The sequence below is a fragment of the Alteromonas sp. BZK5 genome, assembly GCF_014349115.1.
GTDB classification, from domain to species: Bacteria; Pseudomonadota; Gammaproteobacteria; order Enterobacterales; family Alteromonadaceae; genus Alteromonas; species Alteromonas macleodii.
Genome location: NZ_JACSOE010000031.1, coordinates 1 through 46,127, shown reverse-complemented (window position 1 = coordinate 46,127; position 46,127 = coordinate 1). Strand labels below are relative to the sequence as shown.

37 protein-coding genes are annotated in these 46,127 nt (G+C 44.5%); 18 read left to right on the top strand and 19 right to left on the bottom strand.

Annotation, left to right across the window (positions count from 1 at the left end):
- The 3 genes from BIZ39_RS10975 to BIZ39_RS10965 form a co-directional block, all read left to right on the top strand.
- On the top strand, positions 1-609 hold a 609-nt coding region (locus tag BIZ39_RS10975; RefSeq protein ID WP_187446969.1), incomplete at its 5' end, for a HesA/MoeB/ThiF family protein.
- Positions 610-699: 90 nt separating this feature from the next.
- Complete coding sequence (locus tag BIZ39_RS10970) at positions 700-1,818, top strand: succinylglutamate desuccinylase/aspartoacylase family protein (RefSeq protein WP_014949777.1); 1,119 nt, start codon at positions 700-702, stop codon at positions 1,816-1,818.
- Between the two features lie 450 nt (positions 1,819-2,268).
- Positions 2,269-4,128: a DUF4209 domain-containing protein gene (locus BIZ39_RS10965; RefSeq protein ID WP_187446968.1), complete on the top strand. Its 1,860-nt coding sequence runs from the start codon at positions 2,269-2,271 to the stop codon at positions 4,126-4,128.
- Positions 4,129-4,267: 139 nt separating this feature from the next.
- Here the strand turns inward: BIZ39_RS10965 and BIZ39_RS10960 are convergent, their stop codons facing one another.
- From BIZ39_RS10960 to BIZ39_RS10945, 4 genes are all read right to left on the bottom strand, one after another.
- Entirely contained in the window at positions 4,268-4,564 is a 297-nt protein-coding gene (locus tag BIZ39_RS10960) for a type II toxin-antitoxin system RelE/ParE family toxin (protein ID WP_187446967.1), read from the bottom strand.
- Positions 4,552-4,809, bottom strand: a complete 258-nt coding sequence (locus BIZ39_RS10955; protein ID WP_187446966.1) for a type II toxin-antitoxin system Phd/YefM family antitoxin — start codon at positions 4,807-4,809, stop codon at positions 4,552-4,554. Before BIZ39_RS10955 ends, BIZ39_RS10960 begins: the two co-directional genes overlap by 13 nt.
- Before the next feature lie 93 nt (positions 4,810-4,902).
- Positions 4,903-5,559 (bottom strand): hypothetical protein, encoded by a 657-nt coding sequence (locus BIZ39_RS10950; protein ID WP_187446965.1) that lies wholly within the window; start codon positions 5,557-5,559, stop codon positions 4,903-4,905.
- A 15-nt stretch (positions 5,560-5,574) separates the two neighbouring features.
- Complete coding sequence (locus BIZ39_RS10945) at positions 5,575-8,022, bottom strand: zinc-dependent metalloprotease (protein ID WP_187446964.1); 2,448 nt, start codon at positions 8,020-8,022, stop codon at positions 5,575-5,577.
- 456 nt (positions 8,023-8,478) lie between these two features.
- Here BIZ39_RS10945 and yegQ point away from each other — a divergent pair, with 456 nt between their 5' ends.
- From yegQ to BIZ39_RS10925, 4 genes are all read left to right on the top strand, one after another.
- Complete coding sequence (gene yegQ / locus BIZ39_RS10940; protein WP_410369561.1) at positions 8,479-9,852, top strand: tRNA 5-hydroxyuridine modification protein YegQ; 1,374 nt, start codon at positions 8,479-8,481, stop codon at positions 9,850-9,852.
- A gap of 3 nt (positions 9,853-9,855) precedes the next feature.
- The gene (locus tag BIZ39_RS10935) at positions 9,856-10,101 is read left to right on the top strand and encodes a YfhL family 4Fe-4S dicluster ferredoxin (protein WP_069944478.1); all 246 of its coding nucleotides are present in this window, start codon (positions 9,856-9,858) and stop codon (positions 10,099-10,101) included.
- Between the two features lie 117 nt (positions 10,102-10,218).
- Complete coding sequence (locus BIZ39_RS10930) at positions 10,219-11,448, top strand: aminotransferase class I/II-fold pyridoxal phosphate-dependent enzyme (protein WP_187446962.1); 1,230 nt, start codon at positions 10,219-10,221, stop codon at positions 11,446-11,448.
- 138 nt (positions 11,449-11,586) lie between these two features.
- Positions 11,587-12,762, top strand: coding sequence for a saccharopine dehydrogenase family protein (locus BIZ39_RS10925; protein ID WP_187446961.1), 1,176 nt, complete (start codon positions 11,587-11,589; stop codon positions 12,760-12,762).
- A gap of 74 nt (positions 12,763-12,836) precedes the next feature.
- Here BIZ39_RS10925 and BIZ39_RS10920 read toward each other — a convergent pair whose 3' ends face one another.
- Entirely contained in the window at positions 12,837-14,018 is a 1,182-nt protein-coding gene (locus BIZ39_RS10920) for a pyridoxal phosphate-dependent aminotransferase (protein ID WP_187446960.1), read from the bottom strand.
- Positions 14,019-14,388: 370 nt separating this feature from the next.
- Between BIZ39_RS10920 and BIZ39_RS10915 the strand changes: the two genes are divergently transcribed.
- From BIZ39_RS10915 to BIZ39_RS10900, 4 genes are all read left to right on the top strand, one after another.
- Complete coding sequence (locus BIZ39_RS10915; protein ID WP_014976784.1) at positions 14,389-14,652, top strand: Rho termination factor N-terminal domain-containing protein; 264 nt, start codon at positions 14,389-14,391, stop codon at positions 14,650-14,652.
- 299 nt (positions 14,653-14,951) lie between these two features.
- On the top strand, positions 14,952-15,926 hold the full coding sequence (locus BIZ39_RS10910; protein ID WP_049587291.1) for a DUF1852 domain-containing protein: 975 nt from the start codon (positions 14,952-14,954) through the stop codon (positions 15,924-15,926).
- 125 nt (positions 15,927-16,051) lie between these two features.
- Positions 16,052-17,092, top strand: a complete 1,041-nt coding sequence (locus BIZ39_RS10905) for a methionine synthase (protein WP_049587218.1) — start codon at positions 16,052-16,054, stop codon at positions 17,090-17,092.
- Positions 17,093-17,819: 727 nt separating this feature from the next.
- Positions 17,820-20,660: a TonB-dependent receptor domain-containing protein gene (locus BIZ39_RS10900; RefSeq protein ID WP_014949791.1), complete on the top strand. Its 2,841-nt coding sequence runs from the start codon at positions 17,820-17,822 to the stop codon at positions 20,658-20,660.
- A 73-nt stretch (positions 20,661-20,733) separates the two neighbouring features.
- On the opposite strand, the gene BIZ39_RS10895 is transcribed toward BIZ39_RS10900, so the two are convergent.
- Positions 20,734-21,183, bottom strand: a complete 450-nt coding sequence (locus tag BIZ39_RS10895; RefSeq protein ID WP_049587216.1) for a GyrI-like domain-containing protein — start codon at positions 21,181-21,183, stop codon at positions 20,734-20,736.
- A gap of 247 nt (positions 21,184-21,430) precedes the next feature.
- Between BIZ39_RS10895 and BIZ39_RS10890 the strand changes: the two genes are divergently transcribed.
- The 4 genes from BIZ39_RS10890 to BIZ39_RS22255 all read left to right on the top strand — a co-directional run bounded on the left by BIZ39_RS10890 (position 21,431) and on the right by BIZ39_RS22255 (position 23,074).
- Positions 21,431-22,315 carry an EamA family transporter gene (locus tag BIZ39_RS10890; RefSeq protein WP_080986407.1) on the top strand — a complete coding sequence of 295 codons (885 nt, stop codon included), beginning with the start codon at positions 21,431-21,433 and terminating at the stop codon, positions 22,313-22,315.
- Positions 22,316-22,433: 118 nt separating this feature from the next.
- Entirely contained in the window at positions 22,434-22,652 is a 219-nt protein-coding gene (locus BIZ39_RS10885) for a DUF2945 domain-containing protein (RefSeq protein WP_014949794.1), read from the top strand.
- A 28-nt stretch (positions 22,653-22,680) separates the two neighbouring features.
- Positions 22,681-22,848: a DNA-3-methyladenine glycosylase gene (locus tag BIZ39_RS22260; RefSeq protein WP_262385750.1), complete on the top strand. Its 168-nt coding sequence runs from the start codon at positions 22,681-22,683 to the stop codon at positions 22,846-22,848.
- Positions 22,808-23,074: a DNA-3-methyladenine glycosylase gene (locus tag BIZ39_RS22255; RefSeq protein ID WP_231514295.1), complete on the top strand. Its 267-nt coding sequence runs from the start codon at positions 22,808-22,810 to the stop codon at positions 23,072-23,074. The genes BIZ39_RS22260 and BIZ39_RS22255 overlap by 41 nt, the downstream gene beginning before the upstream one ends.
- 16 nt (positions 23,075-23,090) lie before the next feature.
- On the opposite strand, the gene BIZ39_RS10875 is transcribed toward BIZ39_RS22255, so the two are convergent.
- From BIZ39_RS10875 to BIZ39_RS22250, 3 genes are all read right to left on the bottom strand, one after another.
- Positions 23,091-23,426 (bottom strand): hypothetical protein, encoded by a 336-nt coding sequence (locus BIZ39_RS10875; protein WP_049587648.1) that lies wholly within the window; start codon positions 23,424-23,426, stop codon positions 23,091-23,093.
- A gap of 37 nt (positions 23,427-23,463) precedes the next feature.
- Positions 23,464-23,844 carry a VOC family protein gene (locus tag BIZ39_RS10870; RefSeq protein ID WP_039234794.1) on the bottom strand — a complete coding sequence of 127 codons (381 nt, stop codon included), beginning with the start codon at positions 23,842-23,844 and terminating at the stop codon, positions 23,464-23,466.
- Positions 23,845-23,929: 85 nt separating this feature from the next.
- Entirely contained in the window at positions 23,930-24,154 is a 225-nt protein-coding gene (locus BIZ39_RS22250) for a hypothetical protein (protein ID WP_230962113.1), read from the bottom strand.
- A gap of 134 nt (positions 24,155-24,288) precedes the next feature.
- Between BIZ39_RS22250 and BIZ39_RS22245 the strand changes: the two genes are divergently transcribed.
- On the top strand, positions 24,289-24,411 hold the full coding sequence (locus tag BIZ39_RS22245; protein WP_257721542.1) for a hypothetical protein: 123 nt from the start codon (positions 24,289-24,291) through the stop codon (positions 24,409-24,411).
- Positions 24,412-24,518: 107 nt separating this feature from the next.
- Positions 24,519-24,926: a hypothetical protein gene (locus BIZ39_RS10860; protein WP_039216512.1), complete on the top strand. Its 408-nt coding sequence runs from the start codon at positions 24,519-24,521 to the stop codon at positions 24,924-24,926.
- Positions 24,927-24,979: 53 nt separating this feature from the next.
- On the opposite strand, the gene recD is transcribed toward BIZ39_RS10860, so the two are convergent.
- From recD to recC, 3 genes are read right to left on the bottom strand one after another with little or no spacing between them, the layout of a single operon-like run.
- The gene (gene recD / locus BIZ39_RS10855) at positions 24,980-27,181 is read right to left on the bottom strand and encodes an exodeoxyribonuclease V subunit alpha (protein WP_187446959.1); all 2,202 of its coding nucleotides are present in this window, start codon (positions 27,179-27,181) and stop codon (positions 24,980-24,982) included.
- 33 nt (positions 27,182-27,214) lie between these two features.
- Positions 27,215-31,150 (bottom strand): exodeoxyribonuclease V subunit beta, encoded by a 3,936-nt coding sequence (gene recB / locus BIZ39_RS10850; protein WP_187446958.1) that lies wholly within the window; start codon positions 31,148-31,150, stop codon positions 27,215-27,217.
- Positions 31,147-34,779, bottom strand: a complete 3,633-nt coding sequence (recC, locus tag BIZ39_RS10845; protein WP_187446957.1) for an exodeoxyribonuclease V subunit gamma — start codon at positions 34,777-34,779, stop codon at positions 31,147-31,149. The genes recB and recC overlap by 4 nt, the downstream gene beginning before the upstream one ends.
- 634 nt (positions 34,780-35,413) lie before the next feature.
- On the opposite strand from recC, the gene BIZ39_RS10840 reads away from it, so the two are divergent.
- Positions 35,414-36,067, top strand: a complete 654-nt coding sequence (locus BIZ39_RS10840; RefSeq protein ID WP_049587640.1) for a dUTP diphosphatase — start codon at positions 35,414-35,416, stop codon at positions 36,065-36,067.
- A gap of 158 nt (positions 36,068-36,225) precedes the next feature.
- Here BIZ39_RS10840 and BIZ39_RS10835 read toward each other — a convergent pair whose 3' ends face one another.
- The 7 genes from BIZ39_RS10835 to BIZ39_RS10805 form a co-directional block, all read right to left on the bottom strand.
- Complete coding sequence (locus BIZ39_RS10835) at positions 36,226-37,905, bottom strand: AMP-binding protein (RefSeq protein WP_049587639.1); 1,680 nt, start codon at positions 37,903-37,905, stop codon at positions 36,226-36,228.
- Between the two features lie 221 nt (positions 37,906-38,126).
- Complete coding sequence (locus tag BIZ39_RS10830) at positions 38,127-42,299, bottom strand: EAL domain-containing protein (RefSeq protein ID WP_187446970.1); 4,173 nt, start codon at positions 42,297-42,299, stop codon at positions 38,127-38,129.
- 216 nt (positions 42,300-42,515) lie between these two features.
- Complete coding sequence (locus BIZ39_RS10825) at positions 42,516-43,904, bottom strand: ribonuclease J (protein WP_049587636.1); 1,389 nt, start codon at positions 43,902-43,904, stop codon at positions 42,516-42,518.
- A 68-nt stretch (positions 43,905-43,972) separates the two neighbouring features.
- Positions 43,973-44,206, bottom strand: coding sequence for a DUF2789 domain-containing protein (locus tag BIZ39_RS10820; protein ID WP_014949810.1), 234 nt, complete (start codon positions 44,204-44,206; stop codon positions 43,973-43,975).
- A 123-nt stretch (positions 44,207-44,329) separates the two neighbouring features.
- Positions 44,330-44,680, bottom strand: coding sequence for a DUF2750 domain-containing protein (locus BIZ39_RS10815; protein ID WP_014949811.1), 351 nt, complete (start codon positions 44,678-44,680; stop codon positions 44,330-44,332).
- 72 nt (positions 44,681-44,752) lie between these two features.
- Entirely contained in the window at positions 44,753-45,583 is an 831-nt protein-coding gene (locus BIZ39_RS10810; protein ID WP_049587635.1) for a LysR family transcriptional regulator, read from the bottom strand.
- Positions 45,584-45,709: 126 nt separating this feature from the next.
- A complete protein-coding gene (locus tag BIZ39_RS10805; protein ID WP_168463489.1) occupies positions 45,710-45,877 on the bottom strand; it encodes a hypothetical protein in 168 nt (55 codons plus the stop codon).
- Positions 45,878-46,127 lie beyond the last annotated feature (250 nt).

Genomic DNA, 46,127 nt, shown 5'->3' with positions numbered 1-46,127 from the left:
GGCGTGGGCTCTCTTACACTTATCGACCACGACACTGTTGAGGCCACCAACCTGCCAAGGCAAACCTTGTTTAGCGAACAAGATGTAGGAATAAGTAAAGTAGAGGCGGCTAAAGCGCGGCTTACTGCAATAAACAGTGACTGCGACATTACCGTAATGGCAGAACCGTTTTCGGCGCCCAGCTCTACTCAGCTTTCACCAGCATTAAAACAAGCCATAGAGCGAGCTGACGTTGTGCTAGATTGCACCGACAATACAGACTCACGAGATTTAATAAACCTATTTTGTTTTAAACTAAATACTCCGCTAGTATCGGGCGCAGCCATTCGCTTTGAAGGCCAGCTTTTCGTTGCTATACCCGGTGAGAGCCGCTGCTATGCATGCTTACGAACGCTATTTGAATCATCCGATTTAAGCTGTGTTGAGGCAGGTATATTCTCGCCAGTAGTAAATATTGTTGGTACTTACCAAGCAATGCTAGCTATGCAAGTATTGATGGATTTCGATAATATTCCTAAAAACACGTTAATGACGTTTGATGCTCTGTCGCACGAGTGGCGAAACTGGAAGTTACCTAAAGGCGTAGATTGCGAGCTATGTGCTTGTTAAGTTTAGGTGCATTTGCGGCATGAATTCTAAAAACGTGGTTAAAAGCAACAGACTAAAACAAAGAACAAGACAGAAAATAGGTTGATTTAAATGACAACCCAAGTAGTGAAAAAACACATGGTAGTGGCGCAAAACGCGTCTGGACGTAACATGAACGTGCCAATTTATCGAATGAAGGGCGCGCGCCCTGGCCCCACCGTGTATATTCAAAGTTCTATTCACGGCGCTGAAGTGCAAGGCAACGTGGTTATTTACCATCTCATTCAGCGCTTAAAAGACATGGATATTTGCGGCGAAATTATCCTAGTGCCCAACTGTAACCCCATTGGTACTAACATTAAAGCCGGTGAGTACACATTAGGCCGGTTCGATCCTGTGAACGGTACAAACTGGAACCGCGGCTACTTCTTCGATAAAGATGCAGTTGAACATTTCGCCAAAACAGTCACCCGCGAAGAGTCAATTGAAGGCATAAAACAACGTTTTCGTGCTCACTTGTCTAACGCTATAGACAACAAATTGGCTGAACCATGGGGTTTAGGCTTGGCACAGCAGTTAAACCTAAAGCTACAGCAAATGGCGGTCAACGCCGATTTCGTGTTAGATCTCCACAACGGCCCGGTGTCTACCCGCCACGTTTATATTCCCGAATACGCCAAAGACAGCGCCAAGCTATTTAACATTCCTCACTGTATTTTTATTCCAAACGTATTTGCGGGGGCGTTGGACGAAGCGACGTTCTGCCCATGGTGGACACTGCAAGAAAGCATAAAAACTAATTTAGCGCGTGAGGTAAGCTTTAACGTTGAAGCGTTTACGCTTGAAATGGGTAGCCAAGAAGTTATCGACTTTAACGAAGGTAATATAGACGCCACCAGTATTCTTAGCTACTTAAACGCCAAAGGCGTATTGCACGAATGCGATATTAAACCGACAGAAATGAAGCGTTTAGGCGTGTATTTAAAAGACTATAAAACCCTGTTTACTAACTGGGGCGGCATGGTGGAGTACATGGCGAAACCAGGCCAAACGGTGAAGAAAGGCGAACCACTGGCGCAAATTTTAAATATTGACGACCTGGATACCGACAACGGCAGCAGGACCTTAGAAGCGCCTTGCGATTTGATCCCTATTCTACACTTCCCGTCGGCTTCGGTGTTAAGTGGTACGCAGTTGTATAAGGTGTTTACGAATTATAAGGAGTTGTAGATTTTTGTACGCAAGTTGATGGAGTAAAACTTTATTACAAAATGGTTGATTAGGGTACGTAGGAACGTCTCACGCAAGTCACTGGTTTATTCTTTGAATTACTTCCTGCCGTTTAATTATTTGGAATTAAACGGCATGAGGGCCCATCGCTCAAAGATAGTTCGATGGCTGCAATGAGCGTTTAGCGGACGTTGAATAAACTATTCTATTTCTCAATGGTTATTTTCCCCTTATTAATACTAACAGGCAATTTGCCTGTTTTCTGAAACAGATAAAATGTTAAATTTCAAATCACTATCTGACTAGTAGCAGCTAATTATCAGTGTTATAAATTGTTGCAAAATATAAACAGGCGATGTAGTGGCAGAAAAAGAGGCAACTTGCCAATTGATAAACTTTTATGCGCCAGAATGATTTGCCAATTTATGGATTAAAGATCAAGGAAGTTGAATGACTGATTTGTTAAATGATGCTCGACAACAATTCATCGCCTGCGAATGGCAGTATGACGTACAACCTGAAAATCATTATGGGTACTCTTCTGTCATGCAAAGCCTTCAGAAGCATGCAAAAGTGAAGGCTGAAGCTGGTTTAGAAGAACAAGCAAAAATTCTTGAATTACTTGGACGTGCCGCATCAATGATGCTCGCTCCTGGCAGCTTAAACGAGCCTTTTAATCCCTATTTTGCAGATTATCAGGCTGGAAGGCGTTCGGCTATTCCTGAAGATTTCACGGTAGATGACTTAGCTTTTTTCGAAGTAATACTGAATGACATAGTTGAGCCTTGGTTGAAGGCAAGGCTAGCGGATTTATTATGGCTGTGTAAAAAGCCAAGAAATCCGGAGCATGCGAAAGTCGCTATAGAGTCTTATATTGTGCACACCATCGATCCTGATACTTGGCATCGTGACATAAATGACTGTTGGGAACGTTCTGCAAGATTATGTATGCAAGTAAAGGACTTTGAGAAGCTAAATGATATCAAGAACCAACTATTTGGAGCATTTGGTATTGAGTATCCAAGTAATAAATTCATGGCTCTACGAATCGCGGGTTTACTGGACAAACTCAAAATAGATCATGAACTCAGAGAAAATATAGCACATGAATTAATGAGATATGGCACTGGCCTAAAGCGCGAAGGTGATTTCAATTCTGCGAGATCTTATTTGGAGTTGGCGGCAAAGAAATTCCAACAGTGTCGTGATGAGCAAGCCTGGCTGGAGTGTTTGGCTTCGATAGCTGATTGCTTCGAAAAAGAAGCTGATTCTCGATCTGGCGGCAGTAATATGGTCTCCAACTCCTTCTATGAAAATGCAATACAAGCATACCGTCGTATTCCAGTCAAAAATCGTGAGAATTACAACGTCAACAGCAAGATAGAAGTAATTCGTACAAAGATAACAGAATCAGGCAAGGCTTCATTAGATGAAATGGGGCTGGTGAAAACACCGGGAGTGGACATCTCCGATATGGTCGAATCATCAATAGCGCATGTCTCAGGAAAACACTCTATTGAAGAGGCATTAATGTATTTTACCGGACTTTATCCTGGCCCTGAATACCAAAGGCTAGCCGATAGTGCTAAAGAAAGTATGCAGCATAGCCTCCTAGGAAGTCTAATTGGCTCCAGTCACATGAGTGGCGATGGAAGAGTAATCGCAAAAACACCACCAATGAATCTAAATGCAGGTGAAGATGATCCGGCCAACCAAGCAGTTTTACATAGGCAGATTCAGCGGCAATTTTCTATCGAAACTCAGATTACTGTTGAGGGACAAATACTACCCGCTTTAAGACAATTGCTTATGGAGCATAGATTTACGAAAGAACTCATGGAGGCATTGTGTCATCATTCTCCTATTGTTCCGCAAAACCGGAAACACCTTCTAGGTTATGCGTTGTGGCTAGGTTTTGAACACGATTTCGGAAATGCAATTCACCTATTGTGTCCGCAACTCGAACATATCGTTCGTGTTCAATTAAAAGAAGTTGGTGCACATACTAGCAACATAGACCGAAAAGGTATTGAAAACGAAAATGGTTTGAGCACACTGATGGATTTGCCGGATGCAGTAAACATTTTTGGCCAAGATTTAGTTTTTGAAATTAAAAGTGTTTTCACTGATGCTTTGGCTTTCAACTTGCGAAATGAGGTCGCACATGGGCTTTTGGACGACAACTCATCATCATCAATCTCGGCCATATATGCATGGTGGATGATTCTTAGGTTAGTGGTTCGGTCCATGATGCTTGGAGGTCTTCGAAAACCTGAAGGGTCTCCTGAAGGTGGGCAGCCTAGCGAATAATCTGCATAACAAATCAAAGATCTCGGAGTCTGTAAACGACGCCAGTGTTTATGGCGGTACGAATGACAGCTTTTGGCACAAGCCGTAAGTAACGAATAAAACTGCTGTGTTCACCAAGTGTACTTAAAATGAATCAACGCTAATCTAATAAAAAGCGCCTAAGATCTTGTTCGTGCCGCATTACGTGCAAAATAAAGGCTTTGTTGTCCTCAAATTTATAAAAAATTCGACAGGGCTTTACATAAAGCTCGCTGTAATTGAGGGGTGGTAATTCGGGGACTGACTTTCCTGATTTAGGATATTCCTTAAGTATTTCTACTTTGGCGAAGACTTCTTTAACCAGTTTCTTTGCCGCAACTAAATTAGATACCGCTATGTATTCAGCAATCTTGTCCAAGTCATTTAGAGCAGGTTCTGTCCATACTATTTCAGCCATTTATCCATTTTCTCTTTGGCCTGCAAGTTAGTTAAAACGTCATCATTTCTTATTGCCTGCTCACCTTTTGCGATACCTTCCAGAATCGACATGCGCTTTTGCATCATCTCATAATCATCAACATCAACTAAGTAAGCCGATGGCTGACCACGCTCAGTAATCAAAACAGGCTCTTTTGAAGTGTGCAGGTCTTGCAGAATTTTTGTGGCTTGTCTCTTTAATGTAGTAACTAATTCTACTTTCACGATGCAGGTTCCAGCTTTCAAATGTATCACTATAGTATCACTTAACGATAACCACACAAGATTTCATTCACTCAGAGCAGAGTTACAAGGTACCTAACCACACCCTACTTCACCCAAACTAACGCGATATTTAAACCCACCACGCTGATTAAATACGTCAAAACCATTATCAGAAGCTTTAAGCTCTAGCTCCCATACCCAATTTGTTTTTTCAATAAATGTTAGTTCATAGCGGTCTAAAGGAAGTGGGCATTTTAAATAGAAATAATGGTAGGCCGTACCCATGGCACCTGGGTCTGCGGTAAACACGTAAATAGTGTTATTTCCTATTTCAAATTCTTTATGAAAGTAGTCTCGGTTGGATCCTAGTGTTGCATCAATCAGTACACCTAATAGACCTATCGCAATCTGAATGAAAGCCACTATTGCTAAAATACAGCTCAAAACAACAGATAACCATTTACTTTTAACAAGATATCTCAATCTACCGTGCTGCGTGAAAAGCAGGTACACACCTGCGCAAAGCGCTATAAGCTTAACTAAGGCTAACGCGTCGCCGACCTGTGACATAAACTTGGGGGAATGGTAGTTTAAGCCCCACAGCACACCACCATGCAGACTTTCCACTAATGGAACTAATATCAGAATTAGTACAGCGAGTAAGGATGTGACCAAGGCCGCAAAGGTTCTTTGCGGCACTTGCTTGTTACTCGGGCTATGATTTTGCTCTAATTGCGTTGTCCCTAACATTAATTATCAACTTCCTTAAATCGGCGAACCTGGCGGTAGCGGCTCTACTTCAAAGGTACTTGGCCATGCCTTACTAGCCCAATAAGTATCGAACTGTTCTTTCAGTATTTCATACTGATTGTCGTCTGCTTTGTCGTCTAACCATTCGCTAAATTCAAGAAGAGCAAGTTCGGCTTCCATTCTTACTTCAGGCGCCAACTTATCGTTAGTTACTGCTTTCATCACTGCATTTAACGCCACTAACTGTAAGCGTTTTGCTAATGGGCTTTGTGACTTATTTTTATACCAGTGAACGTTAAGTATTTGCTTCACCAGCATAGAAACGCCTACTTTTTTGCGTCTGTCATTACTACTTCTTGTTTGCCACTCTAAGCGGTTTAAGCGCTCTGGGTGCAATAGTAATTCAAACGCAAAGTTAGATGCTGAAGCAGCGGCAGAAACAGGGTCTAACATTAACCCCATTTTGCCCTTAAAGTGCTCGCGAGTAATATCGTCGCCATAGGCTGTAGGTGGAATAAGGGCGAGTACCGATTCAGGTATAGTCAGGTAATCAGCAGTAGTGGCAGTAATTAACTGTTGCATTGCGCGCTGCTGCACCGCAGGTGCTACAAACTGTTGGCCCTGTGCTTGGGTGTAGTCACCTTTGCGCTCGTATTCATACACTAAACCGCCGACTTGCTTTGCAACGGCTTCTAACTGATAACGGTGGAGTAAGTAAATAGGCACTAAAGCATTTTCAAGCGAGGATAAACTGCTATTTGGGCTTAGGGTGTCTAAACCTAAATTGGCTAACGCCAGTTCGCGTACTTGTGAAATTTCATCGAAAGCATCTAGCGGATTGCTACCGTTTTCCCACATATGGCCGTTTGCTGATGCATGACGACTGCTGCGCGTATCTGGGTCTGACTTAAAGCTCAAGCCTTCATTGCGGCCTTTTACGATAATCTTTGCCAAGGCTTCGGCTTCTTCTACATCGCTGGCAAAGTCTTGATAGCCATACGCTACGGCGTGAATATCCCATGCGCCTATGCCTTTGTCATACGCGCCTTCTAGGCTAATTTTGCCGTTTTTAATACTAATTTTGGGGTGAGGATAATCCATTACCGACGCACGGTTATTTTCACTTGCCGCAAAGTTGTGGGCTATACCCAATGTGTGCCCTACTTCGTGGGCTGAAAGCTGCCTAATGCGGTCTAAAGCCATTTCTTGCTGTGCAGTGGTGTCGGTGCTGCCGTCCTTAAAAGGACTGGTTAGGCCAAGGGCAATTAAATAATCTTGTCTTACACGCAATGAGCCGAGCGTAACGTGACCTTTGATAATTTCACCAGTGCGCGGGTCGACAACCGACGACCCATAAGACCAACCGCGCGTTGCGCGATGTACCCAGTTGATTACGTTATAGCGCACGTCCATTGGGTCGGCACCTTCGGGCAATACTTTCACCTGAAACGCATCTTTGTAGCCTGCGGCTTCATAGGCTTGATTCCACCAGCTCGCCCCTTCTTTAAGCGCGGTCATTACGGGTTCTGGAATACCAGGATCTAGGTAATACACAATAGGCTCTACTGCTTCGCTCATTGCAGCATGCGGGGTTTTCTTGTTTAAACGATGGCGGGTAATAAAACGCTGTTCAGTAGGCTCGCTGATAGGCGTTGAATAATCAAAGTAACTGAATTTCCAGTAGCCCGAGTACGGGTGGTACTCTCTGGGCGTGTAATTGTCGTCAGGCAGCGCCACAAACGAATGATGCAAGTGCACCGACAAGCTTTCTGGGTCGGGCGTAACTTGCTGCACGTATTCGCCTGGCTTCTTACCTGCAAAGGTGACTAAAGCCTCTAATTCAGTATTTTTTTCAAAGCCTTTGGTTTTAGGTAAATACACGCCGCTTCGCATGTTATCTACGCTAAAACTGCCTTGGTTAGTTCCCGCTAAGCGATTGCCAATGCCATGGATATCGCTTAATAATAACGGTGTGTAATCTATTAGACTGGCGCTGTCGTTTTTGGCTACCAGCGTAAAACCTGCGATAACCGAATCAGCAAAGGCTTCATCAATGCTCTGTTTCTCAGCGTCGCTGCCATGGGCTGCTCGGTATTTGGTGTTGTGCTGCTTTAATAAAACCTTGTTTCCAAATTTTTCAAAGCTTACTAAACGCGTATTGCCTAGCTGGCCGCGATCAAGGCCAATGTCGTTAGACCCTACGCCATAAGGCAAACTGCTTTGAAACAGATATTCGGCGTGGGCTGTTGGCACCGCCAAGTAAACTTTGTCGCTTTCATCGTCATAGTAAACAGGAATTAAACCATCTTTTTTGGTCATATCGCTGGTGAATTCACCAATGCTTGGCAGCGCAGCCAACGCGGAAGACGTAGACACGACAAATAATACCGTAATCGCAATGGCCGATTTACCCGATGCTTTTACTTGTCGCGCCGCTTTATGAAAAATGTTCAATTGTAGCATGCAGTTAGTCCTTATTATTGTGAATTTCTAGCCTACCCTATGTGGCGGGTTTTGCCCAAGGTTGTTCATCGTTTAATGCGCTCTTTTTGCTTGTTATTTAGCTGTGAACAGGCTTGGTTTTTCCTACCGAAGGTAATGCACTAAAAACGCAACTATATGGAAGAAAACAGCTGGCATTGACTCAGCTCAATTGCCGTTTAAACATTCAAAAACACAAGCGACAACAAATTATTTGATCTTGGTCAACACCAAGCTTTGTTTGAGTTGTAGAGGTATTTTACGGCTTATAAAATCCGCCGCCTTGTTTAAAGCGTCTAGTAGCGGTTTTTATCTATGACTTCAAAATTATCACCTAATCGCAGCTCTTCTAACCTACGTGAAGACTCAGTTTCAACATTGCCAAACCAAACGTTAATCGCGCCAGAGTTGCTTGCACCTGCGGGTAGCTTACGCAACATGCGCTACGCTTTCGCCTATGGCGCTGATGCTGTTTATGCTGGGCAGCCACGCTACTCGCTTCGCGTAAGAAACAACGAATTCAGCCTTGAAAACTTAGCGATAGGCATAGAAGAAGCACATGCTTTAGGTAAAAAGTTCTATGTAGTAAGCAACATTGCTCCGCACAACAGTAAGCTAGGTACCTACTTAAAAGATATTTCACCAGTAATTGCTATGAAGCCCGATGCGTTAATTATGTCGGACCCAGGGCTTATTATGATGGTGCGCGACGCCTTCCCTGAAATGCCTATTCACTTGAGTGTGCAGGCCAATGCGGTGAACTACGCCACGGTGAAGTTTTGGCAGAAACAAGGTATTGAGCGCGTTATTTTGTCTCGAGAGCTCTCTTTGGAAGAAATTGAAACTATTCGCGAACATGTTCCAGACATGGAGTTAGAAGTATTTGTGCATGGCGCGCTTTGTATGGCGTATTCAGGCCGCTGCTTATTGTCTGGATATATGAATAAACGCGATCCGAATCAGGGCACTTGTACCAATGCTTGTCGATGGTCTTACGATGTTAAGGCAGGCGAGGAAAACGAAACTGGCGACATCGTTCTAACCAGTGAGATTAATAAGGCAGTTACAGCACCTCAAGTGGTAATTCCTACCCTTGGTGAAGGCACGCCAAGCCCCAAAGTGTTTATGTTAGAAGAAAAGGAAAAGCCTGGAGAACTGATGCCAGCTTTTGAAGACGAACATGGCACCTATATTATGAATTCTAAAGATTTGCGTGCCGTGCAACATGTTGGCAGGTTAACCCAAATGGGCGTGCATAGTTTAAAAATAGAAGGCCGCACTAAATCACATTACTACTGTGCCCGAACCGCTCAAGTCTATAGAAAAGCAATTGACGACGCGGTAGCAGGAAAGCCTTTTGATAGTACATTAATGGGAAGCTTGGAAACTTTAGCTCATCGAGGTTATACCGAAGGTTTCTTGCGTCGCCATGCACACCACGCGTATCAGAACTATGAGTATGGCCACTCAGTCAGCGATAAACAGCAATTTGTTGGTGAAGTGATTGATCGTTGTGAAGAGTCTGGCTATGCAATTATAAATGTTAAAAACAAATTCTGTGTAGGTGACTCGCTCGAGTTGATGACGCCAAGCGGCAACATTACCTTTACTCTAAATGAGATGCTGGATAAGAGAAACCATTCTATTAAGGATGCTAAAGGTTCAGGACACCAAGTAAGAATACCAATTCCTAGCGATGTGTCTTTAAACTTTGCCCTACTGCTGCGAAATTTAGATGAAGGCGTTGATACCCGCAATCCGTTTCGAAAAGCGGCTAACGCAGTAACACCCGAAAACGTGAGCGAGGCATAATGCATGGCACTGCTTATTCTTAATAGCTGCATTAACTGCGACATGTGCGAACCTGAATGCCCTAATGCCGCTATAAGCATGGGCAGTAAAGTGTATGAAATAGACCCATTACGCTGTACAGAATGCGTGGGGCATTACGATGCGCCCACTTGCGTAGCGGTATGCCCAATAGATGTTGTTAAGCCTGACCCGCACAATAAAGAATCACTAGACGAGTTGGCCGAAAAGTTTGTTCGTTTAAATAGTTAGCTATGAAGTAAGTCAGCGAGTTAATTGTACTTCTCGAAGAATTCCCTTGAATCATAACCAAGAGTGATCCCTAATTGCGGTACAGTTTGAATTGGCACTACTAATAAGGGGTTTATTTTGAAGTTTGCCTCTCGCGCTACGGCGATTTCTCCGTTTCTTGCTATGGCCTATGGCGAAAAAGCCACGGCACTAGAACAGCAAGGTAAAGATGTTATAAGACTTAATTTAGGCGAGCCTGATTTCGGCGCACCCGCGGCAGTCCTCGCCGCAATGAAAGAAAGCTTAAATGCCCCAGTTTTTCCCTATACCTCGGCGCTGGGCATGCCTGAACTACGTGAAGCCATTGCACGCTTTTATGAAGTTAAACATAGCGTAGCGGTAAGCCCTTCTAGAGTGGTCGTGACCGCTGGGGCTTCTGGCGCTTTACTTTTGGCAAGTGCTGCCTTGGTTGAACCAGGCGACAACGTGATATTGGGCGACCCTTCTTACCCTTGTAACCGACGTTTTTTAAACGCATTTGGCGCAGAGGTAACGCTGGTACCAACACGCAGTGAGGATAACTTTCAGCTAACCGCAACAAGTGTTGCCGATAATTGGAAGCACAACACGAAAGGTGTACTTATTGCAACACCTGCCAATCCTACTGGTACGGTTATAGATGCAGAAGAGTTGACTAAAATTGGCGAGTACTGCAAATCCAAAGGTGGCTTTTTAATTGTTGACGAAATTTACTTGGATCTATCGCTTTCGGCTGATCTTGATGTACGCAATGATACATTCGCTTCCCAATCGACCTTAGGCACTGATACCAAACTTCAAACCGTACTTGCCAATGCACAGCTTGAAGAAACAGTGGTCGTAATAAACAGTTTTTCCAAATATTTTGGCATGACCGGCTGGCGTCTTGGCTGGTGTGTGGTACCTGAAGCAATGACGCCCATCGTTGAAAAACTCGCGCAGAATTTGTTTATTTGCCCCTCTACCCTATCGCAAAAAGCCGCTCTTGCGTGCTTTACACCAGAAGCATTGGCGCAATGCGAGCAAAACCGCCATACGCTGGAAAAGCGTGCTTCCCTTGTTTTTAGTGCACTTGAAAATATGGGGCTTGGTTTAGATGCAAAGCCTGACGGTGCGTTTTACGCCTACATCAATATTAAACATACGGGCTTAACTGCAATTGAATTTTGTGATGCCCTACTTTCACAACATCACGTAGCGCTTACGCCGGGTAATGATTTTGGTGAGCACAATGCCAACCATTACGTAAGACTGTCTTTCGCCACTAGCATTGAACGCTTGGAGGAAGGGCTTTCACGGCTTGCTGAGTTTGTAGAATCATTAAGCTAACGCTTTTTTATGCTCACCATTTAATTTCGTGAATAGACAAATATTACCGAAAAAAATGATAGATATGGGTGCTTGTGCGTATATTGAGTAACGCATATTGATGACACGTGTCGAAACGAGATAAAACAGGACAAAACAATGAGTAACGAACGGGAATTTGATGTAGTTATTTTCGGTGCTACAGGTTTTACGGGTAAGTTAGTAGCTGAATATTTTCAGGCTCAGTATGGCAGCGACAGCAGCGTTAAATGGGCAGTGGCAGGCCGCAACGAAACCAAGTTGAACGACGTAAAACAAGAGTTAGGGATTAGTGACAATGTTGTAAGCATTGTCGCCGACGGTGATGATGCCGATGCACTTGACGCTATGACAAAGCGCACGGCGGTAGTACTTACCACCGTAGGTCCATACCAAATTTACGGTGAAAAATTACTTTCTGCATGTGTCGATAACGGCACCGGCTATACAGATCTTTGCGGTGAGCCAGCCTGGATGCACCAAATGATCAACAAATACGAAGCGAAAGCTAAAGAAACCGGCGCAAACATTGTGTTCTCGTGCGGCTTTGACTCTGTGCCTTTTGACCTTGGTGTGCACTACCTTCAAGAACATGCCAAAAAGCAAACTGGCCATGTCATTGAATATGTAAAGGGTCGCGTTCGCAAAATGCAGGGCACTTTTTCTGGCGGAACCGCGGCCAGCTTGAAAGCAACTATGGCGGCAGCGCACAAAGATAAGTCTGTGATGGCGGCGCTTATTAACCCGCATTCGTTAACCGACGGCGCATCAAATCAGCCACAGCCCGACGGCAATAAACCTTACTTCGATGAGCAATTAGGCACATGGGTTGCACCATTTATTATGGCGGCTATTAATACGAAAAACGTTCATCGCACTAACTATCTGGGCGGATATAGCTACGGCAAAAACTTCCAATACGATGAAATGATGATGACCGGCCCAGGTGAGAAAGGTGAAGCCATGGCGAATCACGTTGCCAAAGATAAGTCGCTTGCTAGTGATGATGGCCCTAAACCAGGTGAAGGCCCGAGCAAAGAAGAGCGCGAAAATGGCTTTTACGATGTCATGTTTGTGGGTACCGCTACCAATGGTGATATGCTAGCCGTATCGGTAAAAGGCGACAAGGATCCAGGCTACGGCTCTACCAGTAAAATGATTTCAGAATCTGCCCTTTGCTTGTGCAAAGACGTTAGTTTATCTGGTGGTTTCTTCACACCTGCGGCAGCACTTGGTAACAAGCTTATCCGCCGTTTAGAAGAAAAAGCAGGCTTAACATTTGCTATCGAGAAATAGCGATTCAAAAAACGAAGGCTGAACACAAATTGCGTTCAGCCTTTTCTCTCTACGCTAGGTGTTATTGTTGTTTTTTAAGCGAGTACCGCTTTTAATGCTTTAACGCACGCGTCAGTTTCTTCAGGTGTCCCTACGCTAATACGTGACCATGAGTCGTACCCAGGCCACGTGCGCCCTACAACCTTTATACCTTGAGCTTTCATCTTTTCTGCAAATTTATCGTGCGGCATGCCCGTATCCATGTAAATAAAATTCCCTTGTGGATTTGGCGCAAACGGCTGCTTTAACTCTTTGGCTACTTTCACTAACTTTTCACGCTCAGTTTTAATGCGCGAACGCATCGTGTTTAAGTTTCCGTGGTCGTCCATACTCGCCATACCCGCTACTAATGCCAGGTAATTCACACCACCCATGCGCAGCATACCGCCCATTGTTTTAGCTTGCTCAGCAGGCATGATGGCGTAACCGAGACGCTGTCCCGCCATGGCGTGAATTTTAGAGAAGGTGCGGCAAATCACCACATTGTACCCTTCAGCTACTAGCTTCGATTGCACATTAGCTGGGTAAGCATCAGACATTTCAATGTAGGCTTCATCGATGAAAACCTGTGCTTTTTTCGATACGCGTTTTGCAAAAGCGGTAAGCTTCGCCGCATCTACCATGCTCCCTGTCGGATTATTTGGATTACATACGTACACAGCAGTCGTATCTTCGGTTACTGCTGCTTCAATTGCATCTAGATCAAAAGTCATATCATTGGCTAGCGGCACGTAGGTCACGTCTGCCCCCATAAACTCAGCGCCACGTGGTACGCCTTCGTAGGTTGCCATAGACGTTACCAGCTTATTGCCGTTTTTGGTGATCCAGTCCGCATAGCCAAAAAGAATAGGTGAAGAGCCATTCGTAATTACGATTTGCTCAGCAGATACGCCTTCTTGCTCAGCAATTTTTTGCGCTAACACTTCAACCGTAGCGTCGGTATAACGCGCTAGGTTTAAAAGCTCGCTTTGCATTGCCTTTGCGGCTTTTTTTGACGGCCCAAAGGCGTTTTCATTTGACGATAAGCGAATAAGACCATCGTTTACATTGGGGGTAGCAGACGGAAAGTGTTCAGTTTGCATCCCTGCGGCACGAAGGTCGCCCATAATACTGTCAACGCTGGTCGTTAGCGCTACCGCGCCTGCACCTAATCCCACTGACTTTAACCAATTACGGCGTGAAGAATTCACGGTGCTCTGTTGTTCATTTTTATTCATATTTCGCTCTGTCTTCCGTCTATATTCACTTTAGACTAAAGGCTTAATTTTGAACGCGCAATAGCATAAAAAACCTAAACCATTGACATAATTGCACTTTTTACGTGCATGTGGCGCACTAAAATTGACAACATAAGAAGTTTTAACGCGTTAAGTCGTTACATTACGGTGCAGCGTTATTTTGTCGTTTTTGGCGTTTGCGATGAATGACATTTTTTCTGATGTTAAAGGCGCAGCACTCTCTCGCTATTGGTTCTTCGCACTTGAAGCCTGCCTTTTAAACGACTGTGTAATCCATCTATATAAATACAGAGTAAGAATTACGACGAAACATTAATCGATTACTCAGTATGCAAAACAGGAGTTAAATATGGCTAAGGACCACGGCAACCAAATTAAAAACGACGACACTTACGAAGCCCTTCGCGACGAAGGCTATAGCAAAGAGAAGTCGGCGCGCATTGCCAATGCGCAAGCCAATAGCGAACAAACCCCTTCTAAAGATGGTGGAAAAGGCAAAAAGTACGAGGATCGCACTAAAGAGGAACTGTATCAAAAGGCCAAGGAAGTCGGCATTGAAGGTCGCTCTAACATGAGCAAAGACGAATTAATTGATGCGTTACGCAATCATTAGTGGCGGATAGACCGCCACATACAAAAACTGGTCACTGTGGCGGTGATGATTACGTTCTATCAGACACGCATCATTTGTGCATTTCGTGGCAAACCTCAACTTCAAGTAAAGATCTACCGCCTCAATAGTAGGCGACTAGCTCTTCGCCCGCCCAATACATGACAATATTTCATGATAAAATGAAAATAAGTCATTTTTATTCATAGTTAAATCAACGTATAACGTGTTCATAGCTTTTACAGCAGTCTCACTACTCGGTTTAACTTTAGGAATAGAAGCGCATTCTCATGAACAACAACGTGAACACAGATTTCTCTTTTACTATTAACAGCGTTCAGTTTAATGAAGATTATCGCCCTTCAGACAACACACGCATCACCACCAACTTCGCCAATTTAGCTCGTGGTCAACGCCGCAAAGAAAATTTGCGCGATGCACTAAGCATGATAAACAACCGCTTCAATGCACTGGCTAACTGGGATAATGAAAGTGGCGATCGCTATGCTGTCGAACTTGAAATTGTGTCGGTAGATATCGACGTTGAGGGTAACGGCAACACATTCCCAACTATCGAAATCTTACAAACCAATATAATTGACAAAAAAACGGGTAAACGCACTCAAGGTATTGTAGGAAACAACTTCTCGTCTTATGTTCGCGATTATGACTTTAGCGTTCGTCTATCTAATCACAATCGTGGCCAGTCTTCGTTCAGTGTCCCTACCGATTTTGGTGATCTGCACGGAAAGTTGTTTAAGTATTTCGTTAATTCAGAAGCCTATAAAGCACATTTTTCAAAGCTGCCGGTCATTTGTTTAAGCGTTTCCGACAATAAAACCTACCGTCGAACAGAAAATCAGCACCCCGTTTTAGGTGTTGAATATCAGCCTAATGAATCATCACTAACTGAACAGTATTTCAAGAAGATGGGCTTAAACGTGCGCTATTTCATGCCACCAAACAGTGCTGCTCCTTTTGCATTTTATTTCTTTGGTGATTTGTTAAACGACTACACCAATTTAGAACTTATCAGCACTATTGCTACGATGGAGACCTTCCAGAAAATTTATCGCCCTGAGATTTATAACGCTAACGCCCAGGCAGGTTTAAGCTACAAACCAAACTTGAAAAATAGCGATCACTCAGTGACTCGCATTGTTTATGACCGTGAAGAGCGGACTCATCTAGCCGTTGAACAGGGCAAGTTCGTAGAAGAGAACTTTATAAAGCCTTATCAACACAAGTTGGCGCAATTCACAGCAAGCTATGCCTGATCCGTTGATTTAGATACTTGCGATATTCAAACCGCACACGTTGCGACAACAAAACTATGATAAGGGCAGCACGTTCTGCCCTTCGCGCATCCATACAAATTATTGATTAGAAGAAAGCGAATCACATGAAAAAACTACTCCCCACTTCTATTGCAGGCAGTCTTCCAAAACCATCGTGGCTTGCACAGCCTGAAACTCTGTGGTCGCCGTGGAAGCTAGAAGATGAAGCATTAGTGGAAGGCAAAAAAGACGCGCTTCGCGTTACGCTTCAGGAACAAGCCCTATCAGGCATAGATATTGTGTGTGACGGTGAGCAAACTCGTCAGCATTTTGTAACTACTTTTATTGAGCACCTTGACGGTGTTGATTTTGAAAACCGTAAAACCGTACGTATTCGCAATCGCTACGACGCTAGCGTACCTGTCGTTACCCATGCTGTTACACGGCCAAAATCAGTGTTCGTTGAAGACGCAAAGTTCTTAAGGAGCCAAACTGATCAGCCCATAAAATGGGCGTTACCTGGCCCTATGACGATGGTTGATACGCTGTACGACAACCATTATAAAAGTCGCGAAAAACTTGCGTGGGAGTTTGCCAAAATACTAAACCAAGAGGCAAAGGAGCTTGAGGCTGCTGGTGTTGACATTATCCAGTTTGATGAACCTTCGTTTAACGTATTTTTCGATGAAGTCAATGAATGGGGTATTGCCGCTTTAGAAAGAGCCATTGAAGGGCTTAAATGCGAAACTGCAGTGCACATTTGCTACGGATATGGCATCAAAGCTAATACCGATTGGAAGAAGACATTAGGCTCTGAGTGGCGACAATATGAGGAGAGCTTTCCTAAGTTAGCAAAATCCAATATTGATATGGTTTCTCTGGAGTGCCATAACTCTCATGTACCCATTGAACTGATCTCGCTTCTTAAAGGCAAAAAAGTGATGGTGGGCGCTATTGATGTTGCAACTGACACAATAGAGACACCAGAAGAAGTAGCAGCTACATTACGTGAAGCATTAAAGTACGTGGATGCCGACAAACTCTACCCTTGTACAAACTGTGGTATGGCGCCCCTTTCACGACAGGTTGCTCGAGGCAAGCTTGAGGCGCTCAGCGCTGGCGCTGAAATAGTAAGGCAGGAATTAGCTCAGAAGCTCAGTGCTTAATACGCCTCAAAACTTTTGTTAAGCAAGAGCATTTTGAAAGCGCACTAAAGCCCATATCAACGTGGGCTTTTTTATTTCTAGCGGTTCAAAACAGTATCAGCGTTATTCTCATCTATTCGACCTTATTTAAGGTTAACTCCCTTACATTATTTATAGTTTCTACAGAATCAAGGATAATTAAAAACATCATTAAGAAATAAGAGAGAAAATATAACACATGGAGAAGCAACAAATATTTAACTTATGAGCAACATTAGCAATTACCTGATTTAAAACAGCGACAAAACAACTATTATTCACGTTAAAAAAAGAAACTTTAATATACACGGTTTAAATTTACTCAGTTAGTGCAATATACGAGCAAAAATCTTCTAACTCAAAATTAACCAAGCAAATTAAAAATAAGACGAAAACCGCTTAATAAGAGCTCTAAAAAGACACTTTTCGACCACATGGTCAATATAAAAACAATTATTGAGTATTATTAATACAAAACTTAAAAATATTAATTAAACCTACTATTTATAAATTCTTTAAAATTAAGTTAACTCTTTCATAGCTAGAATTTAATTCACCGCAAAAAATTGATTTATTTAATACTAGATAATTAGAATGCGCGCCATTGCAACATAAGTAAAAACTACGCATGCAATTTGGCTAGCCCTTGCCTATTTACGGGGCGTTAACCAACAACAAGCACGTAAATCTAATTCACTAGGAACAATCCATGAAAAATATTGCAACTGCAGTTCAGTTAGCATTAGCAGGAAGTGTCGCGTTGACCTCAGGCAACGTTCTTGCACAGGACTCAACAAATGAAAGCGCTGACGTTGAAAAAATTCAGGTCACCGGTTCTCGTATCTCTCGTCAGGGCGCTATCGCTCCATCACCAGTAACAGCCATTTCTGGTGAGTCACTTCTTAATTCAGGTGCGATGAACATTGGTGAGGTGCTTAATGAGCTTCCTTCACTTGCAAACACATTCTCATTGGGTAATTCAGGTCAATTTATTGGAACTGCCGGTCTAAATATTCTTGACCTACGCGGTATGGGTACTGACCGCACGTTAGTATTGGTAGACGGTAAACGTCACGTATCTTCTTCAGCAGGCTCTGCAGCGGTAGATACCAACACCATCCCTACTTCGTGGATTGAGCGCGTAGAAATCGTTACTGGCGGTGCTTCTGCGGTTTATGGTGCAGATGCAGTAACTGGTGTTGTTAACTTCATTCTTAAAAAGAACATTGAAGGTTTCGACGTGAGTGCGACGCAAGGCTTTGCACAGGAAAACGGTTATAAGAACGATAAATACCAAGCATCATACGGCTTTAACTTCGACAATGATCGCGGCAACATTGCTTTTGCAGCCGAATACAGCTCACAAGAAGCTTTAGAGGCCCTTGACAACCCTTGGACTGCAACGTCGTATCGTAATATGAGCTTTGAAAGCATCATGGGATACGAGCGCAGTGAAGACCAGTTAAATTCAACGGCATTTCCTGACAACTTTTACACTGCTAATGCGGGCTACTACACACTAAACAACTCTGGCGTTTTTGGCGGCAACTCTCAGACTTTCAACGCTGACGGTTCAATTCGCGAAATCTACACCGGTGACCAAGTAGACGGTGCGTTCTGCGCAAACTGTGATTCGTTTAACCTGCGCCAGTTTACGCAGCTTCAGCCTGAGTTTGATCGTACTAACCTAAATGTAAAAGGTAACTACGAGCTAAACGACGACACCACAGTGTATGCACAGGCTAAGTACGCGCGTACTCGTGCAATTACAATGGGTCAGCCTGCTTTCTTCTATGGCGGCTCAGAGACAACCATTTATCGTAACAATGCCTTTCTAGATGATAGCGTTGCCGCATACATGGATGAAAACGAACTAGACAGCATTCAGCTTAACCGCATGATGACTGACCTAGGGCGCCGCACCGAAGCAGACGAGCGTGAAACTTATCGTTACGTGCTAGGTATTGAAGGCTACATTGGTGACGAGTGGAGCTACGAGGCATTTGTAAACTACGGCAAAACTGAATTAGAGCGTGAGAACCGCAACAACCTTGTTTTGCAAAACTTCGAGAATGCACTTAACGCAATAACTGACGGCGATGGAAACATTGTTTGTGCGTCAGGTAGTGATGACGGCTGTGTACCGCTGAACATTATGGGCTTTGGTCAGCCTTCACAAGAAGCAATTGACTACGTCAATACTACATCAGTTGGCACAAGCAAAATTGAACAATACAACGCTGGCGCAACCATCGCAAACTCTGGTATTTATGAATTACCTGCAGGATACGTTGGCTTTGCAGCCGGTGTTGAATATCGCAAAGAAAAAAGCGAAATTGAAGAACCTGATAATGCAGCGGGTACCTTTTTCAACACTCTAGGTGAAGATAAAGGCGATTACGATGTATCAGAAGTATTTACTGAAGTTACTATTCCACTACTTGCCGATCTCCCTGGCGTAGAAATGCTGACATTTGATACTGCGGCGCGGATTGCCAACTACTCTTCGATTGGCAACGCGAAAAGCTGGAAGCTTGGTCTAGATTGGAAAGTGTATGAAGATTTACGTCTACGTGCGACAAAATCATCTGCACTACGCGCGCCGAACATCGGTGAACTTTATGGTGAAGCAAGCCAAACCTTCTTCCGCGTAGACGATCCATGTCGTACAGACAACCTTGCTGACTTAGCCAACGCCGACCAACGCATTGCAAACTGTGCAGCGTTAGGTATCCCTGCAGATTTCAACTCTGATTACGACTCAGCAACGCTAGAAGGCGTAAACGGTGGAAACATCGACTTGCAAGCGGAGAGCTCAATCTCTAAAACACTAGGTGTTGTCTATACTCCTAGCTGGTTTGAAGGCTTTACCGCTACTGTTGACTACTGGGAAATCGAGCTGACAGACGCGATTTCGTCTATTGACGGCCAAACAATTTTGGACCGCTGTGTTGACTCTGAGTCGGGTATTAACAACGTATACTGTGGCCTTATCGACCGTGATGGAACTACCGGTGAAATCACTCAGATTCGTAGCTATGCATTGAACATCGCGGGTCAAGAAGCCAAGGGTATCGACTTCGAACTAGGATATGATTTCGACGCGCTAGAAGGCGCATTCCGTACTAGCTTGATTGCGACTTACCTTAAAGACCGCAAAGAATTCCCATTCCAAGATAACCCTGAAGTATTCTATCAGTACGCAGGTACGGCAGGTGAATCTGATTGGCAGGGTGTATTCACCATCAACTATAGCCGTGGTGATTGGGAAGCAAGCTGGAAAACTCGCTACCTAGAACGTTCAAGCCTTTACGACAACCAAGAGTTAGCGCGTAACCCAAATCCGAGCAACCGTATGGAACTGCCTTCATACGCTGTGACTGACGTGACCGCGGGTTACAACTTTGCTAACGGTGTTAGCCTAACCGTGGGTATTGATAACCTGTTTAACCGTGCGCTACCGACGGGCACGACAGGCACGGGTTCAATAGACGGCGCGTACGACAACATTGGCCGCTTCGGATACGTTACCGTAGCGTACAAAATGTAATTTACGTAATATTGAGCAATGATAAAAACGGCGCTTATTAGCGCCGTTTTTTTATTATAAAGTTAACATGACGTCATTTTATTGCTATATAAACGTCTATATGGTTGCCATTCACATAGTGCTCGAAGTCTATTGAAAACGTCCTTTCATACTCGGCACCTCCTTCTGTGAAATAGCGCCAAATATCGCTCCATGCATCAATGGCAATTTGCGGCATTTCACCTTGTCGCGAAAAAACGAGATACTTTCCTGCGGGAATAGTGATGTGCTCAACCTTTAAATGTTCGGGCACTGAGTCACCGTCAAACCCAGCCAACACGGAAAAGTCACCGGAATGATCGGATTCGTAGTTGAAATACACGCCATACACTCGCTCGCCGTCTTTATAGTCAACAGCTATCGAATTATCAAACCTTTGCCAAAGTGTGGGTATCTTTCCCTGTGGTGAGAATTCAGTGTGATTATTGGTAATCACCGAAAAGCCTTTAATATCTATCGGTGAAGAGAGTTGTCGCATTTCCATGTCTTTATTCCATTTATTTGTGCGAGATAATCATGATACACGCTTGTGCTTTGCCCACCATTCAGATCTTGGTTATTTCACTTACTTTTCATGTGTATTCTAACTGCAAAGTAAAAGGCTCATTGGTTTAAAATAATGAAACTAGCTGTTATCACCTTTTAATTTTCAATACTTTCCCTTATCAACGAGCATTTCAGTTTTAGAACAAATATAATCCTGTTTTGTCTCATCCAGGTTGCAATATATTGTGAATCAACGTTTTTTACTTGCCATAGTCGCAGTGCTTCTGGCGATGGTAACCATACAGTCTGGTGCATCGTTTGCGAAACAACTCTTTCCTATCGTCGGCCCTGAAGGCACCAGTGCTCTTCGTGCGTTTTTCGCCGCGTTGGTGTTAACAATAATTTTTAGGCCTTGGAGAGCGCGCTTAAGCGCAAAAGGATGGCGTAACGTTATTTTCTACGGCGCTTGCTTAGGCGCAATGAATATCATCTTCTATCTTGCGATTGAGCGTATTCCCCTTGGCATAGGTGTTGCGCTTGAGTTCACCGGACCATTGGCTGTGGCATTTTTTAGTGCCAGAAAAAAGAGAGACTTTGCTTGGGCTATTTTAGCCGTTGCAGGCGTTTGTTTGCTGCTTCCCGATATTGGCGGCGCGTCGGCCGAGAGCTTAGATCCCGTCGGCGTTATTCTTGCCCTTACAGCCGGAGCGTTTTGGGCCGGTTACATCGTATTTGGAAACAAAACAGGCAACGAAGGTTCTGGCGGTGTTACGGTAACATTAGGCATGCTAGTGGCCGCTATCTGTGTAGTGCCTATTGGCGTTGCAAGTCAAGGTGTCGCCTTACTCTCGCCACAGGCTATTTTCATCGGGTTCGCTGTAGGCGTATTCTCGTCGGCTATCCCGTATACGTTAGAAATGAGTGCAATGCGCAATATGCCTAAGCAAACCTTCAGCATTATGATGAGTGTTGAGCCTGCCGTTGCAGCCATAGCGGCGTTCATCATTATTGATGAAACCCTCACGCTTTCACAATGGTTTGCAGTGGCTTTAGTCGTTATTGCTACCGCCGGGAGTTCAGCCACACAAAAACAACTACCCAAACAAAAACAAATTGAAACCCTTTCTTAGGGTTTCAAATCTTCTGTCTTTTTTTACCATCCTTATTTATCCCCTTTTTGAACTCAGGTCTTATTCTTTTCGTTAAACAACTAAGTGAATAGTTGATTTAGTGGCTTAGGGAATAATTATGAAACATTATGCGGTAAACACAGAAGTAGAATGGGAATGGGGAAACGGTAGTGCAACGGGAAATATCAGAGAAAAATTTACCAATGATGTAGAGCGCACGATTAAGGGTTCGTCGGTAAAACGAGAGGCTAGCGACAGCGACCCAGCATATCTCATTGAACAGGACGACGGTAGCAAAGTGCTAAAATCTCACAGCGAAATTACGAAGTCGTCTTAATTTGTTGATTAGTAAACCTAAACGAAAAATGCAGCGTTCTTTTTTCACTGATAGCGATGTCGTCAATATAGCAAAGACGCTCATTGGTAACTTCCTGTTTAGTAATGTCGACGGCGTACTAACCGGGGAAGCGATAACAGAACCGGAAGCCTATCGTGGTCATCAGGATCTTGCCATGGAAAAACACCTGTTGTGACGGTCCAGCTAAGCTGACACAAGCTCTTGCGATAACACCTGCGCTTAATTGTGAGCCTGTAGTGAACAACACTTTGATTTGGATTGAGGAAAGTAACCATGCCATTGCTAGTAAACATATCACTAGTTCGCCTCGCATCGGCATAGACTACGCAAAAGACGATCAAACCGGTAAGCTAGGTGCACGGGATGACACAACCTTGCCTTGGCGGTTCACGCTTAGGTAGCGCACCTCAATTGAAACTACTTCGCAAAAGCGAAAGTCAGCTTGCAGTCGATGTATTTGAGCAATTTGTTTACCACCCTTGGCACGGCAATATCACCGTTAGCAATTTTTGATTCAACATAAATATCGCAGTCATCATATTGAATTTGCTGGCGAATAACGTAATCATTGAGCTCGTCAAACAGGCTTTCTTTTAAAGGCACCATGCCAATGAACGCACCTGAGCCTTTTTCATCTACAAGTTCTTCTCGTTTACTGAAGTAAGCGCCTTCAATTTCTCGTTTTAGCGTATACGCCTGCATGGCATCTAACTTTGTTAAGCGAAAGTGCACGCTAGTTTGGGAGTCTGTCACTGGTTATCTCGGTTTTTCTTGAAGCTTATCTAAATGGCTACTGCTTTATTTCCACTTTCCAAGGCGGGTTCACTCTATTCTCTCCTGCCCAGTACAGCTTTATTTTGTTGCCAGATGGATCTCTTAAAATGGCCTCTTTCCAAAGGTAGCGCTGCTGCGTTGGCGGCTGCTCAAAACGAATACCTTTTTCCACAAGAGAGGTATACAACTCGTCTAGCGCCTCGTGTTCAAAATAGATCACACTGTGATTTTGAGCACTTTCGCTTTCTAAAGAGAGCGAAAAAGTGGACGAGCCTTCAGGACAGGTGAATCTGGCATAATGCGGTGTATCTACAATTTGAGTGAACCCAAGTGTAAGGTAAAACTCCACCGCTTCGACCATATTGGTAACGGGTAACGTAACTTGGTTCAATTCCATGAAGACCTGCTCCTTTTGTAAAATTTTGAAAGACACCAGCCAATCGGTTTACACCCAAAAGGCCAGCGTCCAGTTAATATAACCGTTACACTATCAAAAATATCGTGGCTGCTGTGGCCGCGCCCATTGAAAGGTTAAACTGCCGTCTTCGAGTTGGCGAACTCAACCACACGCGTATTTTTGCGCCTACCGCTGCCCAAAGCGAGATGCTTGGAAAACCAATCATGGCAAAAGCGGTAACAATCGCAATACCAGATTGGGTGTAGTGCTCGCCAGGCAGTGAAAACGTGCCTACGCTGGCTAACGCCATCATCCATGCTTTAGGGTTAATTAACTGGAATAATGCCCCTTCCCACCACTTGAGCGGCCCTTGACGTTTGGTCGATTTAATTTTGTTTTCTACCAGGTCTACTGGCTCATCTACGGGGCCAGTGGCAATTTTAAGTGCTAACCATAACAGGTAAGTATCGACATTGCCTGCGTTTTAATTTCATTGATAGTACGCAGGCTGCGCGCACCGAAGCTATTCAGCGTCTTGGTGAGATGCTTGTTGCACAAGAAACCTAATTTTTTATACAAAGTGCGTAAACCCGAGGGCAGTTGATCCACATCAACGCAGGCTAGCCGTAAGTCCACCAAAATAAAACCATCCAAACTAACCTGTGAAACTTTGTATGCTTACGTTAGTGAATAATACAGATGCGAATGATGACATTGTGCCTGAAGCACACGGACTATACCGTCTGCATTTAAAGCCTAACACGCAAATGGCGATAGAGAATAAGCCCGTCTTCGGTGCGAATATTACGCTACATAGCAGCGTATTGAAGCACGATAATTTTGTGGCAACGCCAGATAATATATTAGGTTGGCTGGATCACTGCGGTTTGTCACACTTTGCAGTGAAAGCCGAGACCGACAATTCAGAAAGTGAAGACACGTCTGTACTTTTGCCTTCACAGTTTTTAAATGCCGAAGGCGGAATTTTGCGTGTAACTGCCCCCACCCGCATTTATCTAATCAGCAAAACCCCAATTGATATTAACAAACGCGGCCTGTGCCTTTTTACGCCAGTAAAATAACCAAACAGAAGTGTACTCTGCCCCAAAATTTGGAGGGCAGAGTACATCTTCTTTTATTCGATTTCTGGGGTGGCGTTTGATGTGCTTTCTAAGTGCAGGCTAATTACTTCAGACAGCCCGGAATAACGCTTATCCACCCGTTGAACCATGTGGGTAAATGTTGCGTTGTCAGAGATGATTAAGCAGCCGTCTTTAGCACGGGTTAACCCTGTGTACACTAGGCCTCGATGAAATAAATTGGCGGCTTTCTCGCTATCAGGCTTAGGTAAAATAAGTACGACATGGTTAAACTCAGAGCCTTGAGATTTATGTATGGTCATGGCATACACAGTTTCAAACTGCGGTACTCTTGATAGCGATATGCTGCGCAACGCTTGTTTTTGCGCTAGCGTCTTGTCAGCACTGTCTCCCGCATTTGCCGAAGCTTTCTGACTTGAACCGTTTTGACCCGAAGCTTGACTATCCTGGTAAAACCACGCATAGAGCTTTCCTTTGCTGTCAGGCCAGATTACACCAACCTCACCGTTTGATAGTCGTTGAGGATGATGATTCTTTACAATCATAATGGGCTGACCTTGATAGAAATGGCCTTCCCGCTTTCTGATTTTGTGCTTGATAGCATCGAACACCAAATTATTCAGGCCTTCTACGCCCATTCCGCCCTTGCGGACTGGGGTTAGCCACCTAACCACATTCAGGCGATTAAGCGCTTCTTCGGCACTGCCAGCGTCAAAAATAGGCAAGAAGCTTTCTTTGGCCAACTGTTGTAAATCACGGCCGCTAACCTGGAGTTCTGGCCATAGATGAACGCCGGATTGTAGTCGCGATGCCGTATTTGAACCAAGACCCGCACTTTCGTCATTGGCATCAGCCTGGTCATTAATTGCAGTAAGTGCGCCGCTTGCATCACCTCGCTGTATGGCCGTTGCAACTTTTGCCACCTGCCCCTTGAAGCGCTGCGGTGCTTGCAGAGTTGCTACATAGCTTTTTGCCTGCTCATCAACAGGTAACAGGGGCAAATGCGGGCACAGCGTAGCGATGTGCTGACGCATTGACGATGGCACGCCACCTAAAGAAAACGCGTCGTCATGACTGTTTAAACTAAGTGAGCTATGTGCGCTGTTTGTGCCATTTGGCACATTCGCGTTGTCATCAAAACATGCTGGCCCGGTACTAACTAGCTGCTCTAACACGTTGCCAAGCTCAACCGCAGGAAGCTGATCTGCATCACCGATAAAATAGAGCCGTGCATGGTCTGGTAACGCTCGTACTATGCGCGTCATTAGCGCTAAGTCGACCATACTTGCTTCATCGACAATAAGTACATCTGCTGCCAATTGATTGTGCTGATTGAACTTAGTCGATACACCGTGCTCGCGCAATCCTAGTAATCTATGTAGCGTCACAGCATCGGTAGGCACGTTGTTAAGTACTGTGTCGTTCAACTTGCCGCGAAGCCCGTCTATGCTGTTCATGATAGATTCGGTCATACGCTGTTGCGCTTTACCTGTAGGCGCTGCCAGCACAATTTTTAAGTTTTCATCGCAAGCCTGTAGCGCCAGTAATAAGCGCAATACAGTATAGGTTTTACCTGTTCCTGGCCCACCGTTTATAACGCAAAAGCGCTGCATCAGGCTTTTCGCCACCGCTATTTGCTGCCAATCTTGCCGATCGGTTGTTTCGGTAGGAAAGATTGCTGGCCAAAGTTGCTTTACTTTTTCGCTTGCCTCATCACTTAACGGCGTAAGCGCAGCTCGTTTTACAACATTGCGTGCTACTTCTTGTTCAAATTCATAGTAGCGACGGCTGTACAGCTTGCCGTTGCTATAGACAAATAGTTGAGCCACCTGCTCGTTAACCAGTGCGCTTTTTAAAATTCTAAGTAACGGTGTTAGTTGTGGCACGTCAACACCTGCTTTGGGCGCTTTTTCCTGCTCGGTTTGTTCAACCAGCGTCAGTGAAGCAGCCGCCGCCCCATTACTGCTATGCTCATTCGTTTCAAACGCCAAGGCTGCCTCTTGTTCTGCGACTACCTCTTTAAAAAGCGTCGTACCCGCTATGTCTTTTAAATAGATACAGCTGTGGCCATTGCGCTGCATATACGACAAGTATGCTAAGATCCCAGCCCAAATAAACTGTTCTTCTTGCTCCAGTTCATCAATAAAGCCAAATTCTTTTGCGACAAATTTGTCGATCGCCTCGATGCCAAACAAGTTATCAAAAAATGACGGTACAGAGTGTTGATTGCTTTTCATTATTTTCCTTTGCTTTAGCCTCTATGATGTTGACTACTTGTCATCGAAACTAAACTGCTGCTGACCCGAAGACGTTTGTTCCAAAGGCTGGCGAGAGCTGCCTGCATTCGAAGAACTATTGCCTTGCTGGGCATCGCCTTTGCTCGCAAATATCCCGTCTAATCGATTGAGTACAGACGATGGAACATCAGTATAAAATACCCCTTCCCCGCGCTCGTTTTCTGGGTGCATACCTCGTAGATACAAGTAATACACTCCACCAAAATGCATATCTGGGTCGTAGTTAGGCAGCGTATTCTTTAAATAGCGATGTAGCGCCAAACAGTAAATTAAGTACTGAAGGTCGTAAAGGTGATGCTGGTTATTGTGAAACAGCGCTGTTGGCGTGTAGCTATCAAGGGTATCGCCAAGCCAGGTTGATTTGTAGTCTGCCACATAAAACTGACCGTCATGTTCAAAAATCAAATCAATAAACCCGTGCATCATTCCCTGTAATTTAGCTGTGATTAATTGAGGCGCTGTTTCCATCTCGCCACCAATAACGTCAGCCACGTTTTTTCGATGAGTCGCGAGTACTTCACGAAGCTGAGTCCATTGCGTGTCGTTCATTGGAAAATAGAATTCGGCTTCGCGCAGGGTTTGCGCTAAGGGCAAATCACTCATACTTAGCTGCATATTGGGATACAGAGGCGTCTGTAGCGCTTCTTCTAACCATTTATAGAGTAGCGGCGTTCGCTTTTCATCTAACCCGAAGCGGTTAACCAGTTCCTTACCCGTTTCTTCCCAATCGGGCGCACTAAAGTCACTGTGCTCTAGAATATCGTGAAGTAAATTACCTGCGCTCGCACCTTTCTCTAGGGTAAAACGCAGATCACTTTTACTTACCGTACTTTCAATACCTGCCGAGGAATTGATGTCTGCATCAATTGTGCCCATCTCACCCATAAGGGGGTCACTTGCATACACTTCTTCATCTCGAATGGTTTGAAGTACTGGCACATTAGGAAGGGTTTGACTCAAGGGCTCTGTTGTTGCGCCGGACTCTGCTGCTGTGCCTGTTTCAACGCTTTGGTTAGCACCAGCCGTGGTTAAACGGCTCATTGCTGAGAATGAATACAGTCGCCATTCTTCGCTTGCCGTGCCGGTAAATTGCAACGCGGTTAGCTGAGGTAACTCATCTTCTTGTTCAAAGCCATTATACACTTCCTCAAACTCATCACCGTCGATATGGCTGGCATGGGACGCATCTTCATCAGCAACGCGGTTTAACACACTCGACCAATCGTTGTTGCTGCCATCGCCGCCTACACCAAGTGCTCGTGCTAATGCGCTTCTTTCATTGTTAGTCAGCGGTACAACGCCCATGTAACAGCGATGGGCAGCTCGTGTTACCGCCACATAGGCCAGTCGCATGTCTTCCGCTTCACTCTCACTTTGAACGCGAGCTATCGCCTGTGGCGTCTGCCCAAGCTGCATTTGCAAATCTTGTTTTTCTTCGTCGTAATAAGTAAATATTTGCGACGTAGTGTTGCCGTTTTTAGCGGCGTCTCTGTAGCCGGTGGCAAAAGGAACAAACACGATGGGGTACTCTAGCCCTTTCGAGCCGTGTTGAGTAATAAGTCGAATAAGTTGGCTGTCACTTTCAAGGCGCAAAGTAAGCTCTTCATCGCTTTCAGGCTTATGAATTTGCTTATTCAACCAGTCGAGTAGCTGCTCTGGGCGCTGGTGAGTAGTGCTAGCTTTTTCCAGCACTTCGGCCAAATGCTGATAGTTAGTAAGGGCGCGTTCCACGCTGTCAGCATGAGGTTGATAGCTGTCTTGCATTAAATACAGCAGCACACTCATGCACCCTTTTTGCAGCCACATATCCCGCAGCGACAATACCTTGTCGATAGCCGCATCCCACTGCGCGTCATCTTCATGGTATAGCAATTCAATAAGTGTTTGGGCACTATAACCCCAAAGCGGTGACGCCAAGCTCGACGCTACTTTACTGGTGTCGTTAGCATGCCAAATACCGTTAAGTAACCGCAGTACATCTTTGGCTTCGGCACTGGCAAATAAGTTACTGCGATCGCTTAGATAAACGCACGCCAAGCCTTTTTGCTGCAGTACACTTTTGATAGCGCCAGCTTCGGTCCTGTCTTTCACCAAGATAGCGATATCCTGAGGCTTAACAGGCGCGGTGCCACCATTGGCGGTTTGAAAGTGCGCTTCGTTCAATAAGCGGTAAATCTCTTGCGCAATCCACTGAGCCATTTTGCGACGCATAATGTGGGCGTTTTCTTTATCGTCCAAACACATGCTAACGTAGTTCATTGCGCTGCGTTTCGTTACAGCACTTTTCATTACCTTGTCTTGTTCGGCAGGGTCGATAAGTGGCGTTTTTGCCGCGGCCGCTTTAGGCGTAAATTCGACTGGGTTGTATTTGATATCAAAACCAAACACATCGGCAGGTCTATTTGATGCCACAGGCGCGCCATAAAATAACCGATTATAGGCTTTAACCATTCCCTCAACCGAGCGCCAGTTGGTATTCATCACCCAGCGGTAATCTGCCTGCCTACCCGCCTTTAAATAGGTAAAAATATCGCCACCGCGAAAGCGATAAATCGCCTGCTTGGGGTCACCTATCATTAATAACGCACTTTCGTTAGCATTCTCAGGATTAGGATAAACTGCGTCTAAAATCGCGTACTGCTTTGCATCGGTATCTTGGAATTCGTCGATAAGCGCTACGGGAAATTTTTTGCGAAGTTCAGGCACAAGAGTATTGTTTGGCTTCACCACTTCGTCGGCGAGCATGCGAATAAGATCATCGAAGTCGATAACGCCAAGCTGTTTTTTCTGCTTTTCAACGCGGGATTTGATGAACGCAATGGCTTCAACCACCAGCTTGAATACAGGCACCTTACTAAGCGCTTTGTCTTTTTCACCAAATGCTTTTTTAAGCGCCCCTGCAAAATCTTTTATAGGCGTTAAAATCTCTTTTACGCCAGATGAATTTCGCGCATATCGGTTACCTTTAACAAAGGCTTCCGCTTCGGGCGGCGGAAGATAATAACTTTGTTCATCCACACAAGAACGCAACCAAGCTTTAAGTGCAGCCAACTCCTGCGGCCGCTCTTTTTTATGGGCCGGTGTTTTGATGAGCTGTTCTACCAATAGCCCTTCATTGTCTTCTACGCTTTGAAGTAGAGACTTCACGTAGGCTAAAGACGTGTGCGGCGCTTCATCTAGCTGCTTTTTACACGCCGCCTCAATATCCTCTTCACTAAGCAATATTGGGGTCAGAGTACTTTTAATGCTGGCGTTAAACTCTCGCAGCAGTTTTTCTGGTGTATGCCAGCCTGACTCTGCCAGTAGCCTAAACTCGTCCTCACTTTTGCTAATTTTTCGAATGAAGTCTTCGGCAGCTTCAAGGTACAAGTCGCTGGTGTCATTGCCCAAGTTAAGCGACATGGCAAAGCCGCTGTTAAATGCTAATTGGGTAATAACATGCTGACAAAAGCCGTGAATAGTAAACACCGAGGCTTCATCAAGCTCTAGCTGCGCCGCTTTTAAAAGTGCCAAACTCTCGTCAATATCACAGCTATTAAATAAATACTGATAAACCGGGTCACAGCCACTGTCTATTTCATTGCCGTTATCTTTGGCTTGCTGCCAAATAAGTAGAGCTTCTCTTAATGTTGCCGCAATACGCCCCTTTATTTCTTCGGTCGCGGCTTTGGTGAAAGTCATCACCAATATTTCTTTGACGGTGAGCTTTTTTTCAAGCAATAGACGCAGATACAAACGCGTAATATTAAAGGTTTTACCTGTACCAGCGCTGGCCTCAATAAGGTGGCGCCCTTTTAACGGCATAGCGACGACATCGAGTAATTGCGCTTCAGTGCCGCTGTGGTCGTCGGTTTGCGGCTGAGATTGTTCGTCTATAGGGTTATCAGAGGATGTAGGGTTGTAACTCATAGCTTCTCCTCCTGAGACGCATTGTTGACCATGGCGAGCAGCACAAAAGCACTTAAATGCGGTATATCATTCCAACTCACGCCCTGAGGAAACAGCCAATGTAAGTAAGGGTTGCTTGCCATATCGGCGCTGAACTGCCCGCTACTTTGTTGCCAGTCGGTTAATGATCGCTGTAACTCTATCGAGTCAAAAAGTGCAGCGGCTTGGTCCACCGCCTGTTTTGCTTTTTGGTGTTTTTCACTTGTCGTTTCGCTAGCTACAGCGTTGTCTTTATCAGTGAACGGACAAATCTCGTCAATTGCATGTTGAACTTGGCTAAGTATCGCTTTGTCGGTTTCACTAGTCCCGTCCGCACTCTCTAGTAGCGCATGCAGAATGTCGGTAAACATCTCGGGCTTTATGCTTTCCACTACAGGCTTAGTGTCTGAATTTCTGGTCCCGGGCATAAAAGTACCGAACAAACTTAAATGAACTGGTGTCGGCGCCGTGTAAACTGCCATATAAAGCTGTTCAATAAACAAAAGTAAACGCACAGCAGTTTCGCGATCGTAAGCGGAGAAGCGCTGCTTTTTCAAAATGGTTTCGCCCTTTTCCCAAGCACAGGAATAGATATCCAGCGGATAGTTGCTGTAGCTGGTTTCTTCATCGCTGCTTGAAAAAACTAATTGTGAGATGAAGAAACCCAAAGCGCGATGTGCGTCAATCTTGCCTGCACAAAGCTCGACTAGCGCGTCACTGCCGAATAAAGCCGATGAAGTAAAGGTGATGTATTTGCCTTGAAAGTGCGCTTTTTTAGGCTCCGCGTCGTGAGGACCCATGGCCTGACTCAATGCCAACGCCCCTTCTTTCCACATTTCAACTTCATCTCTGGCAACGGGGTTATTGGGAATATCCCCTCTAAGCGACGCAAACGTGATCACTTTTTCACTATAGGAAAGAGAGGTGACATCATCTTTCTCTGGCGCAAGGCGCTCTGCAGACGAAAAGATAGCATCGAGCACCTGGTAGCGCAGCAGCGCATTGGTTTCAAACGGCTCGCTATTTTCAAGTAGCGTAAACGATTGAGACAGATTCACGCCCAGCCGTTGGACAGAAAAATACTCCAGCGGATCTTTGAAAGCTCTCGCAACTTGAATACCTGATAGACGAAGCGATTGCGTTGATAGTGCATCAGGTGATGGCGCTAACGTTGACGTATCCGCATCATTGGTAGAGTCATTGTCTGCTTCGTCGGTATTTAATTTCGTTTTTTGTAACGCGTCAGCTAACCGTAACCACCCTGTTTCGTAGCTCGGCAAGGTTCCCGTAAAGCCTTCTTCACTAAACGGGTGTAGCGGCGCATTAACGCTGTACTTTGATAACTCCAGTGCGTAGCTGTTTTCTAGCATATCCATGAACTCAGCCAATACCAGACTGGGTTGTCGCTCACTGTTATTGGTAACGTCGTTCCCTTGGTAACTTAAATATAAGCTGTCTCTGGTGGAAATAATGGCTTCTAGGAATAAATACCTGTCTTCCAAACGCCGTGAGCGGTCACCGATTTGGCGGCCAGCACCTGCCATTAAATCAAGACCCAGCGGGCTTGATTTTCTGGGGAATTCACTGTCGTTCAGCCCCAAAATGCACACTTTTTTAAACGGAATGCTACGCATTGGCAGCATAGAACACACCGTAACCTGACCGGTCATAAAGTGGTTGCCGGCATCTGGCGACGAGAATCGATTGAGTAGCAGGTCGCGCACCTGACGAAGGGTGAGCTCGTGTTCATAACCTGCCTCTTCACATCGTGCAGCAAGATCGGCAGCAACTTTGGCAATAAGATCCCAGCTTTGCTGCTGCTCTTTTATCGGCATAAAACACGCATCTCTAAGCGATATTAAGGCTTTAGACCACTGCGCCGCCGTCCTTGGGGCTGTTAATACTTGGGCAAACTCACCCAACAGCGCCACAACGTCAATAAGCTTGCCTAGCGTAAGCGCACTTTGTCCTTCAACGTCGGGAATAGTAAGTAAGTCACTCACTATGACTTCACTATCTGGTGCAAGCATACCCATAAGTAATCGACGTATTCCCCACCACCAGCTGTAAGTGTCGTCTAGATCAACACCTTCTGAAACGGCCGTTTTATGGGCGCTATTAAGACCCCAATGAATATGAGCTTGTTTTAGCCAAACCACCATTTGCTCGATATCATCTTGTGACACTGAGAAACGCTTTTGCACTGAATCTAGCTGCAGATAATCCATAATGTCCGACACACCAAAGCGGCTATCGGGCAGCTGTAACAGCGCCATAAACGCCGCAATCAACGGCTCTGCATCCATTGGGCTTCTATCTGCAATGGTACACGGAAGCCTAACCTGCCCTCTGCCAGCCAAAGCCTTTGTGCCTACTCTGTGAAATACAGCATCAACAAATGGCGCGTAGTTTTCGATGGCCGGGCACATCACCAGAATATCAGATGGGGTGCGCGTTTTATCTTGAGATAACCAGTGTAACAAGTGGTCGTGTAATACCTGCACTTCGCGAAGTGCGGAATGGGTACACATGATAGTAACGCTATCGTCTTTTTCTCTTAAATCATGAGTAAGTGGCTTCGGTTGAGCGGCTTGCAATATATCGTTGTGAATATATTCGAGTAGACCATAACGGTGAACGTTCTCACCACTGTTAGAAGCCTCTTCAAAATCCGGTGAATCAAACGCACTAATCTCAAAGGTATCTAGCTCAGTAAGTAAGTTGAATAGCTCTCTGCCCTGTTTACCTAAGTTGCCAAGCAGCGGGTTTGACTGATCGTCTTCCATCCATTTTTTGAGCCCTTCTAAACGCAATAGCTTCGCCTGTTCGCTACTGCTTTTCGCTTCCCCCCAATAATTAACGCTGGGGTTTAGGTGAAATATATGAATATCAATGTGCTGCGCGAGGGCGTCAAAAAACGCGATAAGCTGCGGGGCCATGGTGTTAATGGCAAACACTATCACCCGAGTTGGCAACTTGTTCGTTGGCTCATTCGGTAAATGACCAGCTTCTAACGCTCCTAACGCCTCTAGGGTCATTTGATGCAAACGTGCAGGATGCAGCGGTTGCTCTTTGACCAATATGCGCCAAATTTCACTTTGCCATATCTCCATGTCATCAAATACAGTGCGTTCGTTAGCTTCCCATTTAAACAACCAGTCTGGGCGGTACAACAAGTATTGCTCGTACACGTCGGCCAGAGCGGTAGCTAGCTGAAGGCGCTGTAACCCCTGCTCTTGTTCACTTCCCGCATTTTGCCAATACCGGTTAACTTGCTCGAAAGCTTCTGTGCTCATTAGCGAGCTGTCTTGGAGAATATTGTCGATACGCCATGTCAGTACTTCACGACGATAGGGAGATTGCTTGGGTACTTTGTCTTGTCCTAATACAGTACGTGCTGTATTCCACATAAAGCGCACCGGTAGAGGATAATCAATATTCATTGCCACGCCGTGTTCTGTGGCAAGCTGCATGCTGACCCAGTGCTGCATTCCCGGGCTTTCAACCAAGATGGTTTCTGGCGTAAATACGCCCATGGGCTGCTGACGTAAAAGCGTGGTGAGAAGAAAACTTAAGTGTTCTAATTTATTAGAGGGATATAGCGCAAGCAATCGAAAAATCCTTTGTAGAACGTGCTTTTTAGATACTGTGCAAAGACTGTACAGGTATCGTCGACCTTATAATTTAGTGTATCGCATTGGGCTCAGTAGTTAAGTTATTTCTCCAAAATTTAGATGAGCAAATGTCTTATGAAAATAAAACAAATACTGGGGGCATGGCGAAATCAATACCCGGAGAGTTCTAAGCAAAGTGATAGAGGGATCTGGCGCAGTAAATGAGTACAAAGAAGCGTGTGGGCGATTTTCAGACAAAAAAAACCCACACAGACCTCAGGACACGAAAAATCTGTATGGGTAAGGTTTACGGTCTACTCAGTAACAACGTGAATAAGCGTTGCCTGGCACTCATTCACGTTAGCGCTACTGAGCAGCACTGTTAACGCTTTATGTTTAGCAGGTTGAATGCCAACTTTTTAATCATTAAGTATCAACAACTTACACGAAAAGAGAAAACATGACCAATAAGTCATAGTTTTACCATGGTGCAAGTGCACCACAAGCAAGCAAACATTAAAGAAAGCGCTTTACTCTCGCCATCCTAAATTTTGCAGTTTCTCCCGGAGCGTCATTCAAGTACAATTTCGCCTTTATAAAATGCAACACAATTTCACGGTCAGGAGCAACAATGTTAACCGCGCAACAACTCGCCACTATGCTTTCTCTTCAGGATAAAATGAACGCCAAAGTAAACCCAGACTGGCTAAATGCTGGTTACGGATACTTACGTGCAGCAATGGTAGAGTCAGTTGAAGCGATTGAGCATCACGGCTGGAAATGGTGGAAAGCACAGCAAAAAGACTTGCCACAGCTTCAGATGGAATTGGTGGATATCTGGCACTTTGCACTAAGTGCCTGCATTATTGAATATAAAGGCGATATCGCTGAATCTGCAAAAAGTATTGCTTCTGAATTAGCAAGTGGCAAAACGCTAGTAACCTTCGATGGAAAGGACTACGACGCGTCAAATCTGACGCTTCTTGATAATTTAGAGCTCATGACGGGCCTTTGCGCCGCCAAACGCTTTAGCGTGCCACTATTCATGTTCATCGTAAGCCAGTGTGAAATGTCAGCTGACGAGCTGTATCGTCAGTACGTAGGTAAAAATGTGCTCAATTTTTTCCGCCAAGATAACGGCTATAAAGAAGGCACTTACGTAAAAGTGTGGGAAGGTCGTGAAGACAACGAGCACCTGGTAGAAGTAATGGATGTCCTAGATTTAACGAAGCCAGAGTTTAGCGACTTAGTGTATGAAGGGTTACGCTCTCGCTACCCTTCTTAAAGCGACCATTGCGTTTCGTTTGACGCGATTTAGCGTCGCTGTAGTGCTTATAGCCCAACACAGTTTTAACGCTTATTGCCCCTCCTTCTAATAAAAAAAGCTCTGTCATGGACAGAGCTTTTTCAATTAGTGCCAAAGCAAAAGACTCAACGAGGATTTTACGCGTCAACCCAAACTAATTTGTCGCGATAGCTACCTTGGATAATATCAACAAAGCGGTCTTCTAAAACATGACGCTTTACTTTGAGCGTCGGAGTCAGCAAGTCGTTTTCGATGCTCCATTCGTTTTTCATAATGATAACGCGATCCATAACTTGATGGCTTTCCAGTTTTGCGTTGATAGCTTCGAATGTTTTCTTAAGGCTTGCTTCAATGCCCGCTTTGTCTTTTTTCTGCGCTTCTTCACTAAGCACTAGCAAAGCCACAGGTTGAGGCAAATTAGTCCCCGTTACACACACTTGCTCAACAATAGGGTTTTCCATGAATTTTGCTTCAATCGGCGCTGGCGTAACATACTTACCCTTCGCGGTTTTAAAGATGTCTTTTAAACGACCAGTAATTTTAACGTAGCCATCAGCATCAATGACCCCTTTATCGCCAGTGCGCAGATAACCATCCTCAGTAAAGACTTCAGCCGTTTTTTGTGGTTCCAAGTAGTATTCCAGCATGTTGCACGGCGACTTAACTTGAATCTCACCTTCTTCTGACGTGCGAATGTCTACGCCGTCGTATGGCTTGCCGATACAGCCGATTTTATCATGACGGAAAGGTACACTGCCGGTGCCATAGGCACTGTTTTCGGTCATTCCCCATCCCTCAGAAATGTAGATACCAATTTTCGCGAACCATTCAATGACTGCTGGTGCAAGTGGCGCCGAACCACTTGCCCACAAACGTGCGTTATTAATGCCCAAGCCATCGCGAATTTTCTTCGCAACAATTTTGTTCAAAATTGGAATTTTAAGCAGCGTATCCAGTTTCTTCTGCGGCATTTTCGCTAACACGCCCATCTGGAACTTTGTCCATAAACGCGGTACCGAAATAAATAGCGTTGGCTGACAGTGACCTACATCCCGTTGGAAGGTAGTTAAATCTTCTACAAAGTGAATTTTGCCACCACTGTAGTAGCTTGAAAGCTCGACCAGTACACGCTCTGTAATATGCGCAAGAGGTAAGTAGCTCATTGTGCGATCGTTTTGGTTAATACCCAATTGATCGAGTGAGCGACGCGCTGCCCAACAAGCCGTATTGTAACTGTGCACCACCCCTTTAGGCTGACCGGTACTGCCAGACGTATAAATGATCGTCATCAAATCATCCATATCAGGTACAGGCGAGTCTGTTATGGGCGCGATATCCATAAATTCTTTCCACTGCTGTTTAGTAGCAATGTTTGGGTAAGGAAATGCAACCGTTAAATATTCTGAAGGAATAGAGGCAACTTGTTCTGCAGTATTATCTAGTTTTCCAACGAACAATAGCTGTACGTCAGCATGTTTCAATACATACTGGACCGTGTCTGGACCGGCTGTTGAGAAAATAGGTACCGACACGTGACCTGCCATCATAATGCCCAGATCAGCGATAAACCACTCAGCACAGTTTTTTGAAAAGATACCTATACGGCTGCCTTGCGGGAAATCGAATTCACGTAAACGTGCTGCCACTTTTCTGGCTTGTTCGGCGACTTGCTTCCATGTGTAGTCGTGGTATTCACCGTTAATAGGCTGCGTAAGAAATACGTCGTTCCCACGGCTCTGTTCCCAGTGGTACAACATACTTAATGGCGATGTTATTACTTCCGTGGTATTTGCGTTTGCTGTCATGTCTAGCGGCATAAGTCACTCATATGTTGTTATAATGTAGCTCATTTTTACAATGATTTCACAGACTTCTAATAAGCCCTATTTTTTATTGAAAAACAAGCTTTTTAAACAAGCGTTTACATTCTATGCGACGAATAACAAGGCTTTAGAGGCTAAATTTAGTTTTCTTATAGATTTGGCTTTTAAATCTTTATGGTCTTATCTGTTAGAAAAACGCGGTAAATATCGACGTTTTACCACGCTTTAAATAACAGCGGTGCAACTTCCTCGGCGGTACAAGGCTTGGCGTAGAAATAGCCCTGGTGGAAATAACACGCTTTTCCAATCAATTCTTCCGCTTGCGCTTTTGTTTCAACGCCTTCCGCAACACAACTCATATTCAAGTTATTCGCTAACGTAATGGTTGTTGTTACCAGCGCTTCGTTTGCATTACCCGGCGCCATTTCGTTAACGAAGCTCTTGTCGATTTTTAATACCGACAACGGATAACGCTTTAAATAGCTTAAAGACGAGTAACCTGTACCAAAATCGTCAAGGGCTAATACAAAGCCTTCTTTCACAAACCGATTAATCTGTCTTAACGCATTGTCACTGTCATCCATCAATACGCCTTCGGTAATCTCGAATCGAAACGCTTCTTTGGGTAGATTGAACTCATCAAGCAGGGTTAGCACACCGGTTAAGTCGAATTCAGTTTTGAAGTGAAGTGCAGATAGGTTAATAGAAACAAACCCCGTGAAGCCTTGGCTATACCAAGACGACAAGTCCTCTGCCGCTCTTCGCATTGCCTGTCGTGTAACTTCTATTATGTACTTCAATTCTTCAAGTACCGGTATGAACTGATCGGGGAAAAGAGGCTCGTTATCCAGTTTTCCTCGCAGCAGTAACTCAACCCCAATAGTGGTATTGGTTCTGGCATCTATAATTGGCTGATAGTGATTGAAGAAGCAGTCATCTGAATAGGCACGTTTTACTTTATTTTCAAGCTGTAAACGCGTTTTGGCACGTTCATTCATGTCTGTCGTAAAGTAGGTAAAGCCGCTTAATGCGTCCTTCTTCGCCGTATACATGGCCACATCAGCCTGCTTGATAAGCTCAGCAGGCTCAGAGGCGTCTTCTGGATAAAACGCCACGCCAATACTGCAAGAAACACGAAGCACTTCCTCTGCTAACGATATAGGCGTTTCTACTGACTCAATGATTTGGGCCACGAATGAGCTCAAGTCGTCATTGGCATTAACTTCCTCAATAACAATAACGAATTCATCGCCACCTAATCGCGCAACGGTGCCCGACTCAGCCACAAGGTTTCGCATTCGGTTGGCTACAATGCGCAGCAGTTTGTCACCGTAGTCATGCCCAAGTGAGTCGTTAATACCTTTAAATCTATCCAAGTCAACAAACATCACCGCCACACGATGCTCATGATGACGGGCAAGCCCAATAGCATGCTCCAGTCTGTCTAGCAGCAATGTTCTGTTGACCAAGCCTGTTAAGCTGTCGTAGGTCGCGATTTTCAGAAGTTTGCGCTCAGCATTTTTTTGTTCTGTGATGTCGGAAATAACAATCAGGTAATGCTCTGCAGTATTACTTTCCCCACTTACCGCTGTTATATCAATAAGCACGTCGTAGCGCTTGCCATCAGCACCATCGATCACGGCCTCGTCTTTCCAAAAATCCCCTCCCTGCATATCAGGTAATTTGCCAGACAGGTGTCTATTCAACGTTGGGTAACGCAAATAAAGTCGTGCCAACTGCTTGGGTAACGGCTCTTTATTATTAAAGCCGAACACCTGTTCAAAAGCTGGGTTCGCGGCAACTAAACGCTTTTCTTTATCAAAAATTAAAACCCAGTCTCGAGTTTGTCTAAAAGCGTCACTGAATAGCGTTACCTGCTGCTGCGCTTTTTGTAATCTAAACAGTTGGCGTTGACGGGAGAGTAAATATGCTACGAATAAACTCACGATGAGCGCTGCGTAAATAGTATATGCAAGCGGTGAACGCAAAGGCGCATGTGGCATATAAAGCGTAATTTCAGCCGGAAGCACGTTATAGTCGAAACTACCTGGCGTAGGGGCAACAGAAAAAACGTAGTCACCCGGTTCTATGTTGGTAAAGGTTATTTTTGCATCGTCAGTCACGCCTTCTGTAACGACGCGATCACCGTTCAACAGCTTGTAGTAGTACTTTATTTTTCCTATGCCTGACATCGCTAATGACGAAAAATGGATTGTTAACCCATAATCTTCGTAATCGAGATCAAAATGGTGTCCGGTTAGGTTTTTAAGCGGCTGATTAAGCACCCTATTATCTACGGCAACTTCCGTTATAGCAGTTTGCTTACTCAGCAAACTTCTTCCAACTTCCAAGCTTTCCAATTGCGATGCAGAGAAAACCACAGCGCCGCTCGTCGAGCCGTAAGCCAGTCGACCGTCCTTAAGCTTAAGCGAAGCCCCTTGGTTAAACTCAGAAACACTTAGCTCACGTCCGTAGATAAAGTTCTTGATTTGGCCGGTAGACGGATCGTAATTGTGTAACCCTTTGTGCGAACTAAACCAGATATTGCCTGCTTCGTCTTTTTGCAGCCCGTAAACAATGTTTGATAATAAAATATTCGATTCGTTTAGGTTGTACAACGGCTCAAACGTGTCTGCGTCTATGCCAACCAACCCTACGCCACTGTATGCAAGCCACAGCACACCCATATCGTCGATAACCCACGACGATATGGAGCGATCTCGGCCACGCTGTAGCTCTGAGAATCGATAGACCAATTCATGCTGAAACGTCTCTGGGTCGATTAACCACAAACCACCTTCGGTAGCAAAAAATAATCGATCATTGTGGTAATGAGACTGCCCCAAGAAACCCAATGAAAAATTTATGTCAAAAACACGAGGATCCAGCTCTAAAGAAGAAATTTCTTTTTTGTCCACGTCATACTTTAAAAAACCTTCGTTGCCAATAAAGTACAAATCTCCTTTATCTGAAAGCATCATTCCCGCGCCATACGCATCAAATACGGTGTCATCGCCACCTTTTAATACCTCTGGCCGGTTAGCCTCCCCTGTTTCCATATCAAACAACCGTATTCCGTTGTACGTATTGAGAAACAATTCGCCACTTTGCGTTGGAACAATTTTGTTTACGGCGCCTTCGCCGATAATCGCTCTTTGACTTTTTGAATACAGATACTTCTCAGACTTTTTTGTCGTGAAATCATAGTGATTAAGCCCGTTTTCTGTACCTATCCATATTTTATTAGGTTCAGTCTCGGCAAACGACCACACCACATGGCTAGTCAAAACGCTAGCCTCACCGGCTCGTTCATTCTGGATAGCAAAAATATCCGCACTTTTCACACCGAAATACAGTGCACCAGCATAGACTGAACTTAACCAGAGGTTGTCAGATTCATCTTTGGCAATGGCGATAATTTTTTTGTTTGAAATTTCGGTGAAACCGTTATGCGGTTCTAAGATGTGTTCGTATTCCCAACCACCTGCTTTTTTACTCAGCTGATATAGCCCTTTATTAGTGCCCATCCAAAAAGCGTCGTCTTTGTACTGAACCAACGTCCACACGTTTCTGTCAGATAGAACCTGTGTAAAGACATGTTCTTTTTCGCCCTGTACCTGCTTGAGAAAGTCTTGTTTCTGAGCAACAAATACGCCCGAAACCGTTGAAATCCACACCCTGTCCTTATCGTCTAAAAGTAGAAACTTTGCATTGGCGTTATCGAGGTTTTCGGGAATATCACCCAGGTAATCAAGTCGACGTAAAGACTGTTCTAAATTGTTGATATTTTTGACGTACACCCCCGATGTAGTGGCTACCAGTAAGGTGTCTTCAACGGTGATTGCCGCCCGGATGCTTTGGCTGTTACCCAACAGCGGCTCAGGGAGCTTTGCTATTCGCTCAAGGGTTTTAGTTTGCGTGTTAAATTTATGCACTTCTTCTGCCAGTGCAATGATAAGGTGCGTGTCATCTTGCCAATGAAAGGTTTCTGCATGTTGCACAAAACCTTCAAAGTCGTGGTAGTACGTTGGCTCTAATTGCACCACATCTTGAGTGGCCAAATCGAGATAATAAACCCCTCTGCCGTACACACTAAACCACAACGCTTCAGTACCTTGAAGGGCAAGTCGATAAATGGATGAGTCGATAAGAGAATTGTCTGGACCTGCTATTCGTTTAGTTCTAACTCCATCCCAACGAACCAAACCACCTTCTATGGCTATCCACACAAAGCCATCTTCGTTTATAACAATGTCGTTGACGATATCTTGCGGAAGGCCATTTTTGGTCGATAAAGACTGAAAGACGGGATTAGACAGTCGCGGCGAGGCCACCGCTTGTAGGCTTACAACTAAAAACAGCAGTAAAAAATAGTTGAAATATCTCATCAAAAATGGATCGCACGTTTTAAATTTTTATTATAAGCCCAAGTGTAACAGAATGTTTTAAACTTGGGCAGCTTCTAAAATGAGGTTTTAAAAAACGTAAAGGACACATCTATCGCATTGATAAATAAAAATTAATTTTTCTAAAGCGTACAATATGAACAAAAGCAAAAGGCGCGTCCGACTAAATACACTTAGGGCTATTTCAATATTTTTATTTTACGCTTGCTGTACAGGAATGCGACCAACTGGAACAACCTGTCTGCGAATGCTTGGCTGTGGCGCTAGCCTGTACAAATCACCGTTCTGCCCTACATAGGTCTTTTTAATACCGCACGCTTTAGCAATATTTGCATGTGCTTGAAGGTGTTGATGCTCCCCGTGAACCGGAATAGCAATGTTCGGTTTAACCCAATGATACATGAGCTTTAATTCTTCTTCACAGGGGTGACCGCTGGCATGAATTGGCAGCGTGCTATCTTCACTGTGAATAACCGTTACTCCCTTTGCCTGCAGCGCTTTACTTAATCGGTCTACACTCTCTTCATTTCCGGGAATAACTATCGAAGAAAATAGCACAGTATCCCCTTTGTCTAAGCTAAGGTAAGGGTGAGTGTCTTTTGCAAAACGCGCCAGTGCGGTATTTTTCTCGCCCTGGCTGCCTGTCGCTACGGCTAAAACTTCATGGGGGGGAAGATAACCTAAATGCTGGGGATCGGACACAGGCAAATCGTCCGGCCAAATGCCCTGTTGCTTGGCAATGCCGTACATGTTCATTAACGAACGACCGTACAGCGCCATGTAACGCTTAGTTTTCTTGGCGACTTTAGCCAGCGAAATTAGCCGTGCTATATTGCTACCAAAGCAACCTACCACCGCTCTCCCCTTTAACGGCGCGATAGTGCTTAATAGGCCGTCGTAACAATTTCTCTCAGAAATTGAAAAGCCCGGTTTTGTTGCATTGGTAGAGTCTCCAACCATGGCAAGAATATTCTCACTGCCTAGTCGCTTGTAAAGGCTAACGTCAAACGGTAAACCTGTTATAGGGTTGGCATCAATTTTCCAGTCTGCTGTATGCAATACTGTGCCTACTGGTGTATTGATTTTTAGTGCGAAGGGTTCTGGAAGAGAATGAGTAATGGCAAGCCAGTTAACGCTAAAAGACCCAATTTTCTTAGTATCGCCTGCGTCGACTTCAATAATGGCAATTCGGTTAGCCAATTTACTTCTTGCAAGCTTTCGCCTTAACACTTCGGCGGTAAAAGACGTAGTATAAATTGGCTTTTGGAAACGTTCCCAAAGGTAAGGAATTGCGCCTACATGATCTTCATGGGCGTGGGTAATGACAATGCCAGCCAGTGCTTCTTTTTGTTTAGTAATAAATGAAGGGTTTGGAGCCACAACGCGATGCGTAGTGGCTTTGAACGTATTCTGGTTAGACGCTTGGCTGACGCCTTTGTAGGCAGGTGTGAGAGGCTCATCAAAGGAAACACCACAGTCAACCATTAACCATTGACCATCGTGACCATACAAATTGAGGTTCATCCCAATTTCGCCCGTTCCGCCTAACGGAAGAAACCACAAATCATCAGAAGATGGGTGCAACAAAACGGCTATTACCTTCTCTCAGAGCATTGAATATTAGTTTGACGTTAAAATCTTTGAGCGCAGAGTCATCATTCGTGCAATTCAGCATTAAGTTGGTCTATCACTTCGGCCCACGCAGCGTCTTCAACAATGGCATCTTTCAAAAATGCAGACTGACTTTCATTCCAATAAGGCGCTTCATGAAGATGTTGGCTCTTATTCAGCCCTCGATGTGTTTCAAAAAATTCAGCAATTTCTTCGTCTGAACTTCCTAAACCGAGTTGGCTAAATAGACTATTCATTGTGGGTTGCTCAGTAAACATAACGCCTCCTTGGGTTACTAATTAAGGGCATAATAAACGCCAGATACGTTGTACCCAACTAACGTTTTTATGCCCATTTGCTTAGTGGATAATTACCCTTTGTCTTCCCCTTGAGATCACATCTTAAAGGTAGTCAGCGAACTCTTCTGGCGTAATCACCTCTCCTTCTTCAGCAGGTACAGGACATACAATGACCATTAATTCATCTTGCGTCATGCCCGGCACCCACTTAGTCAAAAACTCTTCGGTGCTTAATTCCATCGCTTCACAGTGTGCCCAGTCTTCGGTTGCCCACAAGAGTGCTAACTCAGCATCAGGCCAAACCGGAACACCATCTTCTTCATCAGTAGTTAGCATTACACAGCCGTGCTCATCTTTAAGAATGAAGAGTTTCTCTTCCGCTTTAATTGTTGCAAGGCTTGCTTCTAGTCGTTGAAATGCGTTTTTTTCCAATAAAGGATGTAATTGTGACATAAGTTTCTCTCTTTAATTCTGCGACTCACATGCCTTTAAATTAGGCACAGTGGGTAAATTTAATGGCAGCGGTTAACACGCTTTAGACACGCTTTCTATTATCTCTGCTAGACCCACTCGTCTGACTTGCTTCATGCTGTGCATATACACCTTAAACGATACGTTTTCTAACATTTCAATTCTGGTCACTTTCACACTACCGGGTAACTGACTCTCAACGTTGGTCGGTAATACGGCAATACCACCTTCGCTCTGTAAATTGTTGAGCGCAAGATTCAACGAATTGGTTCTTAGCTTTGCATCGCGAAGTTGAGGGTAAGCAGTAAGCAACCAGTCTCTTGCCTTAGTTCCCCAATCAATAGCCACAAAATCTGCTGCATCAATAGTCTCAGACGCTTGTCCAATTCTATATAGCGCCAAATCCTGCTCTAGCAATACATCACTATTTACTTCTTCAGATTTCAACGGTTCCGTGGAGAATGATAAGTCCGTCACCCTTTCGTGCAATTGTCGCGAAAGGGTATCTAACGTAAGAACTTCAGCCTTTACTGACCAATCGGGAAACGAGTTGTGTAGGTGACTGAGCATCTGAGGCAATAACAGCTCGCTCGCAAGCTGTGTTGCGCCGCAAACAACATATTCAGAGGATTGAATTTGGAGCTCTTGTTTTGCTTCGTTTAGCGTTGCGCATAATTGCCTAGCGTAAGGCAGAAGTTTCTCACCAGATTGAGTGAGCTGTATACTGTTGCGTTGCCTAATAAAAAGCGTGGTATGAAAATACTCTTCAAGTAGCTTTATGCGTGCACTGACTGCAGATTGAGTAAGGTAAAGGTTTTCAGCCGCTTTACCAAAGTGACGAGTTTTTGCCACCTCTATAAAGGTGGTGAGAAAGCGTATATCCATGCTTATTGTACAACCGAATCAAAGTGGGTCTAAATTGACACAGATAATACGGCAAGTAAACACAAAAGCACAGAAGCGCACCGCTATAAACGGTACGCTTTATTAAAATTTCACCAACTCGCTGAATTAATACTCTTCTTGGTGCAGGCGACGCTGTTTGTCACGGCGTTGCAGGTCACGCTTCTGCTTTTCCTTTACAGTACTTTGACGTTTGGAACTTGGCTTTTTAGCGTGAAAATCTTCCTCTTCTACCGAGTCCCATTCATCACGCTGGTAACGATAGTCTTTACTCATTGACTTCTCTGGGTTGTTAACACACTTCAATTATTATCTTAAGTGACAAAATAGAAAACGAATTTTAATCATCGTAGCGACAAGAATTTTTGATTATTCTCATCAGTGATTTTCATAGACTTTTAACGTCCAACTCATTTACGCTCGTGTAATAGCGATACCCGTTGCAGGGCCAATAAATAGATACTTATATTTCACTTTAATTTCAAAAACTTAGACACATCATACTTGAGGTTATCACCTCGTACTT

Coding starts and splice junctions, on each gene's coding strand:
- BIZ39_RS10840 (WP_049587640.1), top strand. CDS start 35,414: ATGTTAACCGCGCAACAACTCGCCACTATGCTTTCTCTTCAGGATAAA.
- recB (WP_187446958.1), bottom strand. CDS start 31,150: ATGAGTTACAACCCTACATCCTCTGATAACCCTATAGACGAACAATCT.
- BIZ39_RS10810 (WP_049587635.1), bottom strand. CDS start 45,583: ATGGATATACGCTTTCTCACCACCTTTATAGAGGTGGCAAAAACTCGT.
- BIZ39_RS10870 (WP_039234794.1), bottom strand. CDS start 23,844: ATGGAATTGAACCAAGTTACGTTACCCGTTACCAATATGGTCGAAGCG.
- BIZ39_RS10835 (WP_049587639.1), bottom strand. CDS start 37,905: ATGCCGCTAGACATGACAGCAAACGCAAATACCACGGAAGTAATAACA.
- BIZ39_RS22260 (WP_262385750.1), top strand. CDS start 22,681: ATGCAGCGTTCTTTTTTCACTGATAGCGATGTCGTCAATATAGCAAAG.
- BIZ39_RS10925 (WP_187446961.1), top strand. CDS start 11,587: ATGAGTAACGAACGGGAATTTGATGTAGTTATTTTCGGTGCTACAGGT.
- BIZ39_RS10895 (WP_049587216.1), bottom strand. CDS start 21,183: ATGGAAATGCGACAACTCTCTTCACCGATAGATATTAAAGGCTTTTCG.
- BIZ39_RS22250 (WP_230962113.1), bottom strand. CDS start 24,154: ATGGCGTTAGCCAGCGTAGGCACGTTTTCACTGCCTGGCGAGCACTAC.
- BIZ39_RS10805 (WP_168463489.1), bottom strand. CDS start 45,877: ATGAGTAAAGACTATCGTTACCAGCGTGATGAATGGGACTCGGTAGAA.
- BIZ39_RS10830 (WP_187446970.1), bottom strand. CDS start 42,299: ATGAGATATTTCAACTATTTTTTACTGCTGTTTTTAGTTGTAAGCCTA.
- recD (WP_187446959.1), bottom strand. CDS start 27,181: ATGAAAAGCAATCAACACTCTGTACCGTCATTTTTTGATAACTTGTTT.
- BIZ39_RS10970 (WP_014949777.1), top strand. CDS start 700: ATGACAACCCAAGTAGTGAAAAAACACATGGTAGTGGCGCAAAACGCG.
- BIZ39_RS10935 (WP_069944478.1), top strand. CDS start 9,856: ATGGCACTGCTTATTCTTAATAGCTGCATTAACTGCGACATGTGCGAA.
- BIZ39_RS10960 (WP_187446967.1), bottom strand. CDS start 4,564: ATGGCTGAAATAGTATGGACAGAACCTGCTCTAAATGACTTGGACAAG.
- BIZ39_RS10915 (WP_014976784.1), top strand. CDS start 14,389: ATGGCTAAGGACCACGGCAACCAAATTAAAAACGACGACACTTACGAA.
- BIZ39_RS10900 (WP_014949791.1), top strand. CDS start 17,820: ATGAAAAATATTGCAACTGCAGTTCAGTTAGCATTAGCAGGAAGTGTC.
- BIZ39_RS10860 (WP_039216512.1), top strand. CDS start 24,519: ATGCTTACGTTAGTGAATAATACAGATGCGAATGATGACATTGTGCCT.
- BIZ39_RS10945 (WP_187446964.1), bottom strand. CDS start 8,022: ATGCTACAATTGAACATTTTTCATAAAGCGGCGCGACAAGTAAAAGCA.
- BIZ39_RS10820 (WP_014949810.1), bottom strand. CDS start 44,206: ATGTTTACTGAGCAACCCACAATGAATAGTCTATTTAGCCAACTCGGT.
- BIZ39_RS10905 (WP_049587218.1), top strand. CDS start 16,052: ATGAAAAAACTACTCCCCACTTCTATTGCAGGCAGTCTTCCAAAACCA.
- yegQ (WP_410369561.1), top strand. CDS start 8,479: ATGCGCTACGCTTTCGCCTATGGCGCTGATGCTGTTTATGCTGGGCAG.
- BIZ39_RS10950 (WP_187446965.1), bottom strand. CDS start 5,559: ATGTTAGGGACAACGCAATTAGAGCAAAATCATAGCCCGAGTAACAAG.
- BIZ39_RS10920 (WP_187446960.1), bottom strand. CDS start 14,018: ATGAATAAAAATGAACAACAGAGCACCGTGAATTCTTCACGCCGTAAT.
- BIZ39_RS10815 (WP_014949811.1), bottom strand. CDS start 44,680: ATGTCACAATTACATCCTTTATTGGAAAAAAACGCATTTCAACGACTA.
- BIZ39_RS10965 (WP_187446968.1), top strand. CDS start 2,269: ATGACTGATTTGTTAAATGATGCTCGACAACAATTCATCGCCTGCGAA.
- BIZ39_RS10885 (WP_014949794.1), top strand. CDS start 22,434: ATGAAACATTATGCGGTAAACACAGAAGTAGAATGGGAATGGGGAAAC.